Source organism: Corynebacterium sp. c3Ub_189 (genome assembly GCF_039907195.1).
Taxonomy (GTDB): Bacteria; Actinomycetota; Actinomycetes; order Mycobacteriales; family Mycobacteriaceae; genus Corynebacterium.
On sequence record NZ_JASBOF010000020.1, the window covers coordinates 1 to 44,199 of the forward strand.

General features: G+C 59.1%; 54 protein-coding genes and 1 riboswitch. Of the genes, 37 read left to right on the top strand and 17 right to left on the bottom strand.

Annotated elements, in window-relative coordinates; all coding sequences use genetic code 11:
• The 9 genes from QKD99_RS09735 to tuf form a co-directional block, all read left to right on the top strand.
• Positions 1-448: hypothetical protein (locus QKD99_RS09735; RefSeq protein WP_347951340.1), on the top strand; the 448-nt coding region annotated here is incomplete at its 5' end.
• A gap of 482 nt (positions 449-930) precedes the next feature.
• A riboswitch (TPP riboswitch) is annotated at positions 931-1,073 on the top strand.
• Positions 1,064-1,675, top strand: a complete 612-nt coding sequence (locus QKD99_RS09740) for an ECF transporter S component (protein WP_347951341.1) — start codon at positions 1,064-1,066, stop codon at positions 1,673-1,675. It overlaps the preceding riboswitch by 10 nt.
• Positions 1,676-1,689: 14 nt before the next feature.
• Positions 1,690-3,117, top strand: a complete 1,428-nt coding sequence (locus QKD99_RS09745; protein ID WP_347951342.1) for an ABC transporter ATP-binding protein — start codon at positions 1,690-1,692, stop codon at positions 3,115-3,117.
• Positions 3,110-3,880, top strand: a complete 771-nt coding sequence (locus QKD99_RS09750; protein ID WP_347951343.1) for an energy-coupling factor transporter transmembrane component T — start codon at positions 3,110-3,112, stop codon at positions 3,878-3,880. The genes QKD99_RS09745 and QKD99_RS09750 overlap by 8 nt, the downstream gene beginning before the upstream one ends.
• A 26-nt stretch (positions 3,881-3,906) precedes the next feature.
• Positions 3,907-4,458: a hypothetical protein gene (locus QKD99_RS09755; protein WP_347951344.1), complete on the top strand. Its 552-nt coding sequence runs from the start codon at positions 3,907-3,909 to the stop codon at positions 4,456-4,458.
• A gap of 232 nt (positions 4,459-4,690) precedes the next feature.
• Complete coding sequence (rpsL, locus tag QKD99_RS09760; protein WP_005322866.1) at positions 4,691-5,062, top strand: 30S ribosomal protein S12; 372 nt, start codon at positions 4,691-4,693, stop codon at positions 5,060-5,062.
• Between the two features lie 6 nt (positions 5,063-5,068).
• On the top strand, positions 5,069-5,536 hold the full coding sequence (gene rpsG / locus QKD99_RS09765; RefSeq protein ID WP_005322865.1) for a 30S ribosomal protein S7: 468 nt from the start codon (positions 5,069-5,071) through the stop codon (positions 5,534-5,536).
• A 323-nt stretch (positions 5,537-5,859) separates the two neighbouring features.
• A complete protein-coding gene (gene fusA, locus QKD99_RS09770; protein ID WP_269954323.1) occupies positions 5,860-7,989 on the top strand; it encodes an elongation factor G in 2,130 nt (709 codons plus the stop codon).
• A gap of 391 nt (positions 7,990-8,380) precedes the next feature.
• Complete coding sequence (tuf, locus tag QKD99_RS09775) at positions 8,381-9,571, top strand: elongation factor Tu (protein ID WP_284766029.1); 1,191 nt, start codon at positions 8,381-8,383, stop codon at positions 9,569-9,571.
• A 214-nt stretch (positions 9,572-9,785) separates the two neighbouring features.
• Here the strand turns inward: tuf and QKD99_RS09780 are convergent, their stop codons facing one another.
• The 4 genes from QKD99_RS09780 to QKD99_RS09795 all read right to left on the bottom strand — a co-directional run bounded on the left by QKD99_RS09780 (position 9,786) and on the right by QKD99_RS09795 (position 15,469).
• On the bottom strand, positions 9,786-11,480 hold the full coding sequence (locus QKD99_RS09780) for an ABC transporter family substrate-binding protein (protein ID WP_347951345.1): 1,695 nt from the start codon (positions 11,478-11,480) through the stop codon (positions 9,786-9,788).
• A 111-nt stretch (positions 11,481-11,591) separates the two neighbouring features.
• Positions 11,592-13,496 (bottom strand): ABC transporter ATP-binding protein, encoded by a 1,905-nt coding sequence (locus QKD99_RS09785; protein ID WP_347951346.1) that lies wholly within the window; start codon positions 13,494-13,496, stop codon positions 11,592-11,594.
• Entirely contained in the window at positions 13,493-14,485 is a 993-nt protein-coding gene (locus tag QKD99_RS09790) for an ABC transporter permease (RefSeq protein WP_347951347.1), read from the bottom strand. The genes QKD99_RS09785 and QKD99_RS09790 overlap by 4 nt, the downstream gene beginning before the upstream one ends.
• A complete protein-coding gene (locus tag QKD99_RS09795) occupies positions 14,486-15,469 on the bottom strand; it encodes an ABC transporter permease (RefSeq protein ID WP_023020541.1) in 984 nt (327 codons plus the stop codon).
• A gap of 332 nt (positions 15,470-15,801) precedes the next feature.
• Between QKD99_RS09795 and QKD99_RS09800 the strand changes: the two genes are divergently transcribed.
• Entirely contained in the window at positions 15,802-16,500 is a 699-nt protein-coding gene (locus QKD99_RS09800; RefSeq protein WP_347951348.1) for a hypothetical protein, read from the top strand.
• Here QKD99_RS09800 and amaP read toward each other — a convergent pair.
• Genes amaP through QKD99_RS09830 form a run of 6 tightly spaced genes read right to left on the bottom strand, consistent with a single transcriptional unit; the run spans position 16,489 to position 19,610 of the window.
• On the bottom strand, positions 16,489-17,064 hold the full coding sequence (gene amaP / locus QKD99_RS09805) for an alkaline shock response membrane anchor protein AmaP (RefSeq protein ID WP_347951349.1): 576 nt from the start codon (positions 17,062-17,064) through the stop codon (positions 16,489-16,491). The genes QKD99_RS09800 and amaP overlap by 12 nt on opposite strands.
• Positions 17,057-17,623 carry a DUF6286 domain-containing protein gene (locus QKD99_RS09810; protein WP_269954328.1) on the bottom strand — a complete coding sequence of 189 codons (567 nt, stop codon included), beginning with the start codon at positions 17,621-17,623 and terminating at the stop codon, positions 17,057-17,059. Before QKD99_RS09810 ends, amaP begins: the two co-directional genes overlap by 8 nt.
• Entirely contained in the window at positions 17,616-18,581 is a 966-nt protein-coding gene (locus QKD99_RS09815; protein WP_269954329.1) for an Asp23/Gls24 family envelope stress response protein, read from the bottom strand. Before QKD99_RS09815 ends, QKD99_RS09810 begins: the two co-directional genes overlap by 8 nt.
• Positions 18,581-18,775: a hypothetical protein gene (locus QKD99_RS09820; RefSeq protein WP_005322852.1), complete on the bottom strand. Its 195-nt coding sequence runs from the start codon at positions 18,773-18,775 to the stop codon at positions 18,581-18,583. The genes QKD99_RS09815 and QKD99_RS09820 overlap by 1 nt, the downstream gene beginning before the upstream one ends.
• Before the next feature lie 2 nt (positions 18,776-18,777).
• Positions 18,778-19,125 (bottom strand): hypothetical protein, encoded by a 348-nt coding sequence (locus QKD99_RS09825; RefSeq protein ID WP_347951350.1) that lies wholly within the window; start codon positions 19,123-19,125, stop codon positions 18,778-18,780.
• Positions 19,126-19,130: 5 nt separating this feature from the next.
• Positions 19,131-19,610, bottom strand: coding sequence for an Asp23/Gls24 family envelope stress response protein (locus QKD99_RS09830; protein WP_347951351.1), 480 nt, complete (start codon positions 19,608-19,610; stop codon positions 19,131-19,133).
• 719 nt (positions 19,611-20,329) lie between these two features.
• Here QKD99_RS09830 and rpsJ point away from each other — a divergent pair.
• From rpsJ to rpsQ, 11 genes are read left to right on the top strand one after another with little or no spacing between them, the layout of a single operon-like run.
• Entirely contained in the window at positions 20,330-20,635 is a 306-nt protein-coding gene (rpsJ, locus tag QKD99_RS09835; RefSeq protein ID WP_003848085.1) for a 30S ribosomal protein S10, read from the top strand.
• Positions 20,636-20,658: 23 nt separating this feature from the next.
• Complete coding sequence (rplC, locus tag QKD99_RS09840) at positions 20,659-21,315, top strand: 50S ribosomal protein L3 (RefSeq protein ID WP_238800390.1); 657 nt, start codon at positions 20,659-20,661, stop codon at positions 21,313-21,315.
• The gene (rplD, locus tag QKD99_RS09845) at positions 21,312-21,965 is read left to right on the top strand and encodes a 50S ribosomal protein L4 (RefSeq protein WP_005322847.1); all 654 of its coding nucleotides are present in this window, start codon (positions 21,312-21,314) and stop codon (positions 21,963-21,965) included. Before rplC ends, rplD begins: the two co-directional genes overlap by 4 nt.
• Entirely contained in the window at positions 21,965-22,267 is a 303-nt protein-coding gene (gene rplW / locus QKD99_RS09850; protein WP_005322846.1) for a 50S ribosomal protein L23, read from the top strand. Before rplD ends, rplW begins: the two co-directional genes overlap by 1 nt.
• A 25-nt stretch (positions 22,268-22,292) precedes the next feature.
• Positions 22,293-23,129, top strand: a complete 837-nt coding sequence (rplB, locus tag QKD99_RS09855; protein WP_204610252.1) for a 50S ribosomal protein L2 — start codon at positions 22,293-22,295, stop codon at positions 23,127-23,129.
• 13 nt (positions 23,130-23,142) lie between these two features.
• On the top strand, positions 23,143-23,421 hold the full coding sequence (gene rpsS / locus QKD99_RS09860) for a 30S ribosomal protein S19 (RefSeq protein WP_005276936.1): 279 nt from the start codon (positions 23,143-23,145) through the stop codon (positions 23,419-23,421).
• 3 nt (positions 23,422-23,424) lie between these two features.
• A complete protein-coding gene (gene rplV, locus QKD99_RS09865; protein WP_005276938.1) occupies positions 23,425-23,787 on the top strand; it encodes a 50S ribosomal protein L22 in 363 nt (120 codons plus the stop codon).
• Positions 23,787-24,530: a 30S ribosomal protein S3 gene (rpsC, locus tag QKD99_RS09870; RefSeq protein ID WP_023027807.1), complete on the top strand. Its 744-nt coding sequence runs from the start codon at positions 23,787-23,789 to the stop codon at positions 24,528-24,530. Before rplV ends, rpsC begins: the two co-directional genes overlap by 1 nt.
• A gap of 3 nt (positions 24,531-24,533) precedes the next feature.
• Complete coding sequence (rplP, locus tag QKD99_RS09875) at positions 24,534-24,950, top strand: 50S ribosomal protein L16 (RefSeq protein WP_005322843.1); 417 nt, start codon at positions 24,534-24,536, stop codon at positions 24,948-24,950.
• Positions 24,950-25,180: a 50S ribosomal protein L29 gene (gene rpmC / locus QKD99_RS09880; RefSeq protein WP_005322842.1), complete on the top strand. Its 231-nt coding sequence runs from the start codon at positions 24,950-24,952 to the stop codon at positions 25,178-25,180. The genes rplP and rpmC overlap by 1 nt, the downstream gene beginning before the upstream one ends.
• Before the next feature lie 2 nt (positions 25,181-25,182).
• Complete coding sequence (gene rpsQ / locus QKD99_RS09885) at positions 25,183-25,491, top strand: 30S ribosomal protein S17 (protein ID WP_049378865.1); 309 nt, start codon at positions 25,183-25,185, stop codon at positions 25,489-25,491.
• Between the two features lie 74 nt (positions 25,492-25,565).
• Here the strand turns inward: rpsQ and QKD99_RS09890 are convergent, their stop codons facing one another.
• Complete coding sequence (locus tag QKD99_RS09890) at positions 25,566-26,360, bottom strand: siderophore-interacting protein (protein WP_347951352.1); 795 nt, start codon at positions 26,358-26,360, stop codon at positions 25,566-25,568.
• A gap of 129 nt (positions 26,361-26,489) precedes the next feature.
• On the opposite strand from QKD99_RS09890, the gene QKD99_RS09895 reads away from it, so the two are divergent.
• From QKD99_RS09895 to QKD99_RS09910, 4 genes are all read left to right on the top strand, one after another.
• On the top strand, positions 26,490-27,437 hold the full coding sequence (locus tag QKD99_RS09895; protein WP_347951353.1) for an ABC transporter substrate-binding protein: 948 nt from the start codon (positions 26,490-26,492) through the stop codon (positions 27,435-27,437).
• Positions 27,438-28,523: an iron ABC transporter permease gene (locus tag QKD99_RS09900; protein WP_284814265.1), complete on the top strand. Its 1,086-nt coding sequence runs from the start codon at positions 27,438-27,440 to the stop codon at positions 28,521-28,523. It begins immediately after the preceding gene.
• A gap of 3 nt (positions 28,524-28,526) precedes the next feature.
• Positions 28,527-29,561 carry an iron ABC transporter permease gene (locus QKD99_RS09905; protein WP_239278120.1) on the top strand — a complete coding sequence of 345 codons (1,035 nt, stop codon included), beginning with the start codon at positions 28,527-28,529 and terminating at the stop codon, positions 29,559-29,561.
• Positions 29,562-29,645: 84 nt separating this feature from the next.
• Positions 29,646-30,488: an ABC transporter ATP-binding protein gene (locus tag QKD99_RS09910; protein WP_347951362.1), complete on the top strand. Its 843-nt coding sequence runs from the start codon at positions 29,646-29,648 to the stop codon at positions 30,486-30,488.
• A gap of 36 nt (positions 30,489-30,524) precedes the next feature.
• Here the strand turns inward: QKD99_RS09910 and QKD99_RS09915 are convergent, their stop codons facing one another.
• The gene (locus QKD99_RS09915) at positions 30,525-30,917 is read right to left on the bottom strand and encodes a multidrug transporter (RefSeq protein ID WP_239278119.1); all 393 of its coding nucleotides are present in this window, start codon (positions 30,915-30,917) and stop codon (positions 30,525-30,527) included.
• The gene (locus QKD99_RS09920; protein WP_347951354.1) at positions 30,914-31,798 is read right to left on the bottom strand and encodes a carbohydrate kinase; all 885 of its coding nucleotides are present in this window, start codon (positions 31,796-31,798) and stop codon (positions 30,914-30,916) included. Before QKD99_RS09920 ends, QKD99_RS09915 begins: the two co-directional genes overlap by 4 nt.
• Before the next feature lie 20 nt (positions 31,799-31,818).
• Between QKD99_RS09920 and QKD99_RS09925 the strand changes: the two genes are divergently transcribed.
• Both QKD99_RS09925 and QKD99_RS09930 read left to right on the top strand, forming a co-directional pair.
• Positions 31,819-33,027, top strand: a complete 1,209-nt coding sequence (locus QKD99_RS09925; protein ID WP_347951355.1) for a glycoside hydrolase family 32 protein — start codon at positions 31,819-31,821, stop codon at positions 33,025-33,027.
• Positions 33,028-33,160: 133 nt separating this feature from the next.
• Positions 33,161-35,182 (top strand): sucrose-specific PTS transporter subunit IIBC, encoded by a 2,022-nt coding sequence (locus tag QKD99_RS09930; protein ID WP_347951356.1) that lies wholly within the window; start codon positions 33,161-33,163, stop codon positions 35,180-35,182.
• Between the two features lie 269 nt (positions 35,183-35,451).
• Here QKD99_RS09930 and QKD99_RS09935 read toward each other — a convergent pair whose 3' ends face one another.
• Positions 35,452-36,372, bottom strand: coding sequence for a hypothetical protein (locus tag QKD99_RS09935; protein ID WP_347951357.1), 921 nt, complete (start codon positions 36,370-36,372; stop codon positions 35,452-35,454).
• Positions 36,373-36,904: 532 nt separating this feature from the next.
• Between QKD99_RS09935 and rplN the strand changes: the two genes are divergently transcribed.
• Genes rplN through rplE form a run of 3 tightly spaced genes read left to right on the top strand, consistent with a single transcriptional unit; the run spans position 36,905 to position 38,146 of the window.
• Positions 36,905-37,273, top strand: coding sequence for a 50S ribosomal protein L14 (gene rplN / locus QKD99_RS09940; RefSeq protein ID WP_049378875.1), 369 nt, complete (start codon positions 36,905-36,907; stop codon positions 37,271-37,273).
• 4 nt (positions 37,274-37,277) lie between these two features.
• Positions 37,278-37,592, top strand: coding sequence for a 50S ribosomal protein L24 (rplX, locus tag QKD99_RS09945; protein ID WP_023027809.1), 315 nt, complete (start codon positions 37,278-37,280; stop codon positions 37,590-37,592).
• Positions 37,593-37,594: 2 nt separating this feature from the next.
• Complete coding sequence (gene rplE, locus QKD99_RS09950; RefSeq protein ID WP_049358620.1) at positions 37,595-38,146, top strand: 50S ribosomal protein L5; 552 nt, start codon at positions 37,595-37,597, stop codon at positions 38,144-38,146.
• A gap of 109 nt (positions 38,147-38,255) precedes the next feature.
• On the opposite strand, the gene QKD99_RS09955 is transcribed toward rplE, so the two are convergent.
• The gene (locus QKD99_RS09955; protein ID WP_347951358.1) at positions 38,256-39,137 is read right to left on the bottom strand and encodes a hypothetical protein; all 882 of its coding nucleotides are present in this window, start codon (positions 39,135-39,137) and stop codon (positions 38,256-38,258) included.
• Positions 39,138-39,278: 141 nt separating this feature from the next.
• On the opposite strand from QKD99_RS09955, the gene QKD99_RS09960 reads away from it, so the two are divergent.
• Positions 39,279-40,064: a formate/nitrite transporter family protein gene (locus QKD99_RS09960; protein ID WP_239278113.1), complete on the top strand. Its 786-nt coding sequence runs from the start codon at positions 39,279-39,281 to the stop codon at positions 40,062-40,064.
• Here QKD99_RS09960 and fdhD read toward each other — a convergent pair.
• A complete protein-coding gene (fdhD, locus tag QKD99_RS09965; RefSeq protein ID WP_347951359.1) occupies positions 40,061-40,879 on the bottom strand; it encodes a formate dehydrogenase accessory sulfurtransferase FdhD in 819 nt (272 codons plus the stop codon). The two genes, QKD99_RS09960 and fdhD, sit on opposite strands and share 4 nt — an antisense overlap.
• Positions 40,879-41,127, bottom strand: coding sequence for a DUF6457 domain-containing protein (locus QKD99_RS09970; RefSeq protein ID WP_347951360.1), 249 nt, complete (start codon positions 41,125-41,127; stop codon positions 40,879-40,881). Before QKD99_RS09970 ends, fdhD begins: the two co-directional genes overlap by 1 nt.
• 355 nt (positions 41,128-41,482) lie before the next feature.
• Here QKD99_RS09970 and rpsH point away from each other — a divergent pair, with 355 nt between their 5' ends.
• The 6 genes from rpsH to rplO are packed head-to-tail and all read left to right on the top strand — an operon-like array spanning position 41,483 to position 44,126.
• Positions 41,483-41,866, top strand: a complete 384-nt coding sequence (gene rpsH / locus QKD99_RS09975; RefSeq protein WP_005322799.1) for a 30S ribosomal protein S8 — start codon at positions 41,483-41,485, stop codon at positions 41,864-41,866.
• Between the two features lie 15 nt (positions 41,867-41,881).
• A complete protein-coding gene (gene rplF, locus QKD99_RS09980) occupies positions 41,882-42,418 on the top strand; it encodes a 50S ribosomal protein L6 (RefSeq protein WP_347951361.1) in 537 nt (178 codons plus the stop codon).
• Between the two features lie 3 nt (positions 42,419-42,421).
• Positions 42,422-42,823 carry a 50S ribosomal protein L18 gene (rplR, locus tag QKD99_RS09985; RefSeq protein WP_005322788.1) on the top strand — a complete coding sequence of 134 codons (402 nt, stop codon included), beginning with the start codon at positions 42,422-42,424 and terminating at the stop codon, positions 42,821-42,823.
• Positions 42,824-42,863: 40 nt separating this feature from the next.
• Positions 42,864-43,487, top strand: coding sequence for a 30S ribosomal protein S5 (gene rpsE / locus QKD99_RS09990; RefSeq protein WP_005322780.1), 624 nt, complete (start codon positions 42,864-42,866; stop codon positions 43,485-43,487).
• Between the two features lie 3 nt (positions 43,488-43,490).
• Positions 43,491-43,676, top strand: coding sequence for a 50S ribosomal protein L30 (gene rpmD / locus QKD99_RS09995; RefSeq protein WP_239278110.1), 186 nt, complete (start codon positions 43,491-43,493; stop codon positions 43,674-43,676).
• A gap of 3 nt (positions 43,677-43,679) precedes the next feature.
• Entirely contained in the window at positions 43,680-44,126 is a 447-nt protein-coding gene (rplO, locus tag QKD99_RS10000; protein ID WP_005322777.1) for a 50S ribosomal protein L15, read from the top strand.
• Positions 44,127-44,199 lie beyond the last annotated feature (73 nt).

Sequence of the window (44,199 nt, forward strand, 5' to 3'; positions counted from 1 at the left end):
CGGCGAGCCTAAGGACAACTCCGGTTCCAGCGATGGCGGCTCCAGCATCCCGGGTGGCTCTTCCAATATTGATTGGGAGCGCTGTGCACCGGCTGCTGCAGGCCTTGGCTTGCCGCTACTGTTCCTGCTGCCGATTGGTCTGGCTTCGCAGATGAACATTCCGGGCTTCTCCCCGCTGGTAAAGCAGGTCTCTGCACAGATTGATGGCATCAACCGTCAGCTGGGTCAGCAGAATGTCGCACTGCAGAAGCAGCTGGGTATTTACAATGGCCCGCTTGCAAAGCAGGCTAACCAGATTAACCTGATGTTGAAGAAGGTTAGCCCAGAGGCTAGCCGCATCGGTGGCGGAATTGCTCTCGCGGCAGCTGGCGCACTTGCACTGGGATTGCTTATCAACTCCTGTGCTCCAGGCGCTGGTTCCTCCAGCTCCTCCAGCTCCTCCAAGTAATCGTGGGAGTGGGGCTACTTAAAGTCCCGCACCTGTGCGCCATGGGAAGGGCGTAATCTTCCCAACCTTCTAGGGAACGGGAATGGCCGTTGGCCCAGTTGAATCCATAGGGATCGCTGGTGCTAACGGCCATTCGTTGTGTTTTGCTAGCTAAAGGTTGAGGCTTTCGACTAGATAGATTGGTTGAGTCGCTACACTTATTGAGAGCCCTGTTTCCTGGGGTCCCTAGAGCTTCGCGGAAGTAATTGGTTGCTCGGTAAGTTTTGGGAATGACTGGGTTAGCTGTGTAGGAGGTAGTCCAGGTCGCATCAGGGGGCGGTTTGCTGGATAGTCGGCAGACCAAAAGTCGGCCCTGTTGCTCCAAAGCAGTCGTGTGTTATGCATCGGGCGACCAATGGGGGAGGGGAGCTAATGGCGCTTGCTAGTATTAACACAGTCTTTAGTCAGGTACGCCACCATGGCGAATGCTAAAGAACGATAATTGTACAACTCACGGGTGCTTCTGCCTGTACAAAGAATCAATGTCTTATGGACAGATAGAGGCTGAGATGCCGCTATATGCGCGGTGAACCGTAGAACCTGATCCGGATAATGCCGGCGAGAGGGAGGAAAATAATGTCTACTACACGTGCGTCCGCTGCCCCGAAGCGCAGTTTGAATTGGCGCGTGGTCGATATCGTGGTTGCATCTGTTCTGGGTGTAGCTTGCGGCTTTGTATTTTTGGGGTGGAACGCAGTGGGCTATGCCTGGTTCCAAGCAATGGATGCTATTACCCCGGGATTGGGCGGCATAGCCACCGGCATTTGGCTCATTGGTGGCGTGCTGGGTGGCCTTATCATCCGCAAGCCGGGTGCGGCTGTATACGTTGAGGTCCTAGCGGCTACTGTGTCCGCAGTGCTGGGTTCCCAGTGGGGCATTGAAACCTTGTATTCCGGTTTGGCACAAGGTCTCGGCGTGGAAATCATCCTGGCTATCTTCCTGTACCGCAAGTTTGGCTTTGGTGCGTCGGTATTAGCTGGCATGGCGGCAGGCTGGGGTGCTTTTATTCTTGAGCTATTCCTTTCCGGTAACTTGGCTCGCTCCTTCGAGTTCCAGATGATTTATTTGGTCACGCTGACTATCTCCGGTGCTATCCTGGCCGGTGCTTTGGGCTACTTTGTGGTGAAGGCGCTGGCGAAGACAGGCGCCTTGGATCGTTTCGCCGCGGGCCGTGAACAGCGCGCTTAGGGCGTGTTGACACTGTGACTGACTTTTCCACTCTGGCGGGAAGGCCCACGAAAATAACCGCCCGCGGTTTTGGCTGGAGGCATGCAGGGCGCACCCAGCCGGCGTTAGCGGATATTGACCTGGTTATTGAGCCGGGCGAGCGGGTATTGCTCTGCGGAGACTCTGGATCCGGAAAGTCCACATTCCTGGCTGCTATAGCCGGGGTGCTGGGCTCTGATGAAGAGGGAACCCGCGCCGGAGAGATCCTTTTGGAAGATTCCACTGGCGCGGTGGAAGAACCGGGCCATTCCATTCCCGTAGGACTGGTGCTGCAGGATCCAGACTCGCAGGTTATCTCAGCTCGGGTGGGAGATGATATTGCTTTCGGCTGCGAGAACCTAGCGTATCCGAGGGAAGAGATTTGGCGCCGTGTAGCCGCGGCCAAGGATCTGGTCGGCCCGTTCGTGGATATGGATTTTCCCACCGGGCGCCTATCTGGTGGGCAAAAGCAACGCCTTGCTTTAGCGGGGGTAATCGCTATGGGTGCCGGTGTGGTGCTGCTTGATGAGCCCACTGCCAATCTTGACCCTGCCGGCGCACGCGATGTGGTTCGGGCTGTTTCTGAACTAGTAGAAGAGACTGGGGCTACCCTCGTGGTGGTAGAGCACCAACATTCGACCTGGGAAGGACTGCTTGACCGAGCCGTGGAAATTGCGCATGGGCGCATCGTGGCCGATGGATCCTTTGAGCAAGTAGCACGGCACCGCCGTGTCGAAGGGCTCCCCCAGGCCCGCGAGTTGGGCGATGGTGCAGCTGGGGAAGGCGACGCTGCTCTGTGGAGCAAGGATTTGGTTACTCGCTTCGGCCCACCGCGCACGATTTCTCTGCCGGCGGGCGCTTCGACTGTGATCACAGGTCCTAATGGTGCAGGAAAATCGACATGGTTGATGACCATGGCGGGCTTGCTGCCGGCCATCTCCGGCGAGATCGGTGTGGCAGACTATGTGCGCCGTGGGGTCAAGGGGCCGCCGATTCGGTGGAAGTCTCGTGAGCTGGCAGACCGTATTGGATTCGTATTCCAAAACCCGGAGCACCAGTTCGTTTCTCGCACGGTAGCGGAAGAGCTGCGCGTAGCACCAAAGGTCATGCGAGTAAAGCCACCGGAAGAGCGCATAGCGCAATTGGTGGATTCCTTGCGCTTAGAACACCTTTTGGAGGCTAATCCTTTCACGCTTTCAGGAGGCGAGAAGCGCCGCCTTTCAGTGGCAACTGCGTTGGTTACCTCACCTGAGGTAGTGCTCCTTGACGAGCCTACTTTTGGACAGGACCCGCAAACCTTTGTGGAGCTGGTGCGTTTGCTACGCGAGCTAGCCGATGGTGGTACCACCGTCGCCTCCATTACTCACGACCCTTTGTTTATTCAGGCTTTAGGGGACCACCATGTGGAGGTGGAGGGTGCCTAACCTTTTGCGCGGGGCCAATCCGTTGACGCGAGTGTTTTTGATGTTTATCTGGGTCACTCCCATTTTGGCATCTATTGACTGGGTTTCGGCAGCGGTATCATTAGCGCTCACCCTGATTTTCGCCCCGTTATGCGGGGTATCGTGGGGGCGAGTCTTTAAAGCCGGATGGTTCCTTTTCTTGGTTGCCCCGATTTCCGGCATTTCAATGCTTCTTTATGGTGAACCCAGCGGCACCGAATACTTCCACTGGTGGCTTATCCATGTCACCGAAAATTCGCTTACTCTCGCTATCGCCATCACCCTGCGCGTCTTCGCCGTAGCGTTGCCCATGGTGGTACTTGCCCGTGATATTGATCCAACCGAATTAGGCGATGCGCTCTCGCAGATCCTCAAGCTGCCCTCGCGCTTTGTTGTTGGTGCGGTGGCGGGTGTGCGCATGATGACGCTCTTCCAGTCCGATTGGCAGTCGTTGGGGATGGCGCGCAGGGCGAGGGGGCTGACGGACGTCGGCAAGCTGCAGCATCTGCTGACCATGTCCTTTGGCCTTCTGGTTATTGCGCTGCGCCGCGGTGGCAAGTTGGCAACCGCCATGGAGGCGCGTGGTTTCGGCCGTACCCCGCCTGGAGGTGGGAAGCGCTCGTGGGCACGTGAGTCGCGGCTGCGCGCCCACGATGGGTGGATTATGGCCTGCGGCGCCGTCCTTGCTTTCGTACCGGTGGTAGTTTCGGTACTCACTGGGGCCTGGAGATTCTTCGGCCTATAAACCGCGAAAGCAGTGATTGAGCGACCATGGACTTTGATAGCCAACAAGAACGCCTTTTAGAGGACATCGTCAAGCTGGCCGCAGCCAGAAAGCGCGCCTTCAAGCCAGTGACCGTGCTTATCGACGGCCCCTCGGGCGCCGGCAAAACCTGGACCTCCGCCGCGCTGGCCGAGCGCACCAATTGGCGGGTAGTGCACCTCGATGAGTTCTATCCCGGCTGGCATGGCCTGGATAAGGGTTCGGATATGGTGGCCGAGCAGGTTTTGCGCACCATGAACCCCGGCTATTGGCGCTGGGACTGGGAAGCAGGCGCCCCAGGGGACTGGGCCAGCTTGGATGTGCGCGATGATCTCATCGTGGAAGGCGTGGGCTCGGTAACCGCCGCCAATATTGCCGCGGCCAAGGAGAGGGGAGTGGTAGTGAGCGTGCTTATCGACGGCCCCCGTGACCAACGCCGCGAACGCGCCATCGCCCGCGAGCCTGGCTACGAGCAGTGGTTTGAAACGTGGGAGGAACAGGAAAAGGGCTACTTTGCCACCAAGGCCGCCGCGGCGGACCTGGTCTGGGAATGGTCCTAGCAGGAAGAAGCCGCCGACCGCGTTTTGTATAAAGCGCGGTCGGTTTGCTACTCTAAACCTCAGTTCACTATGCGCGTCATAATGGCGCGCGGTGAAGAGTCTGATCCTTAACAAGGCACCAGCCTTGGAAAGAGTTCTGGACATGCGGTAGCGCCCCGGGAAAGAGCGCCCATTTTTGCATGTTTGGTTCCTTTCTATTGGTCTCGGTGCGATTCGACAGAAAGACTGTTAAATGCCAACTATTCAGCAGCTGGTCCGCAAGGGCCGCCACGATAAGCGTAAAGAGGTTTCCACCGCTGCGCTGAAGGGTTCCCCGCAGCGTCGCGGTGTGTGCACCCGCGTGTACACCACCACTCCTAAGAAGCCGAACTCCGCACTGCGTAAGGTTGCTCGTGTTCGCCTGACCACCGGTATCGAGGTTTCCGCCTACATTCCGGGTGAGGGCCACAACCTGCAGGAGCACTCCATGGTCCTCGTTCGCGGCGGCCGTGTGAAGGACCTTCCTGGTGTTCGTTACAAGATCATCCGCGGCGCTCTGGATACCCAGGGTGTCAAGGACCGTAAGCAGGCACGTTCCCGTTACGGCGCAAAGAAGGGACAGTAATAAACAATGCGTAAGAATGCTGCTCCGAAGCGTCCTGTAGTCAAGGACCCGGTATACAACTCCGAGCAGGTAACCATGCTCGTCAACAAGATCCTCCAGGATGGCAAGAAGTCCACCGCAGAGCGCATCGTTTACGGCGCTCTCGAGGCTTGCCGCGAGAAGACCGGTACCGATCCGGTTGGCACCTTGGAAAAGGCACTGGGTAACATCCGCCCAGACCTCGAGGTTCGCTCCCGCCGTGTCGGTGGCGCTACCTACCAGGTGCCGGTTGAGGTTCGCCCTGACCGCGCTAACACCCTGGCACTGCGTTGGATGGTGACCTTCACCCGCCAGCGTCGCGAGAACTCCATGATCGAGCGTCTCGCAAACGAGATCCTGGATGCCTCCAACGGCCTCGGCGCTTCCGTTAAGCGTCGTGAGGATACTCACAAGATGGCAGAGGCCAACCGCGCCTTCGCCCACTACCGCTGGTAATTTCAGCACCCACATCAATGGCCCAAGCAACGAGAAACAAGTTTCGCGCTGGCTGCCGGCAGTTTTCCTGCCGCGGCAACACAAAACTCCATATCTCTTGCTTGGGCCATTTTTTGCCCTAATGGGTGTGATCTCTGGGCGGTATACCTGCCCAGTCCAGCGGCATCGTGGAGTGTCCAGTACACTGAAGCGATGGAAGTCTAGGGGCAGGCTGCCCCGAGGACGGCCAAATAGTGGCAAAAATTTACATGACCTTATCCATGCAGGCGTCATAGCCAGAAACCTGGTCACGGCGTCGACGACTATTAAGTTGGGGTATAAACGTGGCACAAGAAGTGCTTAAGGACCTGAACAAGGTCCGCAACATCGGCATCATGGCCCACATCGATGCTGGTAAGACGACGACCACCGAGCGTATTCTCTTCTACACCGGTATCAACCGTAAGGTGGGCGAGACCCACGACGGTGCTTCCACCACTGACTGGATGGCACAGGAGAAGGAACGCGGCATCACCATTACCTCCGCTGCCGTGACCTGTTTCTGGGACAACAACCAGATCAACATCATCGACACCCCGGGTCACGTTGACTTCACCATTGAGGTCGAGCGCTCCCTGCGTGTTCTCGATGGCGCTGTTGCTGTCTTCGATGGCAAGGAAGGCGTTGAGCCACAGTCCGAGCAGGTGTGGCGTCAGGCTGCTAAGTACGACGTTCCGCGTATCTGCTTTGTTAACAAGATGGACAAGCTAGGCGCTGACTTCTACTTCACCGTTCAGACCATCATTGACCGCCTGGGCGCTAAGCCATTGGTTATGCAGCTGCCTATCGGCGCTGAGGATGACTTCGACGGCGTGGTTGACCTGCTGAACATGCAGGCAATTACCTGGCGTGGCAAGGTTGAGACCGGTGCTGAGCCTACCTACGAGGAAATCCCAGAAGACCTCAAGGACAAGGCTGCAGAGTACCGTGAGAAGCTGGTTGAGACCGTTGCTGAGTCCGACGAAGAACTCATGGAAAAGTACTTCGGCGGCGAGGAGCTGACCATTGAGGAGCTCAAGGCCGGCATCCGCAAACTGACCATCAACACCGAGGTTTACCCGGTTTACTGCGGTACCGCATACCGCAACAAGGGCGTCCAGCCGCTTCTCGACGCTGTCGTTGACTTCCTCCCGAACCCACTCGATGTTGGCGAGGTTGTCGGCCACGCTGTCGGCGACGAGGATGAGCAGGTTACGCGTAAGCCTTCCGTTGAGTCCCCGTTCTCTGCACTGTCCTTCAAGGTTGCTGCACACCCGTTCTTCGGGCAGCTCAACTTCGTCCGCGTTTACTCTGGTCAGGTTCTGCCGGGCACCGAGGTTATGAACTCCACCAAGGGTAAGAAGGAGCGCATCGGCAAGCTGTTCCAGATGCACGCCAACAAGGAGAACCCTGTTGAGCAGGCTGACGCAGGTAACATCTACGCGGTTATCGGCCTGAAGGAAACCACCACCGGTGACACCCTGTGTGACAAGGATGACCAGATCATCCTTGAGTCCATGGACTTCCCGGATCCAGTTATTAAGGTTTCCATTGAGCCAAAGACCAAGGCTGACCAGGAGAAGCTGGGTACCGCTATCCAGAAGCTCGCTGCTGAGGACCCAACCTTCACCGTTGAATTGGATGAAGAGACCGGCCAGACTGTTATCGGCGGCATGGGCGAGCTCCACCTCGACGTTATGGTTGACCGCATGAAGCGCGAGTTCAAGGTCGAGGCAAATATCGGTAACCCGCAGGTTGCTTACCGTGAGACCATCCGCAAGAAGGTTGAGTCCATGGAATACACCCACAAGAAGCAGACCGGTGGCTCCGGCCAGTTCGCAAAGGTTATCTGCACCATCGAGCCGTACAACCCGGACCCAGAAACCCTGGAAGAGGGCGAGTCCGCAACCTACGCATTCGAGAATGCCGTTACCGGTGGCCGCGTTCCGAAGGAATACATTCCTTCCGTTGACGCTGGTATCCAGGACGCTATGCAGTACGGCTACCTGGCAGGCTTCCCGATGGTTAACATCAAGGCCACCCTGGAAGACGGCGCTTACCACGACGTCGACTCCTCCGAGATGGCCTTCAAGCTGGCCGGCTCCCAGGTCTTCAAGGAAGCAATGGCCAAGGCTAAGCCGGTTCTGCTCGAGCCGATGATGGCCGTTGAGGTCGTTACCCCTGAGGAGTACATGGGTACCGTTAACGGTGACATCTCCTCCCGTCGTGGCCAGGTCTTCGCTATGGAAGACCGCTCCGGTGCGAAGGTTGTTAAGGCTAAGGTCCCGCTGTCCGAGATGTTCGGCTACATCGGTGACCTGCGTTCTTCCACCGCAGGCCGCGCAAACTTCACCATGGTCTTCGATTCCTACGCAGAGGTTCCTTCCTCCGTGGCACAGGAGATCATCGAGGAGCGCACCGGCGGCGCTAACTAAGCGCTAGCCCCGTCTTCTCCGCGGTTTAGTCGGGCTGGTACTCTTCGCCAGTAGATGCCAGACCCGCCGCGGGGCGGGACAACTGGGCCAGGGTAGCGGCGGGCTGAGTTTGCAGCTTAGGCCTCTAAGTTGTGAATTGAGCCGGCCGTTACCCTCCCAGGATCCTTTTCAAAGATTCTTGTCGAGGGAAATGGCCGCGATTTTTCGCGGGGTTACCTCCTATAACGGCGGTTTGAAAAAACCGCGACATAAATCTAGGATCGTGTAACTGGCACGTAAAGAAAGCGTCATTAGCGCTTTGCCCCACATACTGTGGGTCGGGTGCCAATGACAACTGTCAACCACGTGGCTGCGAAGGTCGTAGCCACCATATAGTCCAGGAGGACATACAGTGGCAAAGGAGAAGTTCGAGCGTACGAAGCCGCATGTGAACATCGGCACCATCGGACACGTCGACCACGGCAAGACCACCACCACCGCAGCGATCACCAAGGTTCTGGCTGACCAGTACCCTGAGGAGAACGAGGCATTCGCGTTCGACATGATCGACAAGGCTCCTGAGGAGAAGGAGCGCGGTATTACCATCAACATCTCCCACGTTGAGTACTCCACCCCGAAGCGCCACTACGCACACGTTGACGCTCCGGGCCACGCCGACTACATCAAGAACATGATTACCGGCGCTGCTCAGATGGACGGCGCTATCCTGGTTGTTGCTGCAACCGATGGCCCGATGCCGCAGACCCGCGAGCACGTTCTGCTTGCTCGCCAGGTTGGCGTTCCTTACATCCTCGTTGCACTGAACAAGTGCGACATGGTTGATGATGAGGAAATCATCGAGCTCGTTGAGATGGAGATCCGTGAGCTGCTCGCAGAGCAGGACTACGATGAGGAAGCTCCTATCGTTCACATCTCCGCTCTGAAGGCTCTCGAGGGCGACGACAAGTGGGTACAGTCCGTCGTTGACCTGATGGAAGCATGCGACAACTCCATCCCGGATCCGGAGCGCGCTACCGACCAGCCGTTCCTGATGCCTATCGAGGACATCTTCACCATTACCGGCCGCGGTACCGTTGTTACCGGCCGTGTTGAGCGTGGCCGTCTGAACGTCAACGAGGACGTTGAGATCATCGGTATCCAGGAGAAGTCCCAGACCACCACCGTTACCGGTATCGAGATGTTCCGCAAGATGATGGACTACACCGAGGCTGGCGACAACTGTGGTCTGCTTCTGCGTGGTACCAAGCGTGAGGACGTCGAGCGTGGCCAGGTTGTTATCAAGCCGGGCGCTTACACCCCGCACACCAAGTTCGAGGGTTCCGTCTACGTCCTGAAGAAGGAAGAGGGCGGCCGCCACACCCCGTTCATGAACAACTACCGCCCGCAGTTCTACTTCCGTACCACTGACGTTACCGGTGTTGTTAACCTGCCAGAGGGCACCGAGATGGTTATGCCTGGCGACAACGTTGAGATGTCCGTTGAGCTCATCCAGCCGGTCGCTATGGACGAGGGCCTGCGCTTCGCTATCCGCGAGGGCTCCCGCACCGTCGGCGCTGGCCGCGTTACCAAGGTTATCGAGTAATCGATACCCCGTAACCGCTCAGTAGAGCTTTAAAGAGTCCGCTCCACCTACGGGTGGGGCGGATTTTTTGATCTCTGGCCACGCGCAGAGCTACCGCGAGTTTTTAATGCCGCCTGCGTGGAATTTTGCGGGCAGAAGAAAGCCTCCCGCGGCATAGACTGTTCGGGATGCCGCGGGAGGCTTTAGCGTATTGCGCTAGGGGCTTTTAGCGCTTCTACTTCTCCCAGCCGATATCTTCCTTGGGGAGGATGGCGAAGCCGTTGGCGCCATAGTTGGCCAGGCCCTTCTTCACGCCGACCATCTGTGGACCGTTGGCAAAAGGAAGGATGCCGTAGTGGCCAAAGGCCTCCGACTCGAGTTCATTGACCCGCTCAATCTGCTCGTCCTTGGTCGGCAGGTTTTGCAGCTCCTCAATCTTCTTATCGAATTCCTTGGTGCCGGTGCTCGACATGTTCAGCGTGGAATCACTGGCGTAGGTCTGGCCAAAGTAAGCGACGCCAAACGGGTCAGAGGAGGCAAATGCGGAAAGGAATAGGTCGAAATCTCGCTCCGAGGTTACCTTGGAGAACTCGGACGAAGGGCGCTCTTCGATCTTGAGGTCAACGCCGACGTCCTTGAGCATCTTTTGCACTGCTGCGGCGAGGGACTTTGACACTTCATCGTCACCGATGAGGATATAGCGCAGGGAGAGCTTTTCTCCGTCCTTAGCGTATATACCATCGTCGCCTTGCTGGTAGCCGGCGTCCTCTAGGAGTTTCTTGGACTGCTCAGGATCAAACTTGATGACGTCCTTGACGTTGTCTTTGTAGCCCTCCTGGGTGGAGTAGAGGGTAAGGGATCCCGGCATCTCTTCTTCGTAACCCAGGCCGTTGTAGCGGATTTCGGCCAGCTGATCGCGGTCGATGGCGGAGAAGACGGCGTGGCGTACGTCCTCGTCCTTGAGCTGTGGTGCCTTGGAATTGAGGGTGAAGATGACGTTGGCGGGGCGTAGTGCGGCACGGATGTCGATGGCATCGCCCATCTCGCCGGCAATGGTGAGGCTGTTCTTATCGGCCACACCGGCGGCATCAATTTCGCCGGCTTGGAAAGCGTTGATGGTGGCCTGGGATTCCATGACGCGGAAGCTTACCTTCTTCAGCTTCGGCTTATCGCCCCACCACTTCTCGTTGGGCACGAGGGTGAGGGTGCCGCCCTTGAAGTCCACGTTTTCTACCTTGAACGGGCCGGCGCCATACTGCGGGTTCAGCTTGCCCAGATACGCCTTGTCAAACTTCTCTGGGCTGTCGATGGCGGGGTGGAGAAGCTCGTTGAAGAGGCCCTGCCACCACGGGTAGGGGCCATCGAAGGTGACAACGACGTCTTTGTCGGTAGCGCCCTTCTCCACAGAGGTAATGCGCTCAAAGCCATCGGTGGCGTTTACCTGGACGTCTTCATCCTTGCCGTTGTTGAAGCGCCAGGTATTTTCAAAGGCCTTCCAGTCAATGGGCGTGCCATCGTTGAAGGTGGCATCCTTGTTGATCTTGAAGGTGACGACGGTGTTCTCGCCCTTCTTGTCTTCCTTGACATCATCGATGTAGTCGGGGTTTGGGGTGTAGTTTCCCTCGCCGTCATACAGCGCAAGCTGTGGGTTGTACCAGCCCCAGACCTTGCGGGTATCGGCGGTCATGTTGGCGTGGAACGTGTTTTGCTGCTCAGTGAGTTCATCGAGGGGGAGGGTGAGCTCGCCGTCGTCCTTGAGCTCGACGCGGGACTTTTCGTTGTAGTCGCCAGCCGGATTAACCTCGATGTCGAGGCCGCCGACTGCCTTGGTGGAGTCGCCGTCCGAGTTGGCGGCGCAGCCAGTGAGGGCGAGGGCTGCGGCGGAGAGGGTAGCTACGGTAGCAATCCGGAAGCGGGTGAACTTTTTCATGGTGGGGTTTCTCCTTGAGTGAGAGGAAGGTGAAGGTTGCGGTAGCGGGGGAAGCTGCCGCAGCTCTTCAGGTGTGAGGTTTACTATATATAACGCGCTCTGTGTAGCGGGTCACTTTTGGGAAATTGGTGAGGCTTGTGCCGGACCGGGGTTGCGTCGCCTGCGGGCAGCCTCCGGATCCGGAATCGGAATGGCATCCAGGAGCTTCTTGGTGTAGTCGGCTTGGGGGTTCTCGAAGATCTCATCGGTTGGCCCAGACTCCACAAACTGACCCTTGTACATGACGGCCACCCGGTCTGAAAGGTGGCGCACCACGGACAGGTCGTGCGCCACGAAAAGGTAGGACAGGCCCAGCTTCCGCTTGAGATCCTCCAAGAGGTTGATGACGCCGGCCTGGATGGAGACGTCGAGCGCGGAGACGGGCTCATCCAAGACCAAAACCGAAGGGTTCGTGGCCAGCGCGCGGGCGAGGCCGATGCGCTGGCGCTGTCCGCCGGAAAAGTGGCTGGGGAAGCGATCCAGCTGGGAGGAGTCCAAACCGACAAGGCCCATGAGCTCGTTCACGCGGGCGTCCACGTCGCCGTCGTAGCCTAGGGAGTTGAGTGGTTCGGCGATGACCTCGCGCACGGTCAGGCGCGGGTTGAGGGAGCTCATGGGATCCTGGAAGACAATTTGGATGTCCTTGCGGGCCTCGCGGCGCTCGGAATTGCTCATCCCGGCCGCGTCCTTCCCGTTGAGCACGATTGCGCCGTTTTCGGGCTTTAAGTCCATGATTTCCAGCAGGGTGGTGGTCTTGCCGCAGCCGGACTCGCCCACGATGGCCATGCATTCGCCCTTGCGAATATCAAAGGTGAGGCCGTCCACTGCCTTGACCGTGCCCACGCGGCGCTTGACCAGCGCGCCCTTAGTAAGTGGGAATTCCTTGCGCAGGTCCGTGACCTCCAAGGTGGTGGGGCGCTCCTCGCGGGGGATGCCGGCCATGACGTCCTCCGCGAGCTGCGGGGGCTTAAACATGAGCTCGCCGCCGATTTTACGGTCGTGGATCTCGGGGGCGCGCAGGCAGGCACTCTGGTGCGAGGGGGCGTCGTCAAGCGGGATAAGCGGCGGCTCACCATCGGAGCAGGCGGGCTGCGCCACGGGGCAGCGCGGGGCAAACTGGCAGCGCTGCTTGAGGTCCACCAGCACCGGCGGGCTGCCCACGATGGGCGTGAGCGGTTCTTCTGCCGACACATCCGGGCGCGGCGTGGAGCCGAGCAGGCCCACGGTATAAGGCATGCGGGGCTGGGAGAAGATGGTATCCACATCGCCGCGCTCCACGGGGCGGCCGGCGTACATGACCATGACATCATCGGCCGTTTCTGCCACCACGCCCATGTCATGGGTAATCATGATGGTGGCGGCGCCGGTTTCGCGCTGGGCGAGCTTAATGACGTCCAGAATCTGCGCCTGAATGGTTACATCCAGGGCGGTCGTGGGCTCATCGGCGATAAGCACGCGCGGATTATTGGCAATTGCGATGGCAATGACCACGCGCTGGCGCATGCCGCCTGAGAACTCATGCGGGAAGGACTTTAGGCGCAGGTGCGGATCGGGGATGCCCACGAGGTCGAGCAGCTCCGTGGCCTCTTTGAGGGCCTGCTTCTTGCCGACGTCCCTATGGGCCTGAATTGCCTCCACCAACTGCGATCCAATATCGAAGACCGGGGTGAGCGCGGAGAGCGGATCCTGGAAGATCATGCCAATGCCGTTGCCACGGATCTCGGACATCTGCTTGTCGCTGAGGCCGAGCAGCTCGCGGCCGTCGAACTTTACGGACCCGGTGATCTTCGCGTAGTCCGGCAGGAGCCCCATGATGGACATGGAGGTCACGGACTTACCGGAACCGGATTCGCCCACGATGCCGAGCGTGCGGCCAGGGTAGAGATCAAAATCTACGCCACGGACCGCGGAGACGGATCCGGCTTCGGACGGGAAGTTTACGCGCAGGTCTTTGACGGATAAGACGGGCGAGGTCATGCTTTACCTCCGGAATTCGAGTTGGGGTCGAGCGCATCGCGCAGGCCATCGCCAATGAAAGCCATGGACACGGTGAGCAAGGTCAAGGTTGCGGCAGGGAAGTAGAACAGCCATGGGGAGGATTGCACGGCGGCGGTGCCGCCCTGCAGGAGGGTGCCGAGGGAGACGTCGGGAAGCTTGACGCCCAACCCCAGGAAGGACAGGGCAGTCTCCGAGCCCACGGTGCCCACCACGCCGAAGACGAACTGGATGATGAGTAGCGAACCAATATTGGGAATGACGTGGCGCACGATGGTGCGCAGCTTGGACACGCCCATGTAGCTCGCCGCGCGGACGTAGTCTTGCTCGCGCACCGTAAGCGCTAGCGACCAAATCACGCGGGCCTGGTACATCCAGCCAAAGAGGATGAGTACGACGATGAGCAGCTTCCAGTCGCCGCCGGAATCCGCGACTACCAGTGCGATGAGCAGGAAAGTAGGGATGGACAGCAGGAAGTGAATGACGGCCAGCACCGCCTTTTCGGCGATGCCTCCCCACAAGGCTGCAGCGGATCCAATGAACGCGGAGATGACCAAGGTAGCCAGGGACACCACGATGGCGATGGTCAGGGACCTGCCTAAACCGTGAATGGTCTGGGCATAAAGGTCATTGCCGGTGTCATTCGTGCCAAACCAGTGCTCGGGGCTCGGCGGTTCCGACAGTGCAAGGAAGTCCGGCTCGGTGTAGTCCCACTTGGCAAAGAAGCCGCCAAAAAGTGCCGCAAGGACCAAGAAAGCCAGGATGATAAGGCCCAGGGTGGCGAGCTTATTGCGGAAGAAGCGGCGCAGGTACAGCTTGTAGCGCGAGGTGCCACGGGGCATTTGCTCTAGGGTGGCTACCTGCTCGGCCTCGGCCGGGGAGAAGGGATCTCCCGTAGTGACCTCGCTGTGTGCGGTGATTTCCCCGCGCGGTTCCTGCTTGAAATAGTTGCGGTCTTTAGATGGGGTCATTTAACTCACCCTCACTCGTGGATCAAGCGCGACGACAACCAAGTCCGCCAATACAGCGGAGATAGCTGTCATGGCGGCGCCAAAGGCAGCGACGGCAGCTGCACCGTTGACGTCGTTCTTGCTAATGGTCTCGATGAAGTACTGGCCCATACCGTTCCAGCCAAAGATGCGCTCGGTCATCACCGCACCGGTGAAGATGCCCGGGATGGAAAAAGCCACCGAGGTTGCCACCGGGATGATGGAGGTGCGCAGTGCGTGCTTGCGAATCGCCTGTTGGCGGGTCAAGCCCTTAGCGCGGGCGGTGCGCACATAGTCCGCATCCAAGTTATCCAGCAGCAAGGTGCGCTGGGTCATGTGATAGCTGGCGTAGCTAATGAAAACCAATGAAATGGTGGGAAGAATCAAGTGCTGTGCGGAATCCACCAGCTTGGGAAAGAAACCTTCCACGTCTAGCGAATGGGAGCCGACGACGTAGAAAATTTTCTTGCCGCTGAGCTCGTTGATCTTGAGCGCACCCCACACCACGGCGATGGACGCCACGACCACGTGGGTATTCATCGCAATGATGGAAATGCCCTGCCAGATGCGGTCACCAGTTTTGTACTGGCGCGAAGCGGTGTAGACGCCCACAGCCACGCCGATGAGAATGGACAAAATGGTGGAAAGTAAAAGCAGCTGCGCGGAAACCCAGATGCGGTAGCTAATTTCTGAATTCACCACCTCGCCTACCGGGGATTGGCCCCAGTCCCATTTGGTGAGGATATTGGTCAGCCAGGTCCACCAGCGTTGCACAAGTGGGGTATCGGGGCTGAGGTTATAGGGCTCGAGGAGGCTATTGATTTCCTCCGGCGAAAGTGGTGGGCGTCGGCCAGTGTAGTTGGACCGTGGGTCCAAGAAGCTGGCCGCCAAGAGATAGGCGAGGTTGGTAGCCAAAAAGATCATGAGTAACCAGCCCAAGGTCTTTTTGATCAGATATTTAGTCATAGAGATTCTCCGTGCGCGGTTAAGCAGGAAACGGGGTGCAAAGGTGTATCCAACGAGCAAAACGTTGTATGTGACTAATCTAATAATATGTTATGCAGAACACAATCAAATCCACCCCGTGACATAAATCCCCAATAATACGACAGGTATTACTGAACGTAGCTAGGGCGGAAAAATCTGCAATAAATGCATCGTGAGCAGGCGATATGTGACTCGAGATTGTTGAACACTTATAGTATTTATTTAATTGAATGAAATTAACTCGGGGGTGAAAATTCTCCTCTCGGCCCCGGCTGCCGGACCGGCGCCGGTGCTGGGTAATCTTGGCGGATATGGATGACCCCACCCGCATCGATCCCACGCTTGAGTCCCTCCGCCGCGCCTGGGAGGGCCAGCCCGACCTCAGCCTTCCCACTTTCTTTGCCATGCTGGCTAATCAAGGCATTGGATGGGGCACCACCGACGCCGAACTCGTTGCGGAATTGGAGCGCCAGGCGGGCGTGCACCCGCCCTTGCTTCCCCTGGAGGGCGGCCGCATTGTGGAAGGGGAATGGCTCGTGCTTGCCGACGCCCCCACCTACCGCATCACCGCCACCCCTACTCACATCATTGTGCGCCGCCCCGATACCCAGCCCGTGGTGTGGGCCTATGAGTCCATTCGCTCTACGGGCCCTGGCCGCCCATTTACCATCCGGGATACCGAGGGCTTTGAACACCGCTTTGGCGTGGTCTCAAGTCTCATGCGGCTGAGTGTCGAGCGCCCAGACCTTAATGGCCTGAAGCGGCAGGATTTGGGTGATTTCGTCTTTATTCTTCGCTTCGCAGCGGCCATCGGTGTGCTCGATCATGGGCTGCACCTATTTGCTAAGGAGAACCGCCGCGTAACTCGCCAGGACTACTCTTGGCAGCGTATAGAAAAATGCCGCCCCGGCGAGGAACTGGAATTGATCCTCGGGGGCGGCGAGTCGGCCCGCCTTGGGGCTGTTCAGGAGGTCTTGGTGGCGGAGACTCCGAACCCGCTATTCGGATAGGTCCTTCATCGGACCTACCTTGCTGAACTGCAGCTTGTAGATGGTGTCCAAATCGGCGTCGGGAAACGCTGCGCGGAAATCGCGCTCATTGGTTTCAACCGCAGCGGTAAGGCGCTCCACCGGAGTGTCTGGATTTGCCGTCACCGTGTACTGCAGCGTGGGCCGCGCGCGGTCATAAGCCACAAGGCGCTCTACGTGGTCTACGCCCTTGACTCCATCCAAATCCTGGGCCACGGCGCCGGCGATAGCGTTCATCGAGGTCGTGATAGAGCCCTTGTCATTGGAAGAAGCGGACTCCACATTGTTGAAACGGCGGTGGCGCAGGTTAGCCACCACAATCCACAGTCCCAGAATAAGTAGCAGTGCGGAGCCACCGGCCAGCGCCCATACCCACCAGTCATTGTCCGCCAAGCTCTTCCACGTATCGTGGTCCACCCACAGGGCTAAGTACTTTGCAAACTCCACGTTGAAGTGGATCAAGATGGGCCACACGCCCAAAGCGATGAGGATGATTCCCAGCAGGCCCAGCAGGATGCGGTCAAAGGTAGCAAGTTTTCTAGACATTGTTATCCAACTCCGGAATCTTCTCTACAGCTACGGTGACCTGCGGCGGGTTCTTGAGGTGGGCCAGGCAGCGTGTTACCGCCGTCTCCACCCGGCTCTGCAGCTCCGCATCGTCCGTATCGCCATTAACGGTGACCTTGGCCGTCTTGCTATCCGCGGAGGTCTGCGCCGAGGCCACGCCCGGAACACGGCGAGCAGTAGCCGACGAGAGGCGGGCGATATCTACCGGTCGCATCCACATGGACGCGGTATCGGAGGCAAGTTGCATGTGCGTGGTGCGGCGCGTCTTCACTGCTGCGAAGAGGAAAATTAGGCCTACGACAATGGAGGCAACGCCGGCCCAAATCATCCACGTCTGCAGCTCTTCGGTGGCAATGAGATTAAGCACCGGCTGTACCCAGGACTGGGCATCGGAGCCGGAGCCCACCAGCCACGTCTCGCGCACGCCGACGACGCCCGCGGCGAGCAGTAGGAGCCCAAGGATTACGGCCCAAGTACGCGCCGCCGGAGACGCCTTCGGCTGCTGCCCAAAGTGTTCAGGCATGTGCTGATCAGCCATTATTGCCTCCTTGTGGGCGGTACGGGTTAATGGAAATGGCGCGCAGGGGCTCGGGTCGTGGCGCATCGACGTGCAACGGCCGAGGATTTGCCGGCCTGACCTCAATGCGCTTGAGCGGTTGTGGCCGCGGGGCCTTTACCGCGCGCGCAGGAGCAGACTTGGGGGCCTCGACGCGGCGCGGAGCCCACTCGTGGCGAATCTCGATCTCGCGCAGCGGCTGCGGCCGAGGAGTTGCTACCTGAACCTTTCGTGCCAGTGGACGAACCTGCCCACTAGGGATCAACCTGGCTGGGCGGGGTGCAGCCACGCTGTGCACGCGGACCGGCTTGGGTTCCCTGATCGGTCGCACCGTGTGGTCGCTCGGGGACGTCACCTCGCGCAGCTGGTGGTCTGGGAGGTCAGCGGAAATGTTGCGTACCTCGGCCTCGCGCGGGGTGTCCACGGACCGCACCGCGACACCGGTGGCCGGGGCGGCGATGGTGCGCACCGGTACCTCCTGCGGTGTGGCAATGCTGCGTACATTCACCGACTCCGCAGTGACCGGCTGCCATACCGGCGAGGGCGTGATGTGGGGCGCGACGGCAGCAGCGATCTGGCGCTGCTCCACCTCGGCGGCAGTTACTCGATTGCCCGGAACGGAACCGCCGACGGTGACGTTGACGCGCGTGGTGGAATAACCGGTGTGCGCCGCGATGGCTTCCGAGATGGCGGCACGAGTATGTTCCGCCACCGTGGTGACCGGCGAAGGCCACACCACGCCAATGGTGGCGTTGACGGCTGCTACCTCGCGCTCTGGGTCCATTTGGACCGAGGCCCGTGGAAAACCGCGGCCGCCGATGCCCGCTAGCTTGGCCTCTATAGCCTTGGTGCCGGGCACGCTAGCAATCGCGGCGGCAACGATGTGTTCCATGGTCCGCAGCGAGATACGCGTGTGGCCCTGAGTGGAACTATCTGTCATTAACCTTGGCCTTTCTCCTTACCAATGAGGCCATTCCACACAGAAGTGAGATCAATACGGCCATCAAAGTGTGCACCCACAATGCCGCCGATTGCGGCAAGAAGTACCGCGAGCAAAGTAGGACCCCAGCCTAGGTACAAGAAGAAGGCAAGAATAAGGCCGGAAATGATGCCCAAAGTGGTGTAATTCTTCATATCTATTCCTTCGATGGAGCAGCGGATAAGCCATCTACGGCGTCAGAAAACTCAACGTCAATGCGCTGCAGTTCGGGACAAGCCCCACGGGCGGCGGACCGAATATCTTCTGCCAAGGCATAAAGGTCCGGCGCGGCGCTGACATCAACGCGAATGTTGATCTGCAGGTGGCGATCATCGCGCGGGTCGGGCCGGCGCATGCCGACGATGCGCTCGCCCGGTAGGTACAAACTGACCGAACCGAACGAACCGCCGTCGAGCGCGGCGACGCCGCGCACCTTCTGGACTGCCTCCGCAATAGCGCGGGCATGGCTTACCTCGAGCTCAAAACGTGCTCGGGGCTCAGGCATTGGGCTTAAGCCTGACCCTGGTTCAAAGCAGCCTGGTCTTCCCCTTCGGACTCATCCTTCGGCAGCTTTACGTCGTGAACAACAACGTTGACGCGCTCGACGCTCAGGCCGGTCATGCGCTCAACGGCATTCATGATGTTGCGGCGGATGGCCTCGGCGAGCTCGTGGATGGCCACGCCGTACTCAGCGGTGATGGCAACCTCGATGCGAGCGCTCCCGTCTGCTACCTCTACGTCCACGCCCTGGCGGACGTCTTCAGAAGCACCGAAGGACTCGCGGATATTGCCGATCATGCGAGCGCCGCCGCCACCCAGGGAATCCACGCCGGAAACCTCGCGGGCAGCGATGCCGGCAATCTTGGACACCACGACATCATCGATGGTGGTGGTGCCGTACTGGGTTTCCAGGTTGTTATTGACCTCGCGCTCCTCGGAAGCAGGAACCTGGTTGTCAGAGTTTTGTGCAGGGGTCTTGTTTTCAGACATGGGCGAGTGAGCCTTTCTCTATTGGGTGATGCATGAACGCGATATTCAACTATCTAGGCAGGACAAAGAGTCCACAGCCATTACCTCCGAGCTTAGATACTTCTCAGCCGAGTGTGGGGTGCGAGGCAACAAAATTTTCCAAAACGTGATTTTTGGCACGGTTTAATACGCGGCTTGAAAAACCGCAGCCCAACATGCTTAAATACAAAGGTTGCTTTAACAGGGCAGCGAGAACCGAGGTTCGGTGATGGCGGCGGACGTCGCCAAGCATGAGTCTCGGGGAGACGCTGAGCTGGTAAAGCGAACATGACACCTTCGTTGTCGCCATGCTTCAGGAAAACCTGAAGCATTGACTGGAAGGTCATCCAATCGGGCTAGGTCCGCGTTAGAGCAGTGACACCCCGAGAAGATGGACCGGAGAAGGGGCATGGCAAATAAACAGCGGCAGTAGACGAATTGGACACTCACCACGTGTAATGCGTGAAAACCGTCCTCTTCACAATACTTTGACTACGGGTCTTGTACCCCGTCGAGAGCACTGCGTTCTGGCACTTGCCATGTACCGCAACTCTTGGTCGTCATGGCAGTCAGACCACTGGCGTTGTGTCAGGCCCCAAGCCCGGACAACGTTATAGAGAAATCGAGAAGCAATTTCCCACCGCTTCACGCCCCGGAAACGCCGGGAATGTGAAAGTGGGGAAGCGAGGAAGAGGATAAGCGTGGCGGGACAAAAAATCCGCATTCGGCTGAAGGCCTATGACCACGAGGCTATCGACGCTTCTGCAAAGAAGATCGTCGAGACCGTTACCCGTACCGGTGCTCGTGTAGTTGGCCCAGTGCCGCTCCCAACCGAGAAGAACGTATACGCAGTTATTCGTTCTCCGCACAAGTACAAGGACTCTCGCGAGCACTTCGAGATGCGCACTCACAAGCGCCTGATCGACATTCTCGACCCAACTCCGAAGACCGTTGACGCTCTTATGCGCATCGATCTTCCGGCAAGCGTCGACGTGAACATCCAGTAAGCGACTTTGGTGGAGAACAAATAATGAGTGAAAACGAGATCAAGGGCATTCTGGGCAAGAAGCTCGGCATGACCCAGGTCTTCGACGAGGACAACCGCGTTGTGCCGGTTACCGTCGTCGAGGCAGGGCCATGCGTTGTCACCCAGATTCGCACCCCCGAAACCGATGGCTACAGCGCCATCCAGATCGCCTTTGGCGAAATTGACCCACGCAAGGCAAACAAGCCGGTTGGTGGACACTTCAAGAAGGCTGGCGTAACCCCGCGCCGTCACGTTGCGGAAATCCGCATGGACGACACCTCTGCATACGAGGTTGGCCAAGAGGTCAAGGTTGACATCTTCGAAGGCATCTCCTTCGTTGACGTCACCGGCAAGACCAAGGGCCACGGCTACGCCGGCGCCATGAAGCGCCACGGCTTCGCAGGCCAGGGCGCAGCTCACGGTAACCAGGCCGCTCACCGCCGCGTTGGTGGCATCGGCGGCGCTGCTACCCCGGGCCGCGTCTTCAAGGGCAAGCGCATGGCTGGCCGTATGGGCCACGACCGCGTGACCACCCAGAACCTGAAGATTCAGAAAATCGATGCCGAGTCCAACCTGCTGCTCATCAAGGGTGCTATCCCTGGTGCGCGCGGCGGCCTCGTCACCGTTAAGACCGCAGTGAAGGGCGGTGCACACGCATGAGCAACCTCAAGCTAGACGTCCACACTTCCGAGGGTAAGACCAACGGCTCTGTAGACCTGCCAGCTGAAATCTTTGACACCGAGGCATCCATTGCTTTGATGCACCAGGTTGTTAACGCTCAGCTTGCCGCTGCACGCCAGGGCACCCACGCAACCAAGACCCGCGGCGACGTCCGCGGTGGTGGTCGCAAGCCTTTCCGTCAGAAGGGCACCGGCCGTGCACGCCAGGGCTCCATCCGCGCACCGCACTACACCGGTGGCGGCACCGTCCATGGCCCACAGCCACGCGACTACGCACAGCGCACCCCTAAGAAGATGATCAAGGCTGCTCTCTTCGGTGCACTGTCCGACCGTGCTCGCAACGAGCGGATCCACGTCATCGAAGAGCTCGTACCGGGCCAGAAGCCGTCCACCAAATCGGCCAAGGCCTTCCTCGAGTCCCTGACCGAGCGCAAGAACGTGCTGCTGGTCATCGGCCGCGAGGACATCAATGCTCGTCGTAGCGCTAATAACCTGCCTAACGTTCAGATCCTGGACGCTGGCCAGCTCAACACCTACGACGTTCTCTACTCCGATGACGTTGTGTTCTCCGTTGAGGCGCTACACACCTTCATCAACCGCGCAACCGGCGCGGATAAGGAGGAGAACTAATGGCTAAGATTTCTAACCCACGCGATATCATCATCGCCCCGGTTGTATCCGAGAAGTCCTACGGTCTGATGGAGCAGAACGTATACACGTTCTACGTCTCCACGGACTCCAACAAGTCCCAGATTAAAGATGCCGTAGAGCAGATCTTTGACGTAAAGGTCGACTCCGTGAACACCGTGAACCGTGCAGGTAAGCGTAAGCGCACCCGCACCGGTTACGGCCAGCGTAAGTCCACCAAGCGTGCATACGTGACGCTCCGTGAAGGCAGCGACTCCATCGACGTCTTTGGCGCACAGGCCTAAGACGGAGACGAAGTAAGGAAGAATTATGGCTATTCGTAAGTACAAGCCGACAACTCCGGGTCGCCGCGCATCCTCCGTTTCTGAGTTTGACGAGATCACTCGTTCTACTCCGGAGAAGTCCCTGCTGCGCCCGCTGAGCAAGACTGGTGGCCGTAACAACTACGGCCGCATCACCACCCGCCACATCGGCGGTGGCCACAAGCGCCGTTACCGTCTCATCGACTTCCGTCGTAACGACAAGGACGGCATTCCGGCAAAGGTCGCTCACATCGAGTACGACCCGAACCGCACCGCAAACATTGCACTGCTTCACTACGTTGATGGCGAGAAGCGCTACATCATCGCCCCTAAGGGCCTGAAGCAGGGCACCATCGTAGAGTCCGGCCCGAACGCAGACATCAAGGTTGGCAACAACCTGCCGCTGCGCAATATCCCGACCGGTTCCATCATCCACGCTGTTGAGCTCAAGCCGGGCGCCGGCGCTAAGCTGGCTCGCTCCGCTGGTGCTTCCATCCAGCTGCTGGGTAAGGAAGGCAAGTACGCAGTTCTGCGTATGCCGTCTTCCGAAATCCGCCGTGTGGACATCCGTTGCCGCGCCACCGTTGGTGAGGTTGGCAACGCCGAGCAGATGAACATCCGCTGGGGCAAGGCCGGCCGTATGCGCTGGAAGGGCGTACGCCCGACCGTCCGCGGTGTCGTTATGAACCCGGTTGACCACCCACACGGTGGTGGTGAGGGTAAGACCTCGGGTGGTCGCCACCCTGTGTCCCCATGGGGCCACAAGGAGGGTCGTACCCGCAACCCGAACCGTTACTCCAACAACATGATCGTGCGCCGTCGTCGCCCGAACAAGAAGCGCTAAGAGGAGGTAAACAATGCCACGCAGCCTTAAGAAGGGCCCGTTCGTCGATGAGCACCTCCTCAACAAGGTGGATGCTCAGAACGATGCAGGCACCAAGCAGGTCATCAAGACCTGGTCTCGCCGCTCGACCATTCTCCCCGATTTCATCGGTCACACCTTCGCCGTCCATGACGGCCGTAAGCACGTTCCGGTTTTCATCGAGGATTCCATGGTCGGCCACAAGCTGGGCGAGTTTGCACCAACCAAGACCTTTAAGGGTCACGTCAAGGATGACAAGAAGGGACGTCGATAAGCGATGAGTGAGACCATCACCTCCGCATCCGCCACGGCCCGCTACGTCCGCGTCACCCCGATGAAGGCACGTCGCGTGCTCGATCTGGTCCGCGGCAAGTCCGTAAGCGAAGCCCTGGCTATCCTGAAGTACGCACCGCAGGGTGCTTCCAAGCCAGTTGCAAAGGTCGTTGCTTCTGCAGCCGCTAACGCTGAGAACAACTTCGGCCTCGACCCACGCACCCTGGTCATCTCCGAGGCTTATGCCAACGAGGGTCCGACCATGCGTCGTTTCCAGCCGCGTGCACAGGGTCGTGCATTCATGATTCGTAAGCGCACCAGCCACATCACCGTGGTTGTCGAAAGCCAGCAGGAAGGGGCCAAGTAATGGGCCAGAAGATCCATCCTCACGGCCTACGTTTGGGCATCACTTCCGACTGGAAGACCCACTGGTTCGCCGATAAGGACTACGCGAACTACGTAGCCGAAGACATCAAGATTCGTAACTACCTCAACAAGGGCCTCGAGCGCGCCGGCATTGCCGACGTCGTTATCGAGCGCACCCGCGACCGCGTCCGCGTGGACATTCACACCGCCCGTCCGGGCATCGTGATTGGCCGCCGCGGTGCTGAGGCTGACCGCATCCGCCGCGAGCTGGAAAAGCTCACCGGCAAGATGGTTGCCCTCAACATCCTCGAGGTCAAGCAGGTAGACGCAAACGCAACCCTGGTTGCTCACTCCATCGCGGAGCAGCTGGTTAACCGCGTCGCATTCCGTCGTGCAATGCGCAAGGCTATCCAGTCCGCTATGCGCCAGCCACAGGTTAAGGGCATCAAGATTCTGCTGTCCGGCCGCCTGGGCGGTGCAGAAATGTCCCGCGTTGAGCGCTACCACGAGGGTCGCGTTCCGCTGCACACTCTTCGCGCCGAAATCGACTACGGCACCGCAGAGGCCCACACCACCTTCGGCCGCATCGGCATCAAGGTGTGGATCTACAAGGGTGACGTCGTCGGTGGCGTACGCGAGTCCGAACTGAACGCTCCGGCACAGGGCCGTGGCCGTGACCGTAATGGTCGCTCCCGCCGCGGTGGCCAGCGCCGCCAGCGTGCACAGCAGAAGCAGGAGGGCTAATCCATGCTGATTCCTAAGCGTGTTAAGTACCGCCGTCAGCACCGCCCGAACCGTCGCGGCGTGTCCAAGGGCGGTAACCGCATCAACTTCGGCGATTACGCTATCCAGGCTCTCGAGCCGGCGTACATCACCAACCGTCAGATTGAGGCCGCACGTATTGCCATCAACCGCCACGTCAAGCGTGGTGGCAAGGTGTGGATCAACATCTTCCCGGACCGTCCGTTGACCCAGAAGCCGCTTGGCGTTCGTATGGGTTCCGGTAAGGGCCCGGTCGAGAAGTGGGTGGCTAACGTTAAGCCAGGCCGCGTACTTTTCGAGATGAGCTACCCAACCGAGGCCGTTGCTATTGAGGCTCTGCGCCGTGCAGGCCAGAAGCTTCCTTGCAAGGTCCGCATCATCAAGAAGGAGGACCAGTTCTAATGGCAACCGGTACCCCCGCCCACGAGTTCCGTGAGCTCGACAACGCTGAGCTGCAGTCCCGCCTGAAGGATGCGAAGGAAGAGCTGTTCAACCTCCGCTTCCAGAAGGCCACTGGCCAGCTGACCAACAACCGCCGCATCGGCACGGTTAAGCGCGACATTGCCCGCATCTACACCGTTCTGCGCGAGCGCGAGCTGGGCCTGTCCGTTGCTCCGGGAGCTGAGGCTTAATCATGAGTGAGGCTAACGTGACTGATTCCAAGAAGGCACCTACTCCGAAGAAGGAGAAGGTCAAGGGCGCTCCTAAGGTTCGCACCGGCTACGTAGTATCCGACAAGATGACCAAGACCATCGTTGTCGAGCTGGAAGACCGCAAGCAGCACGCCCTGTACGGCAAGATCATGCGCTCTAACAAGAAGGTTAAGGTGCATGATGAGGAAGAAACCGCAGGCATCGGCGATCTCGTACGCATCGCTGAGACCCGCCCGCTGTCCAAGGACAAGCACTTCCGTCTCGTTGAGATCATCGAGAAGGCTAAGTAAAACCTAGCCAGCAGAAAGCCCCCGCTACCGAACCTAGAGTTCGGAGCGGGGGCCTTCGTCGTTTTAGGACTTCTTTACGGCCGGGCCCTGCCATAAAACCAGTAGGGAACCCACGTGACGTCGGTGGTATCCAGGCCCCATTCATTCACCGCGAGGCCTCGCACGCTTTTTGCTAGCCTCCCCTCGCCGGAAGCCCATACGTACCCTGGCCTCGGCGCACCAGCATAGTCCGCTCTCAGGGCGGCAACGACAGCCTCCGCCTCCTCGTGCGGTTGGGTATGAATAATCCGCAGGCTGCGTACGCTCGCCTCCCATCTAGCTGCGAGGCCTGGTTCTACTTCGTCGTTGCTGGTAACCACGGCCATAACGTGGGTGGCCCGAAGCATTTCCGGGTTATGGTCTTCTTGGTAGGCCAAAATGTGCCGCAGCGCGGGCAGGGCGGATGCGTCGGCAACTAGAAGTTGTGGCTTCTCGGTTGGCCGCCACAGGTCGTTGCAGGTGAAGAATCCCGCTGTATCTCCGGCTTGTGCGCGGCGAATCCACCGCGAGCCAGGTCCTGAATCACCGTGTGTCACCACGTCGACATCGACTGTGGCCTCCTCCGAGTGGAGCGCGCGGATGGTGTACCAGCGCAGGTCCGGCCGCCTCTCCGCGTCGATCGCGCTCACAGCCGAGCGGAGGTTTATGCCGTCGACGGGGAAGGGGGTAAATTCTTGTTCAGCTCGGGGCATGACGAGTCCAAAGAATTCATCGGGACCGGAGAGAGTGTATGTCCGGAAAGCCTCGGCGTAGAACGTGAGCCGGTGCAAGCGCGGACGGATCCGTCTATTGGCGGTCAAAGTAACGGGGATGAGTTCGTGCGCAGACATTGGGGCCGATTGTAGAGAAGGGTTCATGTGTCTAATAAATTACTATTTTAGTTTAGCCTTGCCTAATCGTGCCTATGCGTTATAAGGTAAGCAAGGCTATTTTCCTCCTTTATTGAAAGGCTTAACCTCATGAAGATTTTCGGCCGTCGCACCATGGTCGCAGTAGCAATGCTTTCCGCCGGAGCCTTAGCTTTAGGCGGTTGCTCGCGTGGTGAGGGCGATGAAACAGCTCAGGCGACCGACGCTGTCAGCGAGCAGCGCGTGGCTAGCCTGGGTCTAGGCGATGCCGACACGCTGCTTGCCCTGGGGATCACTCCCGTAACGGTGGCGCCGTGGGGTGCTGAGGGGGATGGTGATCCTTCTGGCGTTGGCCCCTGGGCAGAGGAACTTTTGGGCGAGGCAAAGCCTGAGGTGATTTATAATACCGCAACCGGATTTACGGCGGATACCTTTGAGCAGGTCACCGCGGCTGACCCCACCCAGATCATTGCGGTGAACCAGGCGGTGGATGCACGCACGAAGGGATCCCTGGAAGAAATCGCGCCTACCACCGTCAAGCCAAACGGCTATGAAGACTGGCAGGTGCCCTGGGAAAAGCAGGTAGAAACCATCGCGGATGCGGTGGGTAAAAAAGACGAAGGCGATAAGCTTATCGATGACACCGAAAAGGCCTTCGAGGAATTCCGCCACGAGCACTCGGAATTGCAGGATAAGTCTGCGGCCATCGTCATGCCTTATGACGGCAAAATTGGCCTATACACCGAGGAGGATGGGCGTGGACAATTTATCGAGAACCTTGGCATGGAGATCCCCGATGCATTGCAGGGCGATGGAGGCAGCTTCTTCGTCGACATTGCCCCAGAAAACTACGCGAAGCTTAACCAGGTTGATTACCTCTTTGTCCTGGACTACAACGGCTCCTCCGATGTCTTGAAGAAGGATAAGACCTTCCAAGGCCTCGACATTGTCAAGGATGGTCGCGTGCGCTACTTGGATACCGATACCGGCAATGCCATGAGTATGCCCAACCCGGTGACCATCCCCTGGGCAGTAGATAAATTTGAAGAGAAACTGTAATTGTCAGCAACCACGATGGACGGCCAACAAATCCAGTCGGATTCCGCAGCAGATAGTCCTACGACCACCGGCACCCCCGCAACGGTAGTGGCGCAGGCACAGAGTCATAAGATGCTCCTTGTCGCCTTCATCCTCGCCAGCCTGGTGTTGGCGGTGGTGTCTTTGGCGGTGGGCTCCCGCTCGATTCTGCCCGAGGAGGTTATCGCTGCCCTGCACGGGGCAGGGGAGCAGGATATCCGCGATATCGTGTGGAACCTGCGCATGCCGCGCACCTTCTTGGCTTATTTCGCCGGCGCGGCCCTTGCTGTGGCAGGTGTGCTGGCGCAATCGTGGACCAGAAACCCGCTAGCGGATCCAGGATTTATTGGTGTTACCGCGGGCGCGTCCTTCTTCGTTGCCTTAGGCACGGCCATTGGCATTGCTACCTCCACCAGTATGCGGACCGCCCTCGCGCTCGCTGGCGCGGGTATTACTACGCTGCTGGTCTTAGCCGTATCGCGGCGGTTTGAGGATCCCCTGACGCTCATTCTGGTGGGCGCCGGCGTCTCCGCAGCTTTGGGATCGGGCGCGATGATCATCGGTCTATATTCCACGGACGTCCTCGATAGCATGCGGCGGTGGACTATCGGCTCGACCTTCGGCCGCGGCCCAGAAGATGTCGCGATCGCGGGCATAGGGCTAGTTATTGGCGTAGCGTGTGCGGCGATGGTGGCTAGACCCCTCGACCTTCTGGCAATGGGGGAGGAGTCCTCCCTCGCCTTAGGTGGGTCCCCCACTACCGCGCGGGTAGGCGCGGCGCTCAGCGTCGTGGTGTTGGCTGGCAGCGCAACGGCAGCAACGGGTCCCATTGCCTTCGTCGGTTTTGCCATTCCCCACATCGTGCGGAGGGTGGTGGGCCCTAGCGTTGCCACCTTGCTTTTGCCCTCTGCGCTCTTGGGCGGTTGTGCCGTACTTGGCGCCGATATCACCGGCCGCCTCATTGCGGGTAACTCGGAGCTGGAGATGTCGATCGTCCTCGCGATAGTGGGCGCACCTTTCCTCATTTGGGGTGCTCACCGCGGCGTGGGCAGAGCATGGGGGCAATAACGCATGACCGCAATCAGCACTATTTTAAAAGCTCAACAACGCCGCCGGCACGTGCGCGTGCTCGCTTCCACGCTGGCATTCATCCTCATCGCTCTTGGCGCGTACCTAGTGTTACTGGGGCAAGGTCCCATGGCATTGAGTCCGCGGCAGGTTATCGATGTCCTCACCGGAGGCGGCAGCAAGAACCACATCAGGGTGGTGTGGGACTTGCGCCTGCCGGTTGCCATCGCCACCGTTATCGTGGGTGCCGCCCTCGGCTTGGCCGGTTCTTGGACGCAAACCATGGCTCGTAACCCGCTGGCCTCCCCGGATATTTTAGGCGTTACCGGCGGGGCGTCGGTGCTGGTGGTCTTGGGCACCGTGCATTCGCGCCCCAGTTTCGCCGAGGGTATCCCGGAGTTTTGGTGGCGGGCATGCTTGGCGATGATCGGCGCCCTCCTCGTTGTCATCCTCCTCGCTGTTCTGGGTGGCATCGGTACGAGCAACCGCATCGTCATCATCGGTATTGCGTTATCGCTGATGTTTAACGCCCTCGTCGCGTATTTAATGCGCAGCGCCCAGATCCTGCGCGCTGCGGAGGCGCAGACTTGGCTCGCAGGATCGACTGGATTTGTGCACATGGAGGTCATCCTCCCCCTCCTGGTGGCATTAGCGCCGTTTCTCGCCATCGGCATCTGGTGCGCGCGGGAGCTGCCGCTGCTTGCCCATGATGATTCCTCCGCAACCACCCTGGGCGTGAACATCGCCCGCCAGCGCGCCCTCCTGCTTATTGCGGCAACCGGTATCAGCGCCGTGGTGGTCTCGGTGGTGGGGCCCATTGGGTTTATCGCGCTGTTGGCGCCGCACCTGGCGCGGATGGTGGCGCGCACCCCCACGCCATCGCCGCTGGCATCGGCAGCCGCGGGTGCCGCATTACTGACCGTGTGTGCTGTGATCGCTGGCGCTATCCCGGTAAATGCACCGGTGGGTGCGGTTTCCTCGGTCATTGGTGGCTGCGCCTTGGTGATATTGGTGTGGAATGCGGCCGGGCGCAGCTAAACGTTGTGCCGCGGCACAGCAGGGGAACGGATAAGCACGGTGCCAGATGGTGCTAGACAGTCAGACGTGGATGAAGGAAAAGAAATGAAGGATAATCGGCCTAATCAGCCTAAACAGACCACGAGCCCGAAGCCTCGGTGCAGCCTCCACGCCACCGGCATTCATGCGGGATATAAGGATGGCGAGGATATCCTTGCCGGCGTTGATCTGCACGCCCGCGCCGGCGAAGTTACCACGCTCATTGGGCCGAATGGCTGCGGCAAGTCCACGCTGCTGAAAACTCTCTCGAAAATCCTGGCCCCGCGGCAGGGCAGCGTCATGGTCGGGGAAGTTGACCTACACGCCATGTCCGCGAAGGATGCCGCGCAGCAGGTGGCGCTGCTGCCACAGCACCCCGTGGCCCCCGATGGGCTGCGGGTGGGTGAGTTGGTCGCGCGCGGGCGTCATCCCTATCAGGGGAGGATGCGCGGCCTTTCCGCGACGGACCGGGAGATCATTGCGCAGGCCTGCGAGGCTACCGACATTGTGGACTTCCTCGATCGTGATATCGCTTCGCTATCGGGTGGGCAGCGCCAACGCGTCTGGCTGGCGTTGGCACTGGCACAAGATACGCCTGTGCTGCTTCTCGACGAACCCACGACCTTTCTCGACCCCGCCCATGCCATGCGCATGTTGGAGTTGACACGCGCACAGGCGCAGGCGGGAAAAACAGTGGTTGTAGTCCTGCACGACCTCATGCTGGCGGGCCACTATTCTGATTCCATGGTGGTGATGAAATCCGGCGATATCATCGCTCGTGGGGCACCGAAACAAGCGCTGTCGCCGAAGGTATTGGCGCAGGCCTATGGCATCGAGGCTGAGGCCTGGGAGGATCCGCTTGGCGATGCCCCCATTATCGTTCCCCGCCGCGTCGTAGCGGCGCATTAGTGAAGACCTGACAATGGTGGCTGTGTGCCAGAGGCTTTACTTGACCTTTCGTTGTACATCTAGAAAGGAAATTGCCACTACAAAAAGATTGAGCACGCTTCCCGCGCCGAGCAAAAAGGTGCCGATTCGATAGGAGCCTGTGCCTACGGCGGCCATATTGCCGTAGATATAGACCCAGATGCCCCAGCCGATGAGCAGAACGAGGCCGGCAAGACCAGAGAGCAGGCGGAGGCTACGAGGGGAGGTAGGGGCGAAGAATTTATAGGCGGCGTCGACAAGCGCGCAGGCAGCAATGCCCAAGCTCAAGCCGCCAGTGAGCCAGACCGGCAGCAGAGCGGAGGTGCCAAAGACCACCGGCAAAATGAACGCGAGAAACGCCAGGACAAAGAGCGCGGCGTGCAGCCACAGAGTGCGCTTGGTGTAGGTCATAGCGAAGCCTCTACTTCCTCGCGGCGCGGGGGATTGGCGCCCTTCCGGGAGACGGTGATTCCTGCAGCGGCTGCGGCGAAGGAAAGCAGTTCCTTCCACTCTGCAGCGCCCAGTTGGGCGAGCGCGGAGGAGTCGAGCCCCCGCTCGTCAATTTGGGTCAGCAATGCGGCCATGATGGTATCGCCGGCGCCGATGGTATCGGTCACGGAAACCTGTGCGGCCGGCACGTTTAGCTTGGTCTCACCTGCCTGCACGCTAAGCCCCTCCCCGCCGCGGGTAACTATTACAACGGGTACCTGGGAGATGAGATCGGGGCCGAGGAAATCCACCTCTTCGTCAGAAAGCTTCAGCAAGGTGACGTGGGGGAGTAGGTCCGCTAAGAACGCGCGGTGATCTGGGGTGGCGTAGAAGGGCCGGATATTCGGATCCAGGGCGACCAACGTGCCTTGGGCGGCAAAATCCTTCAGCAGTTGCGCATAGCGGGAGGCCCCCGGCTCTAGGGCGAGGGAGACCGTGCCGAAGCACGCGATATCGGCCGGCACTAAACGTGGTTCGACCAAGCGGTCGGCCGTGCCCTCGATATAAAAGTTATAGGAGGCCGAGCCGTCCTCATGGATGGTGGTTACCGCCAAAGTGGTGGGCTCATCGCCGCGCTGCAGGTGAGTGGTGGTGACACCCTCGGCCTCAAGGCGACCGACAAGTTCTTGTCCAAAACCATCGGTGGAAATGCGGGATTGGAATTCCACATCGGCACCCAGTCGTGCCGCCGCGATGGCCACGTTAAATGGCCCGCCGCCCAGCGCCGGGGTGTGGTCGTTCAAGCTGCCAGGGGCCACCGGAACGAGGTCCACGAGGCCTTCACCGCACACATGAATAGTCATATTTTCATAGTATCGGTGATATGAACTACCGTCCCAATTTTCACCTCGCCCCGCCGCAAGGCCGCCTTAATGATCCCAACGGCCTCTTTGTGGATGGCGATACCCTGCACGTGTACTACCAGCACGACCCGGCCTTTCCCAGCAAGCCCAAGCGTACGGGCTGGGGGCATGCGACGGCGAGCGTATCGGCTCCCACGCCGTGGCAGCACCACCCCGATGCCTTGTACCCGGACCTTCCCTATGACAAGGATGGCTGCTACTCGGGCGGGGCGGTGGTCGATGGCACCGACGTCTGGCTGTTTTATACGGGCAATCTGAAAGAGGACGGCCGCCGCATTCCGTCCCAGAATCGCGTGCGGGCCATCGATCCTTCGGGCCCAGAGGGTGGAATCTATCTCCGCGATGAGAATAACCCCCTTATCCCGGACTCCCCGGAGGGCTATACCGGGCACTTCCGGGATCCACAGATTACCCGCGATGGTGATGGCTGGCGGATGGTCATCGGTGCCCAGACCGAAGACGAGCGCGGCACCATTGTCCTGTACCGATCGCAGGACCTGGCCCAATGGGAATTCCAGGGCGAGATTTCCTTCGACGATCCTTCGCAACTGCCTGGGGGCTACATGTGGGAGTGTCCCAACCTCCTCACCTTGGGTGATAAGCAGGTGCTTATCTTCTGTCCACAGGCAGAAACGGATCGCTGCGGCTATATCGTGGGCACGCTGGATGGCTTAGACTTCCATATCGAGCGCGGTTTTACCCTCTTGGACCATGGCACCCAGTTCTATGCGCCGCAGGCCACCGAGGATGGCATCTTGCTGGGCTGGATGGGCATGCCCGCACAAGATGACACCCCGACGCAAGGTTGGGTCCACACTTTGACCCTCCCGCGCCGCATCTGGTTGGAAGATAACTATCTGCACCAGGAGCCGCTGTGGTCCGCGTTGCCGGAGACCCACGGGCGCGAGGGCTTTGGCTCCACCATCGACATCAAGGGTGAAGGCTCCTTTGCTCTTATCGACGCCGCTGGGGACGAAGCCTTCCGCGTCACCCAACGCGACGGGACCATTGCCTTTAACGGCGGCGATCCCATCGATTGCCCGGATGGTGAAATGCGCCTGATTGCCGATGGCTGCGCCGTTGAGGTCTACGCTGGAGGCGGTCGCATTGCTGCCTCTTTCGCAGTTTTCGGCGAGTCCCCCTGGCAGGGATGGGAGCCGCGCGGCTAGGTGTACCCGGAACCGGTGAAGTTGCCAACACTCCGCCCGAATGTGTGGACTTAGGTCCGAATCCCAGCTGTAATGGAAATAAGCAGTCACGTCCGGTATTTGGATGTGATCCGTTACACTGAAGGGCTCTTCTATGGACCACAAGGAAGTAGCCGCCCGTACGCTCAAGGCGCTCGGCGGCGAAGACAACATCATCGCACTCGCACACTGCGCCACGCGCCTGCGCATGGTGCTGCAGGACTCGGACAAGGTGGATACCGCCGCGCTGGATAATGACCCCGACCTCAAGGGCACCTTTGAGGCCGGCGGCATGTTCCAGGTCATCGTCGGTCCCGGCGACGTCAATATCGTCTTCCAGGAAATGACCAAGCTCATTTCCAAGGACGTGGCTGTATCCACTGACCGTCTGAAAGACATCGCTGCCGAATCCGGCAATTGGTTTAGCCGTGCGGTCAAGGTGCTGGCGGATATCTTCGTGCCGCTCATCCCCATATTGCTTGGTGGCGGTCTGCTCATGGCACTCAACAACGTCTTGACGGCCGAGGGGCTATTCGGCGACCAATCCGTCATCGAGATGTTCCCCGCTTGGGAAGGCTTCGCCGGTCTGGTTAATCTGCTTGCTTCTGCGCCCTTTGCCTTCCTGCCCATCCTCGTCGGCTTTACCGCGACGAAGCGCTTTGGCGGCAACGAGTTCCTCGGCGCCGGCATGGCCATGGCGATGGTCATGCCCGATTTGGTCAGCGGCTACAGCGTGGCCGAGGCAATTGAAAGCGGTGAGATGTCCTACTGGAACATCTTTGGCTTTGACGTCGCTCAGGCCGGCTATCAGGGCTCCATCCTGCCCATCCTGGTGATTTCGTGGATCCTCGCCACCTTAGAGAAATTCCTGCACAGGCACCTCAAGGGCACGGTGGATTTCATGCTCACCCCGCTGCTCACGCTTCTCATTACCGGCTTCCTTACCTTTATGGGTCTAGGCCCCGTCCTGCGCACTGCCGGTGAATGGCTCGGCATGGGCTTGGCCAACCTCTATGACTTTGCTGGTCCTGTTGCAGGTTTCCTCTTCGGCCTCGTCTACTCGCCGATTGTGATTACCGGCCTGCACCAATCCTTCCCGCCGATTGAGACGATGCTGTGGAACGAGGGTGGCTCCTTCGTCTTCCCGATTGCCTCCATGGCCAATATCGCCCAGGGTGGCGTCGCGCTCGCCGTGTACTTCTTGGCCCGCTCCGAAAAGCTCAAGGGCCTGGCCGGTGCTTCCGGCATTTCCGCACTCTTTGGCATTACCGAGCCCGCCATCTTCGGCGTGAACCTGCGCCTGCGCTGGCCGTTCTATATAGGCATGGCAGCTTCCGCCGTTTCTTCTGCCTTCATCGCCATCTTTGGCGTGCTTGCCGATGCCCTCGGTGCCGCCGGCTTCATCGGCTTCGTCTCCGTCCCACGCTTCGTCCCGACCTTCCTGTTGTGCGGCGTTATTTCCTTCGTGGTCGCCTTTGTGGGCGCGTACCTCTACGGCCGCGTGCTTATCCGCAAGAATGGCTCCATCGACCCGGATGAGGTCAACCCTCCGGCGGCAGAAGCCCAGGCCGCCGCTGCCACCCCCGCTGCGGTAGCTGCCGACGATGCCTGCACCATCTTCTCCCCACTGGAGGGCACCGCCGTTCCTCTTTCTCAGGTCAGTGACCCCATGTTTGCCGGTGGCAAGTTGGGCCAAGGCGTGGCGATTGAGCCGACCGTGGGGAAACTGGTTGCGCCTGCCGACGGCAAAATCACCGTCACCTTCCCCTCCCACCACGCCTACGCCATTCGCACCAACGACCCGGCGGTGGGAAATATCGATATCCTCATGCACATTGGTTTCGATACGGTAAACCTCAAAGGCGAACACTTCACCTCCCACGTCACCAAGGGCGATGAGGTCAAGCGGGGCGATGTTCTTGCCGAATTCGATATCGACGCCATCAAGGCCGCCGGCCTTCCGGTAACCACCCCGGTGGTGGTCTCCAACTCCAAGAAGACCGGCCCCGTTATTCCTACCGAGGCCTTCCGCCCCGGCGAGCTCATTGGCTCCGGCACCGATATCTTCACCGTGGACCCCAAGCCCGCCGTAGTACCGGCACAGACAGCCTCGCCGGCTTCCGAATCCGCGTCTTAATGCGCCGCATCCTTTACAAGTCAACGGTGGGCTCTCGGTCCATTTCATTAGGTCCATAGTGATCAGGCCGATCTGAGGAAAACTACTCCTCAGATCGGCCTTTTCTACCTCAATTAAGCCTGATCAGATCGGCCTTAACTCGGATGGGCTCTTGACTATGCGTAACCGCAGTTATAGTCAGGCATACAAAAAGCTGTGCCGGCCGGACCGAAGTCCGACCGGCACAGCCAGTCTCAATTCAGTTTCCTACTTGGTAAGAAGGCTCTTGCTTAAGCGAAGAACTTGCGGCGTGCGGCGAATGCGCCAGCAGCAACCATCGCAGCTACAGCCAGTGCAGCCAGAGCCTGCGCAACGGAGTTGGAGCCCGTCTCAGCGGACATACCACGTGCGGAGTCTGCGGACTCGCCAGCAGCTGGGGCAGATGGAGCGGAAGGGGCGTCAGCCTGAGCATTGTCGCCCTCAGCGAGCTGACCGCCCTGGGCGATAACTTCGTCCTTGTTAGCGTTCAGCATCTGCTCGGAAGCAGCCTTCTCCTCAGCGGTCGGCTGCTGGTTCTTGCGTGCCTCGTCCTTGACGTAGGTCTTGCCATCCTGGGACAGGTACCAGGTGATGCCACCGATGATCAATGCAGCTGGCAGTGCCAACCAAGCCAGCTTCTTCTTGTCGAATTCAGGCTTCGCATCTTCAGAAGGGAATGCCTTTGCGTAAGCATCGCGCATCTCGTCGGTGATCTCTTCGTTTACCAGAGCCGGGTCGTTGACGTAGACATTGGGATCCTTCAGGCTCTGGTACCACTCGTTACCTTCGGCGTCCTTCTTGGTTGCAGGATTAGGAATTGCGGAGGTGTCCTGCTGCTCCTTCACGAACTCTTCTGCCTGCTCAGGGGTCAAGCGAACAGGATTGCCTGCGACCGGCTTGGACAGCCAAGAACCGTCTTCCTGCTTGAAGTACTCGACACCATCGACGGTAATCGGATCGGCAGCAACATCATGGCGTTCAATATCGCTGGTGTCCTCTTCGGCTGGGGTGTCTTCGGTGGCGGCATCTTCATCCGCAGACGGGGTAGGCATCTCGGTCAGGGGCTCGTCCACTACCGACTCCGGAATCTGAGCCTGAGCAACAGCTGCGCCACCAAAGGCGAGTGCGCCGGTCAGTACAGCAGCGGTCAGGGTCTGTGGCAAACGCTTCATGTGTTTCTCCTTCGGGAAATTTGGGAAAGCGCAAAGAAATGTCTTTCGCGACGCAAATAACAGTAGTCACATAATTCGCAGTTGTCACGTGGAAATCAGAAGTTAACTGTAATTTTCATGCGTCACAGCTGTTAAAAAATTAGGCTATTAGAATGGCTGTGCGACCTGGTTTGCACTGAGTGGCGTTAAGGTGGGATTTATATGTGCAGAGTGTGTCGACAATTTTAGAGACCGTGCGTGTCGGTGCATTCGAAATAAGGGGCCAAGGGGTAAGCGGGTGTACTGGCGAAAATAAATGTGGAGGTAGGGGGGCGTCGACAAGCGTCGAGCGGCGTTTTGGTAAGGGCGCTGGCGTGTGGTTGAATGTATAGGTTGCAAAAGCTGGTCGGCCCGTAGCGGTGCGTTTCCGAACCGCCGGTCCGAGACCCTTCGGCACAGTCCGTTGTAAAGGCTTGAGCATCGTAAGTTTGTAGACCGCGTGTGGCAAGGACGGAAATCTTACCGCACATCAATCCAGGTCAGGAGACCCATAGTGATTCAGCAAGAATCGCGTCTGCGCGTCGCCGACAACTCTGGTGCACGTGAACTGCTGTGCATCCGTGTTCTCGGCGGCTCTGTCCGACGCTCCGCTGGCATCGGCGACGTCATCGTCGCGACTGTCAAGGACGCTGTCCCAGGTGGCAACGTCAAGGAAGGCGACATTGTAAAGGCAGTTATCGTCCGTGCGAAGAAGGAAACCCGTCGTCCAGACGGCTCCTACATTCGCTTTGACGAGAACGCTGCAGTTGTTCTCAAGGGCGATAGCGAGCCTCGTGGTACCCGTATCTTTGGACCGGTTGCTCGCGAACTTCGTGACAAGCGTTTCATGAAGATCGTTTCTCTCGCACCGGAGGTGATCTAGTCTTATGAAGATCCATAAGGGAGATATGGTGATCGTCATTTCGGGCCCAGATAAGGGCGCGAAGGGCAAGGTCATCGAGGCATACCCAAAGCGTGACAAGGTCCTCGTTGAGGGCGTTAACCGCATTAAGAAGCACGTCGCAAACTCTGCTGCCGAGCGTGGCGCCGAGTCCGGCGGAATCGTTACCCAGGAAGCTCCGATCCACGTGTCCAACGTTGCGATCGTTGACTCCGAAGGCAACCCGACCCGCGTGGGCTACCGTTTCGACGAGAACGGCAAGAAGGTCCGTATCGCGCGTAGCAACGGGAAGGACATCTAAAAATGAGCGAGAACTACACCCCGCGTCTGAAGACTCGCTACCGCGAGGAAATCCGCAAGACCCTGAATGACGAGTTCAACTACGACAACGTCATGCAGATCCCTGGCGTCACCAAGGTTGTTGTCAACATGGGTGTTGGCGAAGCCGCACGTGACTCCAAGGTCATCAACGGCGCACTCGAGGATCTGACCGCTATTACCGGTCAGAAGCCGCAGCTGCGTCGCGCTAAGAAGTCCATCGCGAACTTCAAGCTCCGTGAGGGCATGCCTATCGGTGCACGCGTTACCCTGCGCGGCGACCGTATGTGGGAGTTCCTGGACCGCCTGCTGACCATCGCGCTGCCACGTATTCGTGACTTCCGCGGTCTGTCTGATCAGCAGTTCGACGGCCACGGCAACTACACCTTCGGTCTGTCCGAGCAGTCCATGTTCTACGAGATCGACATCGACAAGATCGATCGCCCTCGTGGTATGGACATCACCGTCGTTACCACCGCTACTAACGACGACGAGGGCCGCAAGCTCCTGCGCGAGCTCGGCTTCCCGTTCAAGTAAATAGAGCGCTAAGAAATCCCAACTCCCCGGAAGGGGCGTTGGGATTTTCTAGTTTTACCGAGCAGCTTGACTTCAAAGGCGTGCAGGCGCCGGCTTGTGCGGGTGTGGCTTAGGCGCTTTCGGCGTTGGTGTGCGTGGTGCCCTCATACTGCCAGCCGACGACTGCGTTGCGCACCGCTGGCTCCAGCGGATTCGCAGGTTGAATGCAACTGATGGTGAGAAGGCGGCCGGGCATGGGGCCTTCGCCCCAAATAGAGGCGTCGTCAGAAAGCCCCTGTTTATCTGGGTCGTGTAAATCGGTAGCAGTATAGATGAGCCAGTTCTGGCCGGAGTTCTGTGTGCGCACGTAGAGCTTGTCCCCCAGATGAACCTTGTGCTCATTCGCGGAACCATCGTAGAGGTTATTGAAAACGCCTGGCACGCCCGCACCGGTATGGCCGGCAATGACCACGATGTCCTGGGACGTCGTGCCCGGCAGAGAATAAGGGCGGTCTTCGGCAGTATAGGTGCAGGCCTTATTCATGGAGTCCGGATTGATGGCACCGTTGACTACGCGGCAGGAGCCGTCTTGAAAATCGGCATGAACCTCAATAGCTGGGATGAAGAGCTCGACTGCAGGTGAAGGATCGATGGCAGGTGCCTCTTCTGCAGTGACTTCATTGGTCTCTAGACCCTCTGGTGGGTTGACCACCCGGTTAATCGTGCTGGCGAGTAACACCGTGGCAACGATGCCGATAACCACGCGAAGGATGCCGGAGGACTTCCATACCTTTTTGATCCGCTCCCACAGCGTGGGTTTGCGGCGGTGTCGGGGAAGTGAGGTGTCCTCAACGCGGCGCGGTGGGCGGCGGCGCTGTTGTTGGCGGGTGCGCGTTTCGGTCTGGCGCCATTGGCGATCAGCATCTGTGCGGTCGGATCGCGATGGAACGCTCCGGCGCCCATGAGCGGGAAGCCGATTCGGTTCCCTCCGCGGCCGGTAGTGGGAATCCATGCGACCTCCGAAGAGAAATTAAGGGTTATGGGAAAGCTCTAGCTTACAACGAAAGGGCGCGCATACCCGGAATTGGCTCGGAAACAGGTGGCCACGATAAGATTAGAGGGATTTAATTCGCTCTAATTAATGAGGTAGAAGATGTCTCTCAATGATTCCGCAAAGGCGGCGGCTGTCAAGAAGGTCACCTTATTAGATGAATCCTTCGCTCGCTTTGCAGTTCGTGCTACTTTGGCCGGCGTGTACCTGTGCATCGGTACCGCCTTCGCCGGTGTGGTAGGCCAAGCTGTCAATGGCGTTGCGCCGGGTTTGGGGGCTGTGGCTTTTGCCCTGTTTTTCGGAGTCGGCCTATTCGCCATTTTGCTCTTGGGTGCGGATCTGGCTACCGGCAACATGATGTACATGGTCTATGCCGCCAGCAATAAACACGTGGCATGGGGCAAGGCCTTTTACTTGCTGCTTATTACCACCATTTTCAACCTGGTGGGGGCGATCATCTTTGCCGCCATTATGGCGATGTCCGCCAAATTTGCTGACTTGGATCCTTCGCACCTGCTGGTGACGGTTTCTGAAGGCAAGCTCATCAAGTCCCCGCAGGGCATGCTGGTAGAGGCTATCGCCGCGAACTTCGTGGTCAACATGGGCATCGTCGGTGCCATCTTTGCCAAGGATGCGGCTTCGAAGTTCTTTGTCATCATCCCGATTATTGGTGCTTTCGTGGCGTTAGGCCTAGAGCACGTCATCGCGAACTTTTGCCTGTTTAGCATCACGCTCTTCGCTTCCGACCCGTTGCCGGCCACTCTCACTGTTGGCAACGTAGCGCTCAATTGGATCCTGGTCTGGATCGGCAACTTTATTGGCGGCGGCCTTTTGGTTGGCGGCGTCTACGCGTGGCTCAATCGCGGCCCTGAGGCCTACCGCGACTAAGCGAGCTCCCCGGAATAAAGGTTAAAGCGGTCGCCGCGGGCGAAGCCCACGAGTGCCATGCCAGTTTCGCGGGCTGTCTCTACCGCTAGGGAGGAGGCGGCGCTGACGGCAACGAGCATGCCGAAGCCCGCCATCGCCGCCTTTTGGACGAGCTCAAAGCTGGCGCGCGAACTCATGACCAGAATGAGGTCATCCGCGGGAAGTCGGTTCTCTAGTAGTAAGTGGCCGATGACCTTATCTGCGGCATTGTGACGGCCAATATCCTCGCGGATGACTACCGGTTCACCGTCTAAGGTGAACGCACCGGCGGCGTGAATGCCGCCGGTCTTTTTAAATTGCTTCTGCTCAGCCCGGAGCTTGTCTGGCAGCTTGGCGACGACATAGGGGTCCACTGGTATATGCGGAATCGGGTAGCGGGTCTGCTTAGTCAAAGCCTCGATAGAAGAGGTGCCGCATACGCCGCAGGCAGAATTTGTGGTGGTCAACCGAAGATCGCTCAGATCCAGCACATTCTTCTTCGCCAGATCGATGTCGAGCAGGTTGTAGGTATTCATGCCGTTGACGGTGGCGCCGGCGCAGTAGCGGGCCTCGGTGACGTCGCTAAGCGAAGCAATATGGCCCTCTGAATGCAAGAATCCATGCGCCAGCTCAATGTCATGGCCGGGGGTGCGCATGGTGGTGGTAATGGTCTGGCCACCCGCGCGGATTTCCAGGGGCTCCTCGCCGGCGACGGTATCGGCGCGGGTATCGACCTGCAGGCCATCTCCCAGGCGGACCTTGGTGACGGCAAAGGTGGAATTTTTGCGGCCGGCCATTACTGCAGTACCTGCTTTAGGGTGTCGATATTGCTGCGGGCTTCCTCTGCGTTGCCGGAAGCTAGTCCCACGAGGAAGGCAGTAAGTGGGGCCGCGGGGCGGGAGCGATTGTGCGCGACGTCCTTGGTGAGGTCCAGGATTTCGCGGGTGAGTGCGGTCGCCTCCTGATGATCGAGGCCGAGGTGACGGGCGGCTTCTTCGAGCCACTCGTGTGCGGATTGGATGGGGTCCTCGTGTGTTTGGCTCATCACCATCTCCTTATTCACGTTCGTGCTGGTCTCGACTCTAATGAAGGCACAAGACTATTTGGAAAACCGCAGGTTATGGCGTAGCATAGTACCTCGTGCTTGCGCCGAGGCGTTGGCGTGCCCCAATCATTGTGGATTTTGGCACGCTGAGCTGCAGAAAGCGCTGAGCCGATGCAAGAACTGAACATCAACTTTGTTGTAGGCCCCTCGCCGTAGATAGCGGACCGTTGTCTGAATCAAAGGGTGGCGAGCGCCTTACGGTATTGACCGTAGGGAGCGTGAGTAGCCCGAAATCACACGGAGAACGCTTTGGTGAGCACGGGAACCGCAACGAGAAAGGTACACGGTCACTCATATGACTATGACTGATCCTATTGCCGACATGCTGTCGCGCGTGCGCAACGCAAGTAATGCGCACCATGACACCGTGTCGATGCCTACCTCCAAGCTGAAGGCAAACATTGCCGACATCTTGAAGCAGGAAGGCTACATCGCTGACTACACCGTCGAGGGCCACACCCTGTCCCTCGAGCTGAAGTACAACAACCGCGAGCGCTCCCTGTCTGGCCTGCGTCGCGTGTCTAAGCCGGGTCTGCGTGTGTACGCAAAGTCCACCGAACTGCCACAGGTCTTGGGCGGCCTGGGCGTGGCTATCATTTCCACGTCCCACGGCGTGCTGACTGACCGTCAGGCTGAGGAGAAGGGCGTAGGCGGAGAAGTTCTCGCCTACGTCTGGTAAAGGGAGGTTTGACACATGTCTCGAGTCGGTCTAGCACCAATCGCCGTACCGAACGGCATCGAAATCAAGATCAACGGCCAAGACGTTGAGGTTAAGGGCCCAAAGGGCACCCAGAGCGTTAACGTTCCAGAGCCTATCGCCATCAACCTGGAAGACGGCGTACTGTCCGTCTCCCGCCCTGATGACCACCGCAAGCACCGTGCTCTGCACGGTCTGTCCCGCTCCCTGCTGAACAACGCCGTTGTTGGCGTGACCGAGGGCTACACCATCAAGATGGAAATCTTCGGTGTCGGCTACCGTGTCCAGCAGAAGGGTAAGGACCTGGAATTCAGCCTGGGCTACTCCCACCCGATCCTCATCGAGGCTCCGGAGGGGATTACCTTCGCAGTGGACGGCGCAACCAAGCTGTCCATTACCGGTATTGACAAGCAACTAGTCGGACAGATCGCCGCAAATATCCGTCGTCTGCGTAAGGACGATCCTTACAAGGGCAAGGGTATTCGCTACGAGGGCGAGCAGATCCGTCGCAAGGTCGGAAAGACGGGTAAGTAAGCAATGGCAAACACTGAAAACACCAAGCGCACTCCAGTCGGCAAGGACATTTCCTCTCGTCGTCGCGAAGCACGCGCACGCCGTCACTTCCGTATCCGTAAGACCCTGCGTGGCACCCCTGAGGCACCGCGCCTGGTTCTTCACCGCTCCTCCCGTCACATGCACGTCCAGGTCATCGATGACCTGGCAGGCCACACTCTGGTCTCCGCATCCTCCATGGAGGCGGACGTTCGTGCACTCGAGGGCGATAAGAAGGCCAAGGCCGCCAAGGTAGGCGAGTTGGTTGCCGAGCGCGCTAAGGCCGCTGGCATCGAGCACGTCGTATTTGACCGCGCAGGCTACAAGTATCACGGCCGCGTCGCTGCGCTGGCTGACGCCGCACGTGAAGGTGGTCTGAAGTTCTAATGATCATCGTCAACGGAAACATCAACGGAAGGAACGCCTAATGTCGGACCGTGAACAGCGTGACGGCGGACGCTCCGCCGAGAACAACAAGAACAACCGCGGTGGCAACGGCCGCCGCAACGATCGTCGTAACCAGCAGGACAACGAGCGCGATAAGTACATCGAGCGCGTTGTGACCATCAACCGCGTCTCCAAGACCGTTAAGGGTGGCCGCAACATGTCCTTCACCGCCCTCGTCGTCGTTGGTGACGGCCAGGGTCAGGTTGGCGTTGGCTACGGCAAGGCCAAGGAAGTCCCGGCCGCAATCCAGAAGGGCGCTGAAGAGGCTCGCAAGAACTTCTTCCGCGTTCCGATGATTGCCGGCACCATCACCCACCCGGTTGAGGGTCGCGACGCAGCTGGCATCGTCATGATGAAACCTGCCGCACCTGGTACCGGTGTTATCGCTGGTGGTGCTGCTCGTCCAGTGCTCGAATGCGCTGGCGTGCAGGACATCCTGTCGAAGTCCCTGGGCTCCGACAATGCACTCAACGTCGTCCGCGCTACCGTGGACGGCCTCAAGCAGCTGGTCCGCCCTGAAGAGGTTGCCGCACGTCGTGGCAAGTCCATCGAAGAGGTCACCCCGGCCCGTATGCTGCGCAAGCGCGCAGGTCAGGAGGCATAAGCAATGGCTCTGAAGATTACACAGGTAAAGGGCCTGGTGGGCACCAAGCCGAACCACCGCAAGAACATTGAGGCTCTCGGCCTCAAGCGCATCGGTCACTCCGTAGTTAAGCAGGACACCCCGATCGTTCGCGGTATGGTTCACAAGGTTCGCCACCTGGTCACCGTCGAAGAAGTGGCAGGGGAGTAAACCATGGCTGATATCATCAAGCTGCACGACCTGCGCCCAACCGCAGGAGCAAACAAGCCTAAGACCCGCGTCGGCCGCGGTGAGGCATCCAAGGGTAAGACCGCTGGTCGCGGTACCAAGGGCACCGGTGCTCGTAAGCAGGTTTCCGCTGCTTTCGAGGGTGGCCAGATGCCGATCCACATGCGTCTGCCTAAGTTGAAGGGCTTCAAGAACCCGAACCACGTTGAGTACCAGGTAGTTAACGTTGCTGACCTGGCTGAGAAGTTCGCAGATGGCGGCGACATCACCGTTGCTGACATCGCAGCTGCCGGCTTGGTCCGCGCTAACAAGCCGGTCAAGGTTCTGGGCAACGGCGACATCAACGTTAAGTTGAACGTCACCGCTGACAAGTTCTCCAAGTCTGCTGTAGAGAAGATCGAGGCTGCTGGCGGTTCCGCCAACACCAAGTAATCTCCTCTAGGTAGATTTCATCCCCCTCTCCGCACACGCGGGGCAGGGGGATTTTTAGTGCTTTATGACGGCT

Coding starts and splice junctions, on each gene's coding strand:
- fdhD (WP_347951359.1), bottom strand. CDS start 40,879: ATGGCCGGCCGCAAAAATTCCACCTTTGCCGTCACCAAGGTCCGCCTG.
- QKD99_RS09890 (WP_347951352.1), bottom strand. CDS start 26,360: ATGTCTGCGCACGAACTCATCCCCGTTACTTTGACCGCCAATAGACGG.
- rplR (WP_005322788.1), top strand. CDS start 42,422: ATGGCAAACACTGAAAACACCAAGCGCACTCCAGTCGGCAAGGACATT.
- rplX (WP_023027809.1), top strand. CDS start 37,278: ATGAAGATCCATAAGGGAGATATGGTGATCGTCATTTCGGGCCCAGAT.
- QKD99_RS09790 (WP_347951347.1), bottom strand. CDS start 14,485: ATGACCCCATCTAAAGACCGCAACTATTTCAAGCAGGAACCGCGCGGG.
- QKD99_RS09810 (WP_269954328.1), bottom strand. CDS start 17,623: ATGGCTGATCAGCACATGCCTGAACACTTTGGGCAGCAGCCGAAGGCG.
- QKD99_RS09740 (WP_347951341.1), top strand. CDS start 1,064: ATGTCTACTACACGTGCGTCCGCTGCCCCGAAGCGCAGTTTGAATTGG.
- rplW (WP_005322846.1), top strand. CDS start 21,965: ATGGCTAAGATTTCTAACCCACGCGATATCATCATCGCCCCGGTTGTA.
- QKD99_RS09815 (WP_269954329.1), bottom strand. CDS start 18,581: ATGACAGATAGTTCCACTCAGGGCCACACGCGTATCTCGCTGCGGACC.
- rpsG (WP_005322865.1), top strand. CDS start 5,069: ATGCGTAAGAATGCTGCTCCGAAGCGTCCTGTAGTCAAGGACCCGGTA.
- QKD99_RS09930 (WP_347951356.1), top strand. CDS start 33,161: ATGGACCACAAGGAAGTAGCCGCCCGTACGCTCAAGGCGCTCGGCGGC.
- QKD99_RS09915 (WP_239278119.1), bottom strand. CDS start 30,917: ATGACCTACACCAAGCGCACTCTGTGGCTGCACGCCGCGCTCTTTGTC.
- QKD99_RS09755 (WP_347951344.1), top strand. CDS start 3,907: ATGGACTTTGATAGCCAACAAGAACGCCTTTTAGAGGACATCGTCAAG.
- QKD99_RS09925 (WP_347951355.1), top strand. CDS start 31,819: ATGAACTACCGTCCCAATTTTCACCTCGCCCCGCCGCAAGGCCGCCTT.
- rplO (WP_005322777.1), top strand. CDS start 43,680: ATGGCTGATATCATCAAGCTGCACGACCTGCGCCCAACCGCAGGAGCA.
- QKD99_RS09785 (WP_347951346.1), bottom strand. CDS start 13,496: ATGACCTCGCCCGTCTTATCCGTCAAAGACCTGCGCGTAAACTTCCCG.
- rplV (WP_005276938.1), top strand. CDS start 23,425: ATGAGTGAGACCATCACCTCCGCATCCGCCACGGCCCGCTACGTCCGC.
- QKD99_RS09780 (WP_347951345.1), bottom strand. CDS start 11,480: ATGAAAAAGTTCACCCGCTTCCGGATTGCTACCGTAGCTACCCTCTCC.
- QKD99_RS09910 (WP_347951362.1), top strand. CDS start 29,646: ATGAAGGATAATCGGCCTAATCAGCCTAAACAGACCACGAGCCCGAAG.
- rplP (WP_005322843.1), top strand. CDS start 24,534: ATGCTGATTCCTAAGCGTGTTAAGTACCGCCGTCAGCACCGCCCGAAC.
- rplB (WP_204610252.1), top strand. CDS start 22,293: ATGGCTATTCGTAAGTACAAGCCGACAACTCCGGGTCGCCGCGCATCC.
- rpmC (WP_005322842.1), top strand. CDS start 24,950: ATGGCAACCGGTACCCCCGCCCACGAGTTCCGTGAGCTCGACAACGCT.
- rplE (WP_049358620.1), top strand. CDS start 37,595: ATGAGCGAGAACTACACCCCGCGTCTGAAGACTCGCTACCGCGAGGAA.
- QKD99_RS09795 (WP_023020541.1), bottom strand. CDS start 15,469: ATGACTAAATATCTGATCAAAAAGACCTTGGGCTGGTTACTCATGATC.
- rpsH (WP_005322799.1), top strand. CDS start 41,483: ATGACTATGACTGATCCTATTGCCGACATGCTGTCGCGCGTGCGCAAC.
- QKD99_RS09895 (WP_347951353.1), top strand. CDS start 26,490: ATGAAGATTTTCGGCCGTCGCACCATGGTCGCAGTAGCAATGCTTTCC.
- rpsE (WP_005322780.1), top strand. CDS start 42,864: ATGTCGGACCGTGAACAGCGTGACGGCGGACGCTCCGCCGAGAACAAC.
- rpsC (WP_023027807.1), top strand. CDS start 23,787: ATGGGCCAGAAGATCCATCCTCACGGCCTACGTTTGGGCATCACTTCC.
- rpsL (WP_005322866.1), top strand. CDS start 4,691: ATGCCAACTATTCAGCAGCTGGTCCGCAAGGGCCGCCACGATAAGCGT.
- QKD99_RS09905 (WP_239278120.1), top strand. CDS start 28,527: ATGACCGCAATCAGCACTATTTTAAAAGCTCAACAACGCCGCCGGCAC.
- QKD99_RS09955 (WP_347951358.1), bottom strand. CDS start 39,137: ATGGATTCCCACTACCGGCCGCGGAGGGAACCGAATCGGCTTCCCGCT.
- QKD99_RS09825 (WP_347951350.1), bottom strand. CDS start 19,125: ATGCCTGAGCCCCGAGCACGTTTTGAGCTCGAGGTAAGCCATGCCCGC.
- rpmD (WP_239278110.1), top strand. CDS start 43,491: ATGGCTCTGAAGATTACACAGGTAAAGGGCCTGGTGGGCACCAAGCCG.
- QKD99_RS09830 (WP_347951351.1), bottom strand. CDS start 19,610: ATGTCTGAAAACAAGACCCCTGCACAAAACTCTGACAACCAGGTTCCT.
- rplC (WP_238800390.1), top strand. CDS start 20,659: ATGAGTGAAAACGAGATCAAGGGCATTCTGGGCAAGAAGCTCGGCATG.
- rplF (WP_347951361.1), top strand. CDS start 41,882: ATGTCTCGAGTCGGTCTAGCACCAATCGCCGTACCGAACGGCATCGAA.
- rpsS (WP_005276936.1), top strand. CDS start 23,143: ATGCCACGCAGCCTTAAGAAGGGCCCGTTCGTCGATGAGCACCTCCTC.
- QKD99_RS09970 (WP_347951360.1), bottom strand. CDS start 41,127: ATGAGCCAAACACACGAGGACCCCATCCAATCCGCACACGAGTGGCTC.
- QKD99_RS09920 (WP_347951354.1), bottom strand. CDS start 31,798: ATGACTATTCATGTGTGCGGTGAAGGCCTCGTGGACCTCGTTCCGGTG.
- QKD99_RS09820 (WP_005322852.1), bottom strand. CDS start 18,775: ATGAAGAATTACACCACTTTGGGCATCATTTCCGGCCTTATTCTTGCC.
- QKD99_RS09960 (WP_239278113.1), top strand. CDS start 39,279: ATGTCTCTCAATGATTCCGCAAAGGCGGCGGCTGTCAAGAAGGTCACC.
- rpsQ (WP_049378865.1), top strand. CDS start 25,183: ATGAGTGAGGCTAACGTGACTGATTCCAAGAAGGCACCTACTCCGAAG.
- amaP (WP_347951349.1), bottom strand. CDS start 17,064: ATGTCTAGAAAACTTGCTACCTTTGACCGCATCCTGCTGGGCCTGCTG.
- rplD (WP_005322847.1), top strand. CDS start 21,312: ATGAGCAACCTCAAGCTAGACGTCCACACTTCCGAGGGTAAGACCAAC.
- QKD99_RS09935 (WP_347951357.1), bottom strand. CDS start 36,372: ATGAAGCGTTTGCCACAGACCCTGACCGCTGCTGTACTGACCGGCGCA.
- QKD99_RS09800 (WP_347951348.1), top strand. CDS start 15,802: ATGGATGACCCCACCCGCATCGATCCCACGCTTGAGTCCCTCCGCCGC.